The organism is Bradyrhizobium tunisiense (assembly GCF_042263385.1).
Taxonomy (GTDB): domain Bacteria; phylum Pseudomonadota; class Alphaproteobacteria; order Rhizobiales; family Xanthobacteraceae; genus Bradyrhizobium; species Bradyrhizobium tunisiense.
The window spans coordinates 115,344-171,673 of record NZ_JBHLEV010000003.1 but is presented as its reverse complement, the minus strand read 5'-3'; the positions used below and the strand labels follow the sequence as shown (position 1 = coordinate 171,673).

The 56,330-nt window shown below is 64.9% G+C and carries 53 protein-coding genes (2 of these 53 cut by a window edge); 29 read left to right on the top strand and 24 right to left on the bottom strand.

The features are described from left to right. Both cobT and cobS read right to left on the bottom strand, forming a co-directional pair. Positions 1-1,060 carry the 5' portion of a cobaltochelatase subunit CobT gene (gene cobT / locus ACFDR6_RS14045; protein ID WP_317242045.1) on the bottom strand. 842 nt of this gene lie to the left of the window's left edge, so only the first 1,060 of its 1,902 coding nucleotides appear in the window; its start codon is at positions 1,058-1,060; the stop codon falls past the left edge of the window. 52 nt (positions 1,061-1,112) lie between these two features. Beyond that, positions 1,113-2,111 (bottom strand): cobaltochelatase subunit CobS, encoded by a 999-nt coding sequence (gene cobS, locus ACFDR6_RS14040; RefSeq protein ID WP_212079562.1) that lies wholly within the window; start codon positions 2,109-2,111, stop codon positions 1,113-1,115. 295 nt (positions 2,112-2,406) lie between these two features. On the opposite strand from cobS, the gene ACFDR6_RS14035 reads away from it, so the two are divergent. From ACFDR6_RS14035 to ACFDR6_RS14015, 5 genes are all read left to right on the top strand, one after another. Then, positions 2,407-3,066: a DedA family protein gene (locus ACFDR6_RS14035; RefSeq protein WP_317242044.1), complete on the top strand. Its 660-nt coding sequence runs from the start codon at positions 2,407-2,409 to the stop codon at positions 3,064-3,066. A gap of 206 nt (positions 3,067-3,272) precedes the next feature. Further along, entirely contained in the window at positions 3,273-4,274 is a 1,002-nt protein-coding gene (locus ACFDR6_RS14030; RefSeq protein ID WP_317242043.1) for an NrtA/SsuA/CpmA family ABC transporter substrate-binding protein, read from the top strand. Continuing rightward, positions 4,271-5,050 carry an ABC transporter permease gene (locus ACFDR6_RS14025; protein WP_375858643.1) on the top strand — a complete coding sequence of 260 codons (780 nt, stop codon included), beginning with the start codon at positions 4,271-4,273 and terminating at the stop codon, positions 5,048-5,050. The genes ACFDR6_RS14030 and ACFDR6_RS14025 overlap by 4 nt, the downstream gene beginning before the upstream one ends. Then, positions 5,038-5,916 (top strand): ABC transporter ATP-binding protein, encoded by an 879-nt coding sequence (locus tag ACFDR6_RS14020; protein WP_317242041.1) that lies wholly within the window; start codon positions 5,038-5,040, stop codon positions 5,914-5,916. The genes ACFDR6_RS14025 and ACFDR6_RS14020 overlap by 13 nt, the downstream gene beginning before the upstream one ends. A 58-nt stretch (positions 5,917-5,974) precedes the next feature. After that, on the top strand, positions 5,975-6,700 hold the full coding sequence (locus tag ACFDR6_RS14015) for a Crp/Fnr family transcriptional regulator (RefSeq protein ID WP_375858642.1): 726 nt from the start codon (positions 5,975-5,977) through the stop codon (positions 6,698-6,700). On the opposite strand, the gene atzF is transcribed toward ACFDR6_RS14015, so the two are convergent. The 3 genes from atzF to ACFDR6_RS14000 all read right to left on the bottom strand — a co-directional run bounded on the left by atzF (position 6,697) and on the right by ACFDR6_RS14000 (position 9,359). Further along, positions 6,697-8,109 carry an allophanate hydrolase gene (atzF, locus tag ACFDR6_RS14010; protein WP_375858641.1) on the bottom strand — a complete coding sequence of 471 codons (1,413 nt, stop codon included), beginning with the start codon at positions 8,107-8,109 and terminating at the stop codon, positions 6,697-6,699. The two genes, ACFDR6_RS14015 and atzF, sit on opposite strands and share 4 nt — an antisense overlap. A 190-nt stretch (positions 8,110-8,299) precedes the next feature. Beyond that, the gene (locus ACFDR6_RS14005) at positions 8,300-8,671 is read right to left on the bottom strand and encodes a nuclear transport factor 2 family protein (protein WP_375858640.1); all 372 of its coding nucleotides are present in this window, start codon (positions 8,669-8,671) and stop codon (positions 8,300-8,302) included. Between the two features lie 46 nt (positions 8,672-8,717). After that, positions 8,718-9,359 (bottom strand): NADPH-dependent F420 reductase, encoded by a 642-nt coding sequence (locus ACFDR6_RS14000; RefSeq protein ID WP_349643021.1) that lies wholly within the window; start codon positions 9,357-9,359, stop codon positions 8,718-8,720. 87 nt (positions 9,360-9,446) lie between these two features. Between ACFDR6_RS14000 and ACFDR6_RS13995 the strand changes: the two genes are divergently transcribed. Beyond that, positions 9,447-10,376, top strand: a complete 930-nt coding sequence (locus ACFDR6_RS13995) for a LysR family transcriptional regulator (RefSeq protein ID WP_375858639.1) — start codon at positions 9,447-9,449, stop codon at positions 10,374-10,376. Positions 10,377-10,494: 118 nt separating this feature from the next. On the opposite strand, the gene ACFDR6_RS13990 is transcribed toward ACFDR6_RS13995, so the two are convergent. Then, positions 10,495-11,721: a citrate/2-methylcitrate synthase gene (locus tag ACFDR6_RS13990; RefSeq protein WP_212079552.1), complete on the bottom strand. Its 1,227-nt coding sequence runs from the start codon at positions 11,719-11,721 to the stop codon at positions 10,495-10,497. Between the two features lie 77 nt (positions 11,722-11,798). On the opposite strand from ACFDR6_RS13990, the gene ACFDR6_RS13985 reads away from it, so the two are divergent. Together ACFDR6_RS13985 and ACFDR6_RS13980 are read left to right on the top strand one after the other, a co-directional pair. After that, on the top strand, positions 11,799-12,893 hold the full coding sequence (locus tag ACFDR6_RS13985; protein ID WP_375858638.1) for a citrate synthase/methylcitrate synthase: 1,095 nt from the start codon (positions 11,799-11,801) through the stop codon (positions 12,891-12,893). 271 nt (positions 12,894-13,164) lie between these two features. Beyond that, positions 13,165-14,202: a sensor histidine kinase gene (locus ACFDR6_RS13980; protein ID WP_375858637.1), complete on the top strand. Its 1,038-nt coding sequence runs from the start codon at positions 13,165-13,167 to the stop codon at positions 14,200-14,202. Between the two features lie 3 nt (positions 14,203-14,205). Here the strand turns inward: ACFDR6_RS13980 and ACFDR6_RS13975 are convergent, their stop codons facing one another. Further along, positions 14,206-14,841 (bottom strand): J domain-containing protein, encoded by a 636-nt coding sequence (locus ACFDR6_RS13975; RefSeq protein WP_212079549.1) that lies wholly within the window; start codon positions 14,839-14,841, stop codon positions 14,206-14,208. Positions 14,842-14,947: 106 nt separating this feature from the next. Between ACFDR6_RS13975 and ACFDR6_RS13970 the strand changes: the two genes are divergently transcribed. Beyond that, complete coding sequence (locus ACFDR6_RS13970) at positions 14,948-15,220, top strand: BolA family protein (protein ID WP_212079548.1); 273 nt, start codon at positions 14,948-14,950, stop codon at positions 15,218-15,220. An 83-nt stretch (positions 15,221-15,303) separates the two neighbouring features. Here ACFDR6_RS13970 and ACFDR6_RS13965 read toward each other — a convergent pair whose 3' ends face one another. The 3 genes from ACFDR6_RS13965 to ACFDR6_RS13955 form a co-directional block, all read right to left on the bottom strand. Further along, entirely contained in the window at positions 15,304-16,656 is a 1,353-nt protein-coding gene (locus tag ACFDR6_RS13965) for a hemolysin family protein (RefSeq protein WP_375858636.1), read from the bottom strand. A 67-nt stretch (positions 16,657-16,723) separates the two neighbouring features. Further along, entirely contained in the window at positions 16,724-17,866 is a 1,143-nt protein-coding gene (aroB, locus tag ACFDR6_RS13960) for a 3-dehydroquinate synthase (protein WP_375858635.1), read from the bottom strand. Then, entirely contained in the window at positions 17,863-18,486 is a 624-nt protein-coding gene (locus ACFDR6_RS13955) for a shikimate kinase (RefSeq protein WP_212079545.1), read from the bottom strand. The genes aroB and ACFDR6_RS13955 overlap by 4 nt, the downstream gene beginning before the upstream one ends. Before the next feature lie 182 nt (positions 18,487-18,668). Here ACFDR6_RS13955 and ACFDR6_RS13950 point away from each other — a divergent pair, with 182 nt between their 5' ends. Continuing rightward, on the top strand, positions 18,669-18,815 hold the full coding sequence (locus tag ACFDR6_RS13950; RefSeq protein WP_212079544.1) for a histidine kinase: 147 nt from the start codon (positions 18,669-18,671) through the stop codon (positions 18,813-18,815). 17 nt (positions 18,816-18,832) lie between these two features. Here ACFDR6_RS13950 and ACFDR6_RS13945 read toward each other — a convergent pair whose 3' ends face one another. Then, positions 18,833-19,429: a TetR/AcrR family transcriptional regulator gene (locus ACFDR6_RS13945; protein WP_375858634.1), complete on the bottom strand. Its 597-nt coding sequence runs from the start codon at positions 19,427-19,429 to the stop codon at positions 18,833-18,835. Positions 19,430-19,532: 103 nt separating this feature from the next. On the opposite strand from ACFDR6_RS13945, the gene ACFDR6_RS13940 reads away from it, so the two are divergent. The 6 genes from ACFDR6_RS13940 to ACFDR6_RS13915 all read left to right on the top strand — a co-directional run bounded on the left by ACFDR6_RS13940 (position 19,533) and on the right by ACFDR6_RS13915 (position 26,676). Further along, a complete protein-coding gene (locus ACFDR6_RS13940) occupies positions 19,533-20,582 on the top strand; it encodes an NAD-dependent epimerase/dehydratase family protein (RefSeq protein ID WP_375858633.1) in 1,050 nt (349 codons plus the stop codon). Positions 20,583-20,619: 37 nt separating this feature from the next. Beyond that, on the top strand, positions 20,620-21,027 hold the full coding sequence (locus ACFDR6_RS13935; RefSeq protein WP_375858632.1) for a nuclear transport factor 2 family protein: 408 nt from the start codon (positions 20,620-20,622) through the stop codon (positions 21,025-21,027). An 83-nt stretch (positions 21,028-21,110) separates the two neighbouring features. Beyond that, positions 21,111-22,070, top strand: a complete 960-nt coding sequence (gene xerD / locus ACFDR6_RS13930; protein WP_375858631.1) for a site-specific tyrosine recombinase XerD — start codon at positions 21,111-21,113, stop codon at positions 22,068-22,070. A 325-nt stretch (positions 22,071-22,395) separates the two neighbouring features. Further along, entirely contained in the window at positions 22,396-23,358 is a 963-nt protein-coding gene (locus tag ACFDR6_RS13925; RefSeq protein ID WP_212079539.1) for an acetyl-CoA carboxylase carboxyltransferase subunit alpha, read from the top strand. 505 nt (positions 23,359-23,863) lie between these two features. Then, positions 23,864-25,378, top strand: a complete 1,515-nt coding sequence (locus tag ACFDR6_RS13920; protein WP_375858630.1) for a L,D-transpeptidase family protein — start codon at positions 23,864-23,866, stop codon at positions 25,376-25,378. A gap of 200 nt (positions 25,379-25,578) precedes the next feature. Beyond that, positions 25,579-26,676, top strand: coding sequence for a helix-turn-helix transcriptional regulator (locus ACFDR6_RS13915; RefSeq protein ID WP_375858629.1), 1,098 nt, complete (start codon positions 25,579-25,581; stop codon positions 26,674-26,676). Positions 26,677-27,367: 691 nt separating this feature from the next. Here ACFDR6_RS13915 and ACFDR6_RS13910 read toward each other — a convergent pair. From ACFDR6_RS13910 to ACFDR6_RS13880, 7 genes are all read right to left on the bottom strand, one after another. Further along, positions 27,368-28,063 (bottom strand): branched-chain amino acid ABC transporter ATP-binding protein, encoded by a 696-nt coding sequence (locus ACFDR6_RS13910; protein WP_212079536.1) that lies wholly within the window; start codon positions 28,061-28,063, stop codon positions 27,368-27,370. After that, positions 28,056-28,787, bottom strand: coding sequence for an ABC transporter ATP-binding protein (locus ACFDR6_RS13905; RefSeq protein ID WP_375858628.1), 732 nt, complete (start codon positions 28,785-28,787; stop codon positions 28,056-28,058). The genes ACFDR6_RS13910 and ACFDR6_RS13905 overlap by 8 nt, the downstream gene beginning before the upstream one ends. Continuing rightward, positions 28,777-29,880, bottom strand: a complete 1,104-nt coding sequence (locus ACFDR6_RS13900) for a branched-chain amino acid ABC transporter permease (RefSeq protein ID WP_375858627.1) — start codon at positions 29,878-29,880, stop codon at positions 28,777-28,779. Before ACFDR6_RS13900 ends, ACFDR6_RS13905 begins: the two co-directional genes overlap by 11 nt. 19 nt (positions 29,881-29,899) lie before the next feature. Beyond that, on the bottom strand, positions 29,900-31,117 hold the full coding sequence (locus ACFDR6_RS13895; protein ID WP_375858626.1) for a substrate-binding protein: 1,218 nt from the start codon (positions 31,115-31,117) through the stop codon (positions 29,900-29,902). Between the two features lie 4 nt (positions 31,118-31,121). Next, positions 31,122-31,979 (bottom strand): branched-chain amino acid ABC transporter permease, encoded by an 858-nt coding sequence (locus tag ACFDR6_RS13890; RefSeq protein ID WP_212079532.1) that lies wholly within the window; start codon positions 31,977-31,979, stop codon positions 31,122-31,124. Positions 31,980-32,015: 36 nt separating this feature from the next. Next, complete coding sequence (locus ACFDR6_RS13885) at positions 32,016-33,530, bottom strand: amidase (RefSeq protein WP_375858625.1); 1,515 nt, start codon at positions 33,528-33,530, stop codon at positions 32,016-32,018. Positions 33,531-33,707: 177 nt separating this feature from the next. Further along, the gene (locus ACFDR6_RS13880) at positions 33,708-34,892 is read right to left on the bottom strand and encodes a substrate-binding domain-containing protein (protein ID WP_375858624.1); all 1,185 of its coding nucleotides are present in this window, start codon (positions 34,890-34,892) and stop codon (positions 33,708-33,710) included. A 179-nt stretch (positions 34,893-35,071) separates the two neighbouring features. On the opposite strand from ACFDR6_RS13880, the gene ACFDR6_RS13875 reads away from it, so the two are divergent. Next, on the top strand, positions 35,072-35,515 hold the full coding sequence (locus ACFDR6_RS13875) for a MarR family winged helix-turn-helix transcriptional regulator (protein WP_212079529.1): 444 nt from the start codon (positions 35,072-35,074) through the stop codon (positions 35,513-35,515). Between the two features lie 440 nt (positions 35,516-35,955). On the opposite strand, the gene secA is transcribed toward ACFDR6_RS13875, so the two are convergent. Next, a complete protein-coding gene (secA, locus tag ACFDR6_RS13870; protein ID WP_317242026.1) occupies positions 35,956-38,796 on the bottom strand; it encodes a preprotein translocase subunit SecA in 2,841 nt (946 codons plus the stop codon). A gap of 352 nt (positions 38,797-39,148) precedes the next feature. Here secA and ACFDR6_RS13865 point away from each other — a divergent pair, with 352 nt between their 5' ends. Further along, entirely contained in the window at positions 39,149-40,063 is a 915-nt protein-coding gene (locus tag ACFDR6_RS13865) for a peptidylprolyl isomerase (RefSeq protein WP_212079527.1), read from the top strand. A gap of 117 nt (positions 40,064-40,180) precedes the next feature. Beyond that, positions 40,181-41,422: a bifunctional glutamate N-acetyltransferase/amino-acid acetyltransferase ArgJ gene (gene argJ / locus ACFDR6_RS13860; protein WP_375858623.1), complete on the top strand. Its 1,242-nt coding sequence runs from the start codon at positions 40,181-40,183 to the stop codon at positions 41,420-41,422. Between the two features lie 113 nt (positions 41,423-41,535). Here the strand turns inward: argJ and ACFDR6_RS13855 are convergent, their stop codons facing one another. Continuing rightward, positions 41,536-42,876, bottom strand: coding sequence for a TadE/TadG family type IV pilus assembly protein (locus ACFDR6_RS13855; protein WP_375858622.1), 1,341 nt, complete (start codon positions 42,874-42,876; stop codon positions 41,536-41,538). A gap of 142 nt (positions 42,877-43,018) precedes the next feature. On the opposite strand from ACFDR6_RS13855, the gene ACFDR6_RS13850 reads away from it, so the two are divergent. After that, positions 43,019-43,429 carry a (deoxy)nucleoside triphosphate pyrophosphohydrolase gene (locus ACFDR6_RS13850; protein ID WP_212079524.1) on the top strand — a complete coding sequence of 137 codons (411 nt, stop codon included), beginning with the start codon at positions 43,019-43,021 and terminating at the stop codon, positions 43,427-43,429. A gap of 63 nt (positions 43,430-43,492) precedes the next feature. Here ACFDR6_RS13850 and ACFDR6_RS13845 read toward each other — a convergent pair whose 3' ends face one another. Further along, entirely contained in the window at positions 43,493-44,341 is an 849-nt protein-coding gene (locus ACFDR6_RS13845; RefSeq protein ID WP_375858621.1) for a methyltransferase domain-containing protein, read from the bottom strand. Between the two features lie 90 nt (positions 44,342-44,431). Here ACFDR6_RS13845 and ACFDR6_RS13840 point away from each other — a divergent pair, with 90 nt between their 5' ends. The 4 genes from ACFDR6_RS13840 to ACFDR6_RS13825 are packed head-to-tail and all read left to right on the top strand — an operon-like array spanning position 44,432 to position 46,906. After that, positions 44,432-45,229 carry a ComF family protein gene (locus tag ACFDR6_RS13840; protein ID WP_212079523.1) on the top strand — a complete coding sequence of 266 codons (798 nt, stop codon included), beginning with the start codon at positions 44,432-44,434 and terminating at the stop codon, positions 45,227-45,229. Positions 45,230-45,276: 47 nt separating this feature from the next. Further along, positions 45,277-45,552, top strand: a complete 276-nt coding sequence (grxC, locus tag ACFDR6_RS13835; protein ID WP_375858620.1) for a glutaredoxin 3 — start codon at positions 45,277-45,279, stop codon at positions 45,550-45,552. After that, entirely contained in the window at positions 45,549-46,427 is an 879-nt protein-coding gene (locus ACFDR6_RS13830; protein WP_212079521.1) for a carbon-nitrogen hydrolase family protein, read from the top strand. The genes grxC and ACFDR6_RS13830 overlap by 4 nt, the downstream gene beginning before the upstream one ends. Next, positions 46,424-46,906: a DUF1178 family protein gene (locus tag ACFDR6_RS13825; protein WP_317242020.1), complete on the top strand. Its 483-nt coding sequence runs from the start codon at positions 46,424-46,426 to the stop codon at positions 46,904-46,906. Before ACFDR6_RS13830 ends, ACFDR6_RS13825 begins: the two co-directional genes overlap by 4 nt. Here ACFDR6_RS13825 and ACFDR6_RS13820 read toward each other — a convergent pair. The 3 genes from ACFDR6_RS13820 to ACFDR6_RS13810 all read right to left on the bottom strand — a co-directional run bounded on the left by ACFDR6_RS13820 (position 46,903) and on the right by ACFDR6_RS13810 (position 49,197). Then, a complete protein-coding gene (locus ACFDR6_RS13820) occupies positions 46,903-47,802 on the bottom strand; it encodes an EamA family transporter (protein ID WP_375858619.1) in 900 nt (299 codons plus the stop codon). The genes ACFDR6_RS13825 and ACFDR6_RS13820 overlap by 4 nt on opposite strands. Before the next feature lie 147 nt (positions 47,803-47,949). Then, the gene (gene ubiG, locus ACFDR6_RS13815; protein WP_212079517.1) at positions 47,950-48,717 is read right to left on the bottom strand and encodes a bifunctional 2-polyprenyl-6-hydroxyphenol methylase/3-demethylubiquinol 3-O-methyltransferase UbiG; all 768 of its coding nucleotides are present in this window, start codon (positions 48,715-48,717) and stop codon (positions 47,950-47,952) included. 12 nt (positions 48,718-48,729) lie between these two features. After that, positions 48,730-49,197 (bottom strand): PH domain-containing protein, encoded by a 468-nt coding sequence (locus ACFDR6_RS13810; protein WP_212079516.1) that lies wholly within the window; start codon positions 49,195-49,197, stop codon positions 48,730-48,732. Positions 49,198-49,347: 150 nt separating this feature from the next. Between ACFDR6_RS13810 and ACFDR6_RS13805 the strand changes: the two genes are divergently transcribed. The 5 genes from ACFDR6_RS13805 to ACFDR6_RS13785 form a co-directional block, all read left to right on the top strand. Beyond that, the gene (locus tag ACFDR6_RS13805) at positions 49,348-50,604 is read left to right on the top strand and encodes an aspartate kinase (protein WP_317242018.1); all 1,257 of its coding nucleotides are present in this window, start codon (positions 49,348-49,350) and stop codon (positions 50,602-50,604) included. Between the two features lie 375 nt (positions 50,605-50,979). After that, positions 50,980-53,247, top strand: a complete 2,268-nt coding sequence (gene ptsP / locus ACFDR6_RS13800) for a phosphoenolpyruvate--protein phosphotransferase (protein ID WP_212079514.1) — start codon at positions 50,980-50,982, stop codon at positions 53,245-53,247. Between the two features lie 56 nt (positions 53,248-53,303). Then, positions 53,304-54,389 carry a peptide chain release factor 1 gene (gene prfA, locus ACFDR6_RS13795; RefSeq protein ID WP_212079513.1) on the top strand — a complete coding sequence of 362 codons (1,086 nt, stop codon included), beginning with the start codon at positions 53,304-53,306 and terminating at the stop codon, positions 54,387-54,389. Further along, complete coding sequence (gene prmC, locus ACFDR6_RS13790) at positions 54,386-55,279, top strand: peptide chain release factor N(5)-glutamine methyltransferase (protein ID WP_375858618.1); 894 nt, start codon at positions 54,386-54,388, stop codon at positions 55,277-55,279. Before prfA ends, prmC begins: the two co-directional genes overlap by 4 nt. 460 nt (positions 55,280-55,739) lie before the next feature. After that, a protein-coding gene (locus tag ACFDR6_RS13785; protein ID WP_375858617.1) for a DUF4167 domain-containing protein crosses the window boundary here: on the top strand, positions 55,740-56,330 show its 5' portion. It continues 189 nt past the right edge of the window; the window shows 591 of its 780 coding nt (coding positions 1-591); it begins with the start codon at positions 55,740-55,742; the stop codon falls past the right edge of the window.

Genomic DNA, 56,330 nt, shown 5'->3' with positions numbered 1-56,330 from the left:
GGGCGACGATGCCTTGCAGATGCGCGAGCTGCTTGTCGAGATAGGCGCGCAGGCGCTCCAGCTCGTCATGGTCGCAGAGGTCCTCGGCGGCGATGATCTCGTCGAATTTCGGCGCGAAGGCGTGATATTCCGGCCCTCGCGGCTCGTTCTTGCCGTGCGAGTTCGGACGCGTCGCCTCGCCCGGCGTCTCGTCGTCGCCGAGCTCGCCGTCGTCGAACGTGTCGGAGGTCGAGGCCTGCGCGCTCTCCATCGCGCTCTCGCTCATCTCCTCGGACGTCGCCTGCGCCTGGTCGGCGCTCATCTCCTGGGCGGCGTCGGAATCCGGCGAGCCTTCGGCGCCGGACTGGTCGTTGTCGCCGTCCTGGTTCTCGTCGTTGTCCTCGTCGTCCTCGCTGTCGGCGCTCCGCTCGTCGCCAAGCTCGAGCGCGGTCAAGAGGTCGTGCACGGCATCGCCGAACCGGGTCTGGTCCTCGACCAGCGTATCGAGCCGGTCCAGCCGCTTGCCGATCTTGTCTTCGAGAATCGGACGCCAGAGATCGACCATCTTCTTCGCGGCGGTCGGCGGCGCCATGCCGGTGAGGCGCTCGCGCACCAGCATCGCCAGCGCGTCGGCCAGGGGCGCGTCGGCGCGGTCGGTGATCTCGTCGAACTTGCCGCGATGGAAATGGTCGTCGAGCATCGCGGTGAGGTTCTTCGCAACGCCCGCCATGCGGCGCGCGCCGATCGCCTCGACCCTGGCCTGCTCCACCGCCTCGAACACGCCGCGCGCCTGCGGATTGCCCGGCATCAGCTTGCGATGCAGCTTGGCGTCGTGACAGGCGATCTTGAGCGCGATGGAATCGGCATGGCCGCGCACGATCGCGGCATCGCGCTTGGTCATCTTGCGCGCCGGCTCCGGCAGCCGCGCCTTGCCCGGCGCAAGGCCGGGCCGCTCGGCGGCGAAGGAGACGTCGAGCTCCGGCGACTTGGCGATCGCCTTCAGGCAGGAGGCGACCGAGCGCTTGAACGGCTCGGTCGGCGCTTCCTTGGTATTGCGGAATTTGGAGTTGGAGGTGGTCATGTCACCTTGATCCGTCGTCCCGGTGAGAGCCGGGACGACACCCCGGGAGAAATCAGCTCAGCGCCACGTTGACCGCCGATTCCGGCAGCTCGGCGTTGAAGCAGCGCTGGTAGAACTCGGCGACCAGGGGACGCTCGAGCTCGTCGCATTTGTTGAGGAAGGTGACGCGGAACGCAAAGCCGATATCGCCGAAGATGTCGGCGTTCTCCGCCCAGGTGATCACCGTGCGCGGGCTCATCACCGTCGACAGGTCGCCGTTGGCGAAGGCGTTGCGGGTGAGATCGGCGAGGCGCACCATCTTGTTGACGATGTCGCGGCCCTCGGTGGTGCGATAGTGCTTGGCCTTGGCCAGCACGATCTCCACCTCCTCGTCATGGCTGAGATAGTTCAGCGTGGTGACGATCGACCAGCGGTCCATCTGGCCCTGGTTGATCTGCTGGGTGCCGTGATAGAGGCCCGACGTGTCGCCGAGGCCGACCGTGTTCGCCGTGGCGAACAGCCGGAACGCCGGGTGAGGCTTGATCACCTTGTTCTGGTCGAGCAGGGTCAGGCGGCCGGAGACTTCCAGCACGCGCTGGATCACGAACATCACGTCGGGGCGACCGGCGTCGTATTCGTCGAACACCAGCGCGACGTTGTTCTGCAGCGCCCAGGGCAAGATGCCGTCGCGGAATTCGGTGACCTGCTTGCCGTCGCGGACCACGATGGAATCCTTGCCGACGAGGTCGATACGGCTGATGTGGCTGTCGAGGTTGACGCGCACGCAGGGCCAGTTCAGGCGGGCCGCGACCTGCTCGATATGGGTGGATTTGCCGGTGCCGTGATAGCCGGTCACCATCACGCGGCGGTTGCGGGCGAAGCCGGCGAGAATGGCGAGCGTGGTGGCGCGGTCGAAGCGGTAATCGGAATCGACTTCGGGCACATGAGGATCGACTTCGGAATAGGCGGGGACTTCGAGATCGCTGTCGATCCCGAACACCTGCCGCACCGACACCTTCATGTCGGGCAGACCGGAAACTTCCTCAACTTTGGACAGAGCGGCGGTCGTCATCAATCCTCCGAGGTCCCGGGCGGTCCCGAAACCGGTTATTCGCACGTTGGCTGCGGCTGGGTGCTGAAAATCAACCTATCAGAGACCAGTGGCCGGCAGAAGCCCGCGCAACAATCAAAGTTCCATTGTGTTTTCATTTAGATAGGTGAGGAACGCAGTTTTTGGAGGGCTGCCTTGCGAATCACGCTCGAATTTCGAGCGCGACCGGCGGCTTGCCTACGCGAATGGCACTTTCACCGCCCGCCCTTAACTGGGTAGGGTCATCCCCAGGTCCATCGCCGATACGAAAGACGACGTGACATCCTTCCTCGATCCCCTCATCGCCTTCGTCTCGGCCCATCCGTGGCTGGGCTATCTGACCCTGTTCCTGGCTGCGCTGCTCGAAGCCGTGCCGGTGGTGGGCTCGGTGATCCCCGGCTCGACCATCATCCTGGCGCTCAGCGCCCTGGTTCCGGGCGGCGAGCTCGCGCTGCCATGGGTGCTGCTCGCCGCTGCGCTTGGCGCCGTGCTCGGAGACGGCTCGGCCTATTGGATCGGGCACCGGCGGCAGCGCGAGATCCTCACCACCTGGCCGCTGACCAATTATCCGCGCGTGGTCGAGCAGAGCGAAAGCTTCTTCCACCGCTTCGGCACCTGGGCCGTGTTCTTCGCCCGCTTCGTGCCCCCGATCCGCGCCTTCGTGCCAGTGACCGCAGGCGCGCTCGGCATGGCGCCGGCAAAGTTCTACGCGGTGAACATCCCGGCGATCCTGGTCTGGGCGCCGGCCCATGTGCTGCCGGGCGTGCTGGCGGTGTCGGCGCTGCATGAATATGCCGGGCTCCCCCACCATGAGCATATCGGCAAGCACATCTGGATCCTCGCCGTTGTCGCGGTGGCGATCGTTGCGGGCGCGGCGGTCTGGATGATCCGGCGGCGGAATGGCAACGGGATCGCAGCGGCGAAGCCGCGGGCCTGAACGAGCCGGGCTGGCGCAGCACAAGAGGCGGGCGGACCGGGCTCCCTGCTGCTCAAATTGCAGTCCGCCGCGCATCCACGATGCGCAAAAAACAGGTTGGCCGGCCCCGTTGTCGATTAATTGCTTCACGACCCCTCGCCTTCGCATGACCCTCGTCCCATCACAGGCCGGCCATTGCGGCCGCCGACACGATAGGGGCTCGTTGCATGCGCGCGAAAACAGCTCTCCACCTGGCTCTACTTGCGATCTCGGCGTATGCGGCCGTCCTCACTCCCGGCTCCGGGGCCAAAGCCGAAGATATGCTGAAGGCACGGCTTGCGCAGAATCTCGCGCCGATTTCGGGCCTGGCGATCGTCGCCAAGGCGAACGGCCTGTTCGCCAAGCAGGGACTCGATATCTCCGTCTCGAATTTCACGAGCGGAAAGCAGTGCCTCGACACGGTGATGGGTGGCGGAGCGGATATCGCGACGACCGCCGAGGCTCCGGTCACGGCGGCCGCAATGGCCCAGCAACCGATCGCCTTCGTCGCCGGCATGGAATATTCCGATCTGAAGACGATGACGGCGGCGTCCGCCGCCATCAGGACGAAAGCCGATCTGCGCGGCAAACGAATCGGGTTCACGGCCGGAACCGGTAGCGAGGTCTACACCGCTTCTCTGTTGAAGGCGGCGGGACTCACCTCCAAGGACGTTACGCTGGTCAATCTTCGTCCGCAGGAGATGCTTGCAGCCCTGGCGGCGGGGAGCATCGATGCGTTCGACACCTGGGAGCCGCATGTCGCGAATGCAAAGAAGGCTCTCGGCGAGGGTGCCGTCCTGCTCGACACCAAGGGAATCTATTCGGAGACCTTCAACATCGTCGTGACGCGGCCATATCTGGAGGCAAACCCGGCGATCGTCAGCAAATTCCTGGCGGCCCTCATTGAAGCCGAGGGCTGGGTCAAGGCTCATCCGAATGAAGCGATCGACATTGTCGCCACAGCGTCGGGCATGAAGCGCGACGAGCTTGCGGCGATCTGGTCGGACTACGTCTATCACGTGCGCCTCGACGACAAGTTGCTCGATACGCTGAAGACGCACGCGGCCTGGCGGCTCGAGACCGGCAATCATCCGCCCGGTGCGGGAATGCCCGATTTCGCGAAGATCATTGCGACGGGGCCGCTGAAGGCGCTTGATGGCGCACGCGTAACGCTGTCGGCCAATCCATGAGCACCGACGGACGCCACCGCGCGAACGCGGAGCGACGCCTGAGCGTGCTGGTCGGCGCGCTCTCCGTGCCGGCCTTTGTCTGCCTATGGGAACTGGTCGCACGATCGCACATCGTCAACGCGGTGCTGTTTCCGCCGCCTTCGACGGTCGCTGTCGCCCTCCTCGACTGGATTCACAGCGGACAGTTTTTCGGCGACGTTTCAGCGAGCCTCTTCCGCGTCACTGCGGGATTTGCGATTGGTGCCGCCGCCGGGATCGTGCTCGGCATCCTCACGGGCGAATTCCGGCTGGTCTCGAGCCTGCTCTCCCCACTGTTCCATATTCTTCGCCCGATTCCTCCAATCGCCTTTGTGCCCATCGTCATCCTCTGGTTCGGGTTGTCCGAGACCGGCAAACTGTTTCTGGTCGTCTGGGGCGTGTTCTTCACCGTGTGGCTCGCGACCCATATCGGCGTTCAGAAGGTCGATCGCGGCCTCATTCGCGCCGCGCTGATGCTCGGTACGCCACGTCGACAGATGTTGGGGGAGATCGTCCTGTTGGGCGCGCTTCCCTACATCGTCGTCGGTCTGCGCACCGCGGTGAGCATCTCCTTTTACACCCTCGTGGCCGCTGAGCTGGCGGGCGCGTTTTCAGGCATCGTCTACCGGATCGAGATCGCGCAACAGAACATGCAGACCGGACAGGTGATGGGAGGGCTGGCGGCGCTCGGGCTGCTCTCTTTCGTGGCCGATCGTTCCTTCGCGGCGATGTCGGAACGGGCGGTATGGTGGCGATGATGCACAACTCGCTCCGTCCGGCCCAGCCGCTCCGACTCGTCGATGCTCCGCCCGCGCCTTCGGCGGCAACACCTCAACCGACCATCCGCATCGAGGATTTGAGCATCGTCTTCGCTGCGCCCCGCGGCCAGGTCATTGCGGTGGACCGGGTGTCCCTGGACGTCATGTCGGGCGAATTCGTCTCGCTCGTGGGCCCGTCGGGCTGCGGCAAGTCTACGCTTTTGAATGCGATGGCAGGCCTCGAGCGGCCGTTTGAAGGCCGGGTGATGGTGGCTGGCGGGCCGATGCTGGGACGCCGGCCGGATGTCGGGATGGTCTTCCAGCAGCCGCATCTCTTTCCGTGGAAATCGGTGCGCCGTAACATCGCTCACGGCCCACGCGCGCTCGGCAAGTCCAAGGCGGAAGCGCTGCGGATCGCCGACGATCTGATCGAAATGATCGGGCTGACGAAATTCGCGAGCGCCTATCCGCATACGCTTTCAGGCGGCATGCAGCAGCGGGTGGCGATTGCGCGCGCCCTCGCGAACCAGCCGCGCGTGCTGCTCATGGACGAGCCGTTCGGCGCTCTGGACGCGCAGACCCGCGCGGTGATGCAAGACAACCTTCTCGAACTTCGCGACCGGATCAACGCCACGATCGTCTTTGTCACGCACGATATCGACGAAGCCATTCTCCTGTCCGATCGGGTGCTGATCATGAGCGCCGGCCCCGGCCGTATCCTGCGGGATCTTTCCGTGGGTCTCCCGCGCCCGCGCTCCAGCGCGATCCTGACCGACCCCGCCTATCTCGCCCTCAAGCGGGATTGCCTCGATCTGATCCGGACCGAAGGCCGCAAGGCATTCGCGCAAATGGAAGCGGTGATCTAGCCGGTGGGGCTGGCATGGCTCTTGAATAGTTCTGCTCCAGCTACCAGGGAGCGGACAGATGTCAGCGACAAGTCTCAGGACCACGGCCGGGGTGATGCTGGCCGAGTCGGATACTCTGGTCAGTTCGTTGCCGGGTTTGCTCGATCCCTTGAACGAGGCGGACCGGCGTCGCATCCTTGCCATTGGTCGTCGGGAGGTTCTGGAAACCGGCAAGCATGTCTGGCGCCAGGGCGACACGCAGAGTGGCATCTATCTGATCGAGTCGGGCCGAATCCGCAGCTATTATGCAGCACCCTCCGGTCGTGAGGTGACGCTCGCCTACTGGTTTGCCGGCAATTTCGTCGGCGGGCCGGATCTCTTCGGGGCCGGGGCGCATATGTGGTCTTCGGTTGCAATCGAGCGCAGCAGGCTCCTGTTCCTGCCTGGTCCCGCGCTGCGCGACCTTGCGCTCCAGTCGGCCACCATCGCGGTTGCGCTTCTTGATGCGCTGGCGTTCAAGGCAAGGTGCTACTCGGCCATGGCGCAGATGCTCGGCACGCGGTCAGTCACCGAGCGGTTGCAGCGTCTGCTCATCTTTCTCTCGAAAATCTACGGAACGCCGCAGGGCCGCGAGATCGTGATCGGCATTCCGTTCACCCACGGCGATCTCGCCAACCTGATCGGAGCCACACGGCAATGGGTAACGGTGCAGCTTTCGCGCATGCAGGCGAGAGGCGTCATCCGCTACGACCGAGGGCTGATCGTCATCCTGAATTTGCGCGCGCTCGATCTCGAACTCGTCTAGAGCGCGACGAGATCGGGCGAAGCTCCCGATTCGGCGTCAGGTTGATAGACTTTCAGATCGAAGAGGGCGGCGCCGTCGTCCGGCTGCCATCTCGCGGCAAAGTCCAGCAGGGCATGGTCGTGCCATGGGGCCGCCAGCAGGGTAATGCCCATCGGCATGCCGGTTGGCAGCGTGGCATTGGGAAGCGCCACCGCGCACAAGTCCAGAAGGTTGGCAAAATAGGAGTAGTAGCCCAGACGGCTGTTGAGCGTGACGGGGTCTTCCAGCATGTCGGCAATCGTGAAGGGGCGCGGTGCGGTGGGCACCACCAGGGCATCCATCTGCGCGAACAATGACTGGACCTGCCGCCGCAGCTTCAGGAGGCGGTGTTGCGCCGCGAATGCATCCTTCGCGGCGAAGTGCGACGCCGAATGCAGCACCTTGCGCGTAACCTCCAGCAATCCACCATGATCGATATCGATGAAGGTGCTGATCGCCGCGTGGCGTTCAGCGATCCAGGGCCCCGAAAACAGCATTTCGCCGGCCTCGGCGAAAGGGGAGAAGTCGATCTCGACGGCCTGGCCGCCCAACCCCGCGAGCCTCTCGCATGCCCGTTCGTAGAGAGCGTCGCATTCCGGCATGCCGAATGAATTCAGCTGACGCGCCGGGATACGTCCGAAGCGGAATTCGCGGGGAAAAGTCGACACAAGGGCCGGCGCGTGGCGGCTGTAGGGGTCTTCTTCGTCGAAGCCCTCGACGAGCCCCAGCAGCACCTCGCCCTCCGCGGCGGAATTGCAGAAGATCGATGGGCAATCCAGCGTCGGGCAGTTCGGAAGGAGCCCGCGGGACGAGACAAACCCGACGGTCGGCTTGATTCCAACGATGCCATTGAAGCCTGCCGGTATGCGGCCCGAGCCGCCGGTATCGGTTCCGAGTGAGAAGGCAATATGGCCGGAGGCGACGGCGACAGCCGAACCCGAGCTCGACCCGCCGGAGACATAGCGACCGTCGGCGGCGCTCGGACAGGCGCCATACGGTGACCGCGCGCCGGAGAGTCCGGTGGCGAACTGATCCAGATTGGTCTTGCCGAGGCAGATCGCGCCCGCTGCGACCAGGCGCTCGACGCACCGGGCGGATCGCTCCGCAACATAGGCGAATGAGGGACAGGCCGCCGTCGTCGGCATGCCCGCCACGTCTATGTTGTCCTTCACCCCGAAAGGCACACCGAGCAGCGGCAGGACTTCGCCTTTGGCGCTGCGCCGTGCGAGGGCTTCGGCTTCCGCAAGCGCCTCCCGCATCGGCCTCACATGGATCCAGCAGTTGCGATGCCGGTCGCGTTCGATGCGCTCATAGGCGGTTGCAATCACCGAAGTGAGTTCGGCGGAGGTGCGAGAGGCGTGGCTTCGGCTAGGGCGGGCGGCTTGCGACACGAATGGCTCCGGAGGCGATTGAGACGCCGTGAGCGTGCCCGGAGGTCGACGGCACGGAAAGCAATTAAGCGCTTCGCCGCGTCGCGGCGAACTGCACTGACCGAGCGATGGAGGAACGAGACATCCGCCGTGGGCCGGCAACGCGATCGCGGCGGCGGGGCTACGGGCCTAGCTCGGCAACAACCTTCTTTCACTGCGGATTGAGCAACACCCACAGCTGCGAGATCTTACCGCCTTCGATCAGAGCCACGTCGGCCCCCGTCACTGCGACGGGTCCATGCTCGGGGCCGGCCTGCCAGGCCAGGCGCGCCAAGCCATGATGTCCGACCGCGACGCCATCGGGCACGAACCTGAATGTCGGGCCGAACTGCTTGAGAAGATCTCCGGCGACGCGCGATATCTCCGACTGCCCCCGGATGATGTTCGTCGGCTCGTACATGGTTGGTTCGTCGACGAACAAGTCCGCGATGGCGGCTCGCCGCTTGTCCTCGTCCCGCTCGTTGAACACGCGATCCAGGTTCGACCGGAGAAGATGGTCGAAATCGATAGTGTCGGTTGTCATCTTGCAGCCTCTCGTCATCTCATTTTGATGGTGAACGTTTCCGACATCAGCCGAACTTGACCAGGTTCAGCGCCGGAAGCGGACCGCCGGGAAACTGGGTCAACCTGGCGCCGATCGCGAGCGAGCCAAGGTCGATGCCAGAGAATCCGAGCCGATCGATCAGCGCGCCGACTGCCGCCTTCGCATCAGCATCGTCTCCCGAGTAGAACAGCACGCGCTTGCCGCCGTCGCTTGCCGGGTCGGTTGCGAGGAGCTGCGCCAGGAGATGGTTGAATGCCTTCACTACCCGCGCACCCGGCACCAGATCGGCAAAGACCTCTGACGAGGCGCGGCCGCCGAGTTCAGCCGGCTTGAACAACGGCGCCTCGATCGGATTGTTGGCGTCGACGACGATCCGGCCGCCAAACGGCGGCAACCCGGCAAGCGCATCGGGCAGCTTCGACCAGTTGACCGCGACGAACACGATATCCTTGGCAGCCGCCTCCTCGCGGGTGCCGGCGGTCACGAGCGGACCGATCTCGGCCACGGTGGCGGCCAGGCTTTCCGGGCCGCGGCTGTTGGACAGGGTCACCGCGATGCCGTTGCGCGCCAGAGTCTGTGCGATGGCGCGGCCGATATTGCCCGCGCCGATGATGCCGATGGTGGACATGGAAATGCTCCGAAGTGTTTGGGGATCAGACGAGCTGATCGTGGGCGTAGAGATGACCCAAACATTGCCCTTTGATTAGGAGGAGATTGCTCGTAAGATTTTCAACGATCATTTGTAAATGAGCACATGGAAACACTGGCCAACCTCGAGTCCTTCATTCGCAGCGCTGAATGCGGCAGCTTTTCGGAGGCCGGCCGGCGCCTCCTGCTCACTCCGGCAGCCGTCAGCCGCAACGTCGCCATGCTGGAACGCAATCTTGGTGTCCGTCTGTTTCATCGCTCGACGCGGAAGCTGACGCTGACCGAGGCCGGGGAGACGTTTCGCGCGGCGATCGCCGGCAATCTCGAGGGGCTCCAGGCAGCGATCGCCGGCATATCGACGGGAAAGGCGGAGCCGGCGGGCGTTCTCAAGGTAAGCCTGCCGCCGACATTCGGCACAGCTCATATCCTGCCGCTGCTTCCCGGCTTCTTGGCGCGCTATCCGCGCGTTCGCCCCGAGTGGCACTTCGAGAACCGCCAGGTCGATCTGGTCGGCGAAGGTTACGACGCCGCTATCGGAGGCGGGTTTGAATTGTTGCCTGGTCTTGTCAGCCGGACGCTTGCGCCGGCGCACATCATCGCCGTGGCGTCTCCAGCCTACATGTCCCGGCGAACGTCGCCGACCAGGCCGGACGAATTGGCCGCACTTGATGGCATCGTCATGCGCTCGCTGCAGACGGGGCGCGTCCGGCACTGGTCGATGCGTGATGTTTCGGGGCGGGAAGTTCATGCCCCATTGTCGGAGTCCATTGTGGTCAACGATCCCGCTGCGATGCGCGAGGCCGCAATGCTCGGCCTCGGCGTTGCCATGCTCGCCACCGCCGATATCCTCCCCGCGCTCGAAGATGGATCGCTCGTGCGCCTGGTGCCGCGTTGGTATTGCGACGCCGGCGCGATCTCGATCTACCATGCCTCGCGCAAGCTCGTGCCCGCCAAGACGAGAGCCTTTGTGGACTGGGTCGCGGAGGCATTCAGGAAAGACAGGCTGGCCGAACGATTTGCGGGAAGTCTCGGCTGACAGGAGCCAGAGCGAGTTCTCAAGCGCGATGCGATCAGGATGAATCGCCATCGCGCTTTAGGTTGTTGTTCAAGCCTGATCTTCCGGAAAGCCGCTTCGCACCTTTCCGGATCATGCTTTAGGCCCTGGATTCCGCGATCCCGGCCCTCCGCCCCGGAGCCGGTCCCACATACCTTGCCCGCGGCCTGATCAGCTTGCCGAACTGTAATTGCTCGCTCGCGTGCGCGATCCAGCCGACGCTGCGTGCCATCGCGAACAGAGCGAGCTCGCTGCCGGCGGGCAGGCGCAAGGCGTGCACGAGCACGGCGAGCGCATAGTCGATGTTGACGAATTCGCCGGTCGCCTCCGCGATGCGCTCCGGCACCTCGCGGGTGAATTTGCGCGGCGCGCCGGCGCGCGAAAGCGCATTGAGCAGCGATTGCGCGCGAGGATCGCCGCGCTTGTAGACGCCATGGCCGAAGCCGGCAAAGCGCTCGCCGAGCGCGACGCGCTCGCGCACCATCGGGGCGACGTCGCGATCGACCAGCGTCTTGACGAGCTGCGAGGCCAGCACGCCGGCACCGCCATGCTGCGGCCCTTTCAGCGCGGCAAGACCTGCGATCACCGCGTCGTACAAGTTGAGTCCGGTCGAAGCCGCGCAGCGCGCGGTGAAGGTGGAGGCGTTCAGCTCATGATCGGCGAGCAGAACGAGGGCGCGGCGGATCAGGTCGGGCGCGTGCTTGTTGTCCGCCGCCCAGGCCTTCGCAATGTCCTCATGCAGCGGCGCGGCCGAGGGCTCGGCATTGAGCATGGTCGCCACCAGCAGGCGAACGATGCGCGCGCCGACCAGCGCGCGGCCATCGGGCGCGCGGGTGAAGGCGCGGGGATCGGCGCTCGCGGCCAGCGCCAGCACGGCGATGGCGCGGTCGATCGGCGCCGCCCGGCGTGCGGCTTGCCCGATCGCGCGCATCTCCTCGGATATCTCCGGTTGATTGTCCGGATCGAACGGATCGACCCCGGAGACGTCCCACAGCAGCGTCGCCGCGTGCTCCAGCGTGCCGTTCTCCGAGAGATCGACGCAATTGACGCCGCGATAGATCGCGCCCTCCTCGGTGATGGTCGAGATCTCCGTGTCCATGACAGGCAGATCGGCGTCGAAGCTGCGCAAGCCCCGCGGCTCCGGGGACGGCACGCGGCGCTCCTTGAGCGCGCGGACGTCCTCGGCACGGTAGCGGTTCTTCCGCGAGTCCGGCGTCGGCTCGGAGCGGATCAGGCCCCGGCTGACATAGGCGTAGAGCGTGGCCGGCGAGATCGCGAGCTCGGCCGCGGCCTCCTGGGCAGACAGATAGAGCGCCGAATTTTTCATATTGATTGATGTAATCAAGATTGATCAATATGTCGAGAGGCCTGACCATATCCCCTCCTTGAACAGGAGATTGGGCCATGAATATCCACCTCACCAAGAGCCAGATCGGGCTGGATGGCGTTCCCGCGGCCGAGACCGTGCTGAGCCATGTCGACGGCGAGCGCGGCGAGCTGATCATTGCCGGGGAGCATGTCGGCCGCCTGGCGAGCCAGTCGAGCTTCGAGGGTGTCACCGCCCGGCTCTGGAACGGCGCCGGCAAGACCGGCCTGAGCGAAGCCAACGTGCGGGCAAGCCTCGGCGCGGCGCGCGAGCGCGCCTACGCCCGCCTGCCGGACCTGCTGCCGGCGACGCGCGGCATGAGCATCGTCGACGGGTTTCGCGCGGCGGTCGCCGGGCTTCGCGCGGAGAACGGGCTGGAGCACGAGGCGACGATCGTCGGCGCGTTTCCGGTGATCGCAGGTGCACTGGTCCGGCGCGCCAAGGGGCTGGAGCCGGTCGCGCCCGATCCGAATGCGAGCCATGCCGCCGACACGTTGCAAATGTTGCGTGGCGCCGCGCCGGAACCGCGCGAGGTCGCGGCGCTCGATGCCTATTTCGTCACGGTGTGCGATCACGGCATGAACGCCTCGACCTTCACCACCCGCGTGGTGGCCTCGACGCAAGCCGATCTGTTTGCCGCCGTCACCGCCGGCTATTGCGCACTGACCGGCCCGCTGCATGGCGGCGCGCCGGAGCCGGTGCTGGAGATGCTGGACGCGATCGGCTCGCGCGAGCGCATCCAGCCATGGGTGGATGCCGCACTGGCGCGCGGCGAGCGGCTGATGGGCTTTGGCCATCGCGTCTATCGCGTGCGCGACCCGCGCGCCGACGTGCTCAAGGCCGCGATCGAGCGGCTGTCGGCAGACGGCGCCGACCTGCCCTTTGCCGGCGAGGTCGAAGCCTATATCCGCAGCGCGCTGCGCAAGAAGAATCCGGAACGGCCGCTGGAGACCAATGTCGAGTTCTTCACGGCGATCCTGCTCGACGCGCTGGCGATCCCGCGCCAGGCGTTCACGCCGGTCTTCGCGATGGCGCGCGCCGCGGGATGGACCGCGCATGCGCGCGAGCAGCAGCGGACCGGACGATTGATCAGGCCCAGCTCGTCATATGTGGGGGCGATGCCGGAGGCGTGACCAAGCAGTACGAGGGAAGCGGTTGCTGTGTCCTCTCCCCTCGCGGGAGAGGGCATCTTCGCTTGTAGACAAAGGCCTACTGGGGTGAGGGGTATCTCTCCGCGCACACCGACTCGCGTTTGCGGAAGCAACCCCTCATCCGGCGCTTCGCGCTTCCTTCCACAAGGGAAGAAGGAAGAAGTAATCGTAGGAGGAACTCCACGCCCCCGACTGGCACATGGAACATATTCGCCTGCAGCGAATTGCATGATCTGGCCCGTCGAGGAATGCAATGCTGGACTTGCTTGGACAATCTGACGAGGCCAGGATCGGCGAGATCGCGAGGCAGGCAGCGAGCAGGAACGCTGCCAACGCGGATTCCGAAAGGCGATTCCGGGACTTGCTCCAGGCGCTGCCCGCCGCGATCTACACGACCGACGCGGAAGGCCGCATCACTTTCTTCAATCAAGCCTGCATCGATTTTGCCGGACGCACGCCGAAGATCGGCGAGATGTGGTGCGTGACATGGAGGCTCTATCTGCCTGACGGCACGCCGCTTCCCCACGACGAGTGCCCCATGGCCATCGCGCTGAAAGAGAACCGGGCGGTGCGCGACGTGGAGGCTGTGGCCGAACGGCCGGACGGCTCCCGGATCTGCTTCATGCCCTACCCGACGCCGCTGCGCGACGAACGCGGTGAGCTGGTTGGCGCGGTGAACATGCTGGTCGACATTACGGCTCGCAAGCAAGCCGAAGAGCGGATGATGCTGCTCGCCTACGAGGTCGACCATCGTTCGAACAATCTGCTCGCGGTGACCCAGGCGATGCTGCGGCTGACCAAGGCCGAGACCGCCGCGGAATTCCAGGTCGCGTTTCAAGGCCGGCTCAGCGCGCTCGCCAACGTGCAGAGGCTGTTCTCAGCGTCGCGCTGGACCGGTGCGAGCCTGAAGACGATCGTCGAAGAGGAAATGCGGCCCTACACAAGCGGAGACGGCGAACGCATCCGCATCGCGGGTGACGATATCCGTCTGCCGGCCACGCTCGCCCAATCGATCGCGGTTGCCGTGCACGAGCTGGCGACCAACGCAGCCAAATACGGAGCGCTGTCGACGCCGTCTGGCAGGCTGAACATCCACTGGGAGACCACTGACGCAGAACCCCTCGTGCTGCGCTGGTCGGAGAGCGGCGGTCCTCGTGTCAACGAGCCGCCCAAGCGCAAGGGCTTCGGCATCGGCGCGGTCGACGGCATCATCCGGACCTTGCGGGGACGCGTCAGCCGGCAGTGGAGGCCGGAAGGACTGGTTTGCGAAATGTCCTTCCCGGAGGCGTAGGCTTTACGCCTCCCGCACCACCGTCTTCAGATAATTATACGCCTTGATGATTTCGATCAGGCGGTCCTCGGTGGAGCGGTCGCCACCATTGGCGTCGGGGTGGTGCTGCTTCACCAGCGCCTTGTACTTGCTCTTGACGTCGGCGAGCGTCGCACTGGGGCCGAGGCCCATGACCTGGAGCGCCTTGCGCTCGGCGTTCATCACCTTGCGCGTCTCGGCCTTGGGCTCCGCTTCGGGGCCCTTGCGCCAGCCGGTGCGGCCGTTGAGCTCCTGGAACATGCTGAATGGATCGAAGGCACCATCGATCTCGGCTTCCGCGCCCTTCTTGACGCCGCCATTGGCGCCCATCTTCCAGGTCGGGCGGTGGCCGGTCAGTGCATCCTTCTGGTAGCGCGCCACGGCGTCGGCGTTCATGCCCGAGAAGAAATTGTAGTTCTGGTTGTATTCGCGCACATGGTTCAGGCAGAAGTGCCAGTACTCGCGCTGGTTCTCGCGGCCCTTCGGCGCACGATGCGCGCCCTTGTTCTGGCATCCGGCCCATTCGCAGCCGACCGCGGTGTCGCGCGGCTTCACTTCCGGCTGCTTGCCGCGCGGCTTGACGCGGATGGAGTCGAAGAACTTTGATGAATCGATCGGCATGGCTGACTTTGACTACGCAATGCAAAAACCTTCAAGTCTTGACATTGCAATTAGCGACAAACCCGGCAAATAACGGGGCGTGATCTCTACACCCGAATGGCACAACATGGCTATGCGCGACACTATCAGCAACAAGTTGCAGGAAGCTTTCACGCCGGAAAGCCTGCAAGTCGTCGACGAGTCACATTTGCATGAGGGTCACGCCGGCCATCGGCCGAGCGGCGAGACGCACTTCCGGGTGTATATCGTGTCTGCCGCCTTCAAAGGGAAGAGCCGGGTCGACCGCCATCGCATGATAAATTCGGCGCTGGCCGCGGAACTCGCCGGCGGCGTGCATGCGCTGGCGATTCAGGCAAAGGCGCCGGGGGAAGGCTCCTAATTCGTGCGGCGAATTACGCCATTTCCTCTCATCCCGAGGCGCGCGCCCGAGACGGCGCTGACGCGCCTCCTCACCATGAGGATCTAAAACGACGTCCCGGCGCGCCTTGGCTTAGCCTCTTCCAGCTCCGCATCGCGCGGCACCGGTGAAATACGGAGCGCGGTGATGCGGTTGCGCTCGCGGCGGAGGACGCGAAAGCGGAAGCCGTGGAACGTGAAGCTCTGGCCGCGATCGGGGATCGAGCGCGCCTCGTGGATGACGAGGCCGGCGACCGTGGTTGCCTCCTCATCGGGCAGATGCCAGTCCATGACGCGGTTGAGGTCGCGGATCGGCACCGAGCCGTCCACCACGACCGAGCCGTCCGGCTGGCGGCGCACGCCGGCGACGACCACGTCATGCTCGTCGGAGATATCGCCGACGATTTCTTCCAGAATGTCTTCCAGCGTCACCAAGCCTTCAACCTCGCCATATTCGTCGACGACGAGGGCGAAATGGGTCTTGCGTCGGCGGAACGCCTTGAGCTGCTGGGATATCGGCCGCATTTCCGGCACGAACCAGGGCGGCAGCATGATGGTGGTGACGTCGATGCGCGAGGTATCGCCTTCCGACGCACGGATCGCCCGCAGCAGATCCTTGGCGTGCAGAATGCCGATGATGTTCTCCGACTTGTCGCGCCACAGCGGAATGCGGGTGTATTCGGTGGCCAGCACCTCCCGCACCAGCTCCTCGGGCGGCAGATCCGCATTGATCATCACCATGGCGGTGCGGTGAACCATCACGTCGGACACCGTCAGCTCGCCGAGGCGAAAGACGTTGTGAATGTATTCGGCCTCGCCGCTCTCGATCTTGCCGTGCACGGCCGATTCCTCGACCAGGCCTTCGATCTCGGAATCCGTCAGGATCTCGTGCTGCGAGAACTCCTGGACCCCGATCAGACGCAGGATCGCGCCCGACGCCGTGTTGAGACACCAGCTCAGCGGATAGAACACGAGGTAGGAAACGTGAAGCGGATACGCAATCCATTGCGACACGGGCATCGGCTCCCGGATCGCAAGCGTCTTCGGCACCTGTTCGCCGATGATGATGTGCAGCGAGGAGAAGACCAGAAAGCCCGCCACGAACGAGGTGAAGTGCAGCGTTGCGTCCGACAATCCGAGCGGATGGAGGACCGGGCTCAGCAGCGCGGCAACGGTGGGCTCACCGATCCAGCCGAGCCCGAGCGAGGCCATGGTGATGCCGAGCTGGCAGCAGGCCAGATAGGCCTCGATGTTGCCCATCATCCTTTGCAGCAGGCGCGCGCCGAAGCGGTTCTGCTCGACCATGGCCTTGACGCGGAAGCCGCGGCTCTTCACCAGCGCGAATTCCGCGGCCACGTAAAATGCATTGGCGGCGAGCAGGAGCGCCGCAAGCAGCAGATTGATCGAGATCGAACTCATGTTTGCCTCGTGACCGCCTCGGCCTTCCGCGCCGCTTCGCGAGCGACCGATCCGGACGGTCCTGCCATCACTGCGACAACTTCGCCTTCAGGAAATCGCGCACCAGCGTTGGCTCGACATCCTTGGCGATCACGGCGCGGCCCACGGCTTCCAGCAGGATGAAAGTGAGCTTGCCGCGCTTGACCTTCTTGTCCTGCGCCATCAAGGCCATCAGCGCGTCGGCATCGGCGAGCCCTTCCTGCGCGAACCCCGCGATGTCCTGCAAGCGTGTCGGCAGGCCGGCTTCGATCAGATGCCGCTCGACGCGCGCCGCATCGGCCTCGCCGATCATGCCGAGCTTGGCCGAGAACTGCGCCGCCAGCGTCATGCCGATCGCAACGCCCTCGCCATGGAACAGGCGGTCGGAGAAGCCGGTCGCCGCTTCCAGGGCGTGACCGAAAGTGTGGCCGAGATTGAGCAGCGCGCGCTCGCCGGTCTCGCGCTCGTCGCGCGAGACGACGCCGGCCTTGGCGCGGCAGGAGGTCGCGATCGCGTGCTCGCGCGCCGAGCCGCCCTTGAAGATATCGGCATGGTTCTTCTCCAGCCAGGTGAAGAAGGCCTCGTCGCCGAGCACGCCGTATTTGGCGACCTCGGCATAGCCGGCACGGAACTGCCGCGACGACAGCGTGTCGAGCACGGCGGTGTCGGCGATCACCAGCACCGGCTGGTGGAAGGCGCCCAGCAGGTTCTTGCCTTGCGGCGAGTTGATGCCGGTCTTGCCGCCGACGGATGAATCGACCTGCGCCAGCAGAGAGGTCGGCACCTGCACGAAATCGACGCCGCGGCGCAGGATGGCGGCGGCAAAGCCGGCGAGATCGCCGACAACGCCGCCGCCGAGCGCGATGACGAGATCGTTGCGCTCGATCTTCGCGGCGATCAGGGCTTCGCTGACCTTCTCCAGGCCGGCATAGGTCTTGGAAATCTCGCCTTCCTCGACGACGATGCGCGAGGTCGGGATGCCGCTCGCCGCGAGCGAGGCTTCAGCGGGCTCGAGCCAATGCTTTGCCACGGTGCGATCGGTCACGATCGCAGTGCGCACGCCGGGCCGTAAGGCTGCGACGCGCTCGCCGAGCGAGGCCAGCACGCCGCGGCCGATGACAATGTCATAGGCGCGATTCTCCAGCGCGACCTCGACAGTGACAGGATCAGAATGTTTCAACGGCGCAGTCATCGTATGGCACTCGCAACGTCGGCAGGTGGCTGGGCGGCCCGTTCGCCGCACAGATGTGCGCGCAGCGCCTCGATGCACTCCTCGACGATTCTGTCGTGCGGCACGTCGCGCGAGGCGATGGTGAGGTCGGCATGGCCATAGACCGGCTCGCGCTCGGTGAGAAGGCGCGTCACGGTTCCTTCGGGATCGGCGGTCTGCAGCAGCGGGCGATCGGCACGGCGCCGCACGCGGCGCATGATGACGTCGTGGTCGGCCTTGAGCCAGATCGAGACCGCTTTCGCGGCGATGCGCGCGCGCGTCTCCTCGCGCATGAAGGCGCCGCCGCCGGTCGCCAGCACCACCGGCCCGCCGTCGAGCAGCCGCGCGATCACCCGCGCCTCGCCGTCACGGAAATACAACTCGCCGTGGCGCTCGAAGATCTCCGGGATGGTCATCTGGGCCGACGTCTCGATCTCGGTATCGGCATCGACGAACGGCAGCTTGAGCCTGAGAGCCATGCGACGGCCGATGGTGGATTTGCCCACGCCCATCATGCCGACGAGCACGATCGAGCGCGCGCCCAGCGCCGACAGGATGTCGGCTTCGGGCGAGGCTGGTATCGGCAACGCGGCGTCGGACATTGTCTCGCTCGAATGGATCTCGCACGATGCCGCCAAAGGCGGCATGCTTTGGCCACCTATACGACCCCAGGGGGGCCCTCGCCAGAGGACTCTTGCCACGAAACGGCGAACATGTTGGATGATTTCATTGGTTAATTTGCCCGCCAGGCCCGATACAAGACCCCTTTAGAGACCGCAGAACGATGCCCAGCCTGTTCCGCTTCCTGACGGCCGTCGCCGTGATCGCCGGCATCGTCTATGGCGTGGTCTTCGCGCTGGCGAACTTCGTCAATCCGAAGCCGCGGGAAATGACGGTGACGATCCCGCCGGACAGGTTTCTCAAAAGATAGCCGTTGGGCCGAGAGCGTCAGCCGGCCGGCAGATTTCGGGTCAGGGCCTGACGCATCAGGCGTAGGAACAGCCGCGTATCATCAAGGAGATTCTGACCCGCGGTCTGGGCCTCCTTGATGCCTTCCATCGCCGCGACGATGATGCCGGCTAGGTCCGTCGGCGTGGCCTTCGCACCATCCAGGGTGATCGCACCCGTTGCCTGCGCATCGGCGAGCGCGCGCGCAAGCAGCGCCACCAACCGAGCGCGGGCGGCCAGCGTGATGTCCTTGGCGAGCGCCATGTTGGTATCGAACAACTCCGCCGCATCTGCGCTGTCGGCGAACGGCACGACCAGATCGCGCTGGAACGCCGCAATCGCCGACTCGATCCGGTCGAAAACGTCGCCGTGACCAGCGAGGGCAGCCTCGACGTCGCGCATCGTCCTGGCGTGCGCCCGCTCCGATCCCGCCCGAAACAATTCCTCCTTGCTGCCAAAGCTCAGGTAGAGCGCCGCACGCGAGATGCCCGCCGCGCGCGCGATGTCGGCCATCGACGTCTTGCGAAAGCCATGGCGGACGAACACCGGCAGTGCCGCGTCGAGAATAGCTCCGGTTTTGCGATCACTGTCATTCATTGAGACAAGTTGACAGTCTTCGTCCAATACGTCAAAGACAGATTAGACAGTCTTAGTCCATTTGTCTAAACGATAGCGCCTCCGTCTAAAGGTTTGAAGTTACATGCATTCGCAAGTTGGTGTCCCGGCCGCCACGGTTCTCGTGACGGGTATCGGCGGATTTCTCGGCGGACATATCGCCAGGCAGTTGCTGGCGAGCGGCCATCGCGTGCGCGGCACCGTCCGCGACCTGGCCGCCTCCGACCGCATCCGGAGCCGGCTTGGCGCGCCAGCGCTCGCCGCGGCCGATGCTCTCGATTTCGCGCGCGCCGATCTCCGCTCCGACGGCGGATGGGACGACGCGCTGAAGGACTGTCGCTATGTGATTCATGCCGCCTCGCCGTTTCCGGCAGGGCTGCCGAACGATGCGAATGAATTGATCAGGACCGCCAAAGACGGCGCGCTGCGGGTGCTGCGCGCGGCCCATGACGCCGGTGTGGCACGCGTCGTCCTGACATCCTCGATCGCAGCCACCAATCACGGCGATGGCCAGGCCCCCTTCACCGAAAGCAACTGGACTGATCCGACCAGCCCGCGGGCGACGCCGTACTACAGGTCGAAGACGCTGGCCGAGCAGGCCGCCTGGAGCTTTGCCAGCAAGAGCGGACTTGATCTGGCCGTCATCAACCCCGGCATGATCTTCGGACCGCTGCTCGGCCCGCAATGCGGCACGTCCGTCGGACTGATCCGGGAGATGATGAGCGGCAAGTTGAAGCGTGTGCCGCGCTTCGGTTTTGCGGTCGTCGACGTGCGCGACGTGGCTGACGCGCACATCCGTGCGATGACCTGTCCGGAGGCCTCCGGAGAGCGCTTTATCGTTGGTGGAGGTTTCTTCTGGCTGCGGGAATTGGCCGACGTGCTGGCGAGATGTTTCCCAGCCTACGCAGCTCATCTGCCTTGCGGCGACGTGCCGAACTGGATGGTGCGGGCCATGGCGCCGTTCAGCGGTCGTTCGCGCATGATCGTCCACGAGCTCGACGGCGACCTCAGCGTCAGCGCCGCCAAGGCGCGTCGCGTGCTGAACTGGAGTCCGCGTCCTGACGAGGACTGCATCCGCGCCAGCGCACAGAGCCTGGTCGATTATCGCCTGATCGCCGTGCCGCCGGCCGGCTGACCTTTTTTCACTTCTTGCAGAACCGGAGAACCGATCAATGACTGGACGCGCGACCGAGACGGACTCACCGCAAGCCGAGCACATCCGCACCACCGAGCGGGCTCGGCTTCGCGCCCTTGTCGCCGGCGACATGGACGCGGCGGGACCGCTCCACGCGCCGGAGTTCCAGCTGGTCACGCCGGTCGGCATGCCGCTGTCCAAGGCCGAATATCTGGGCGCGATCCAGAGCGGGCAGATCAAATATCTCATGTGGGAACCCGGAGCCATCGCCGTTCGTCATCACAACCATCATGCCGTGATTCGCTATCGCGCCAGGCTCGAGATCGTGTTTGGTGGTCACCGGGTTGCCCCTGCGGACTATTGGCACACCGACACTTACGAATGTCGCGATGGGCAATGGATGGTGGTCTGGTCGCAGGCCACGGCGATCAGCCACATGTCCTAGACCTTCGATGAGACGTCAGAAGCGCGCCGACCGCTCGATATTGCTGGTGAGTTTCTCAAGAAATAGGAGCTAGCCTGAAGGGCATGCGCATCAAGCCCTCCGATAGCAAGCTCACCGGCCTGTTCCTCGACATGCTCGCGGCGGAACAGGGCGCCGGGCCCAACACGCTCGACGCCTATCGCCGCGACCTCACCGATTTCTCGGAATTTCTGGGCCGCGTCGGCCACACTTTCGTGGACGCGGAGACGCAAACACTGCGCGACTATCTCGCCGATCTCGACACGCGCGGCTTCAAATCCACCAGCGTCGCGCGCCGGCTGTCGGCGATGCGGCACCTCTATCGCTTTCTCCTCAACGAACGCATCCGCAGTGAGGATCCCGCCGCGATTCTGTCCGGGCCCAAGCGCGGCCGCGGCCTGCCGAAGGTGCTGTCGATCGCCGATGTCGACCGCATGCTCCATCGCGCCAAGGAATTGAGCGAGGCGGAGGATGCCTCGCCCGCAAGGCGGCTGCGGAGCTTGCGACTCTATTGCCTGCTCGAAGTGCTCTACGCCACGGGCCTGCGCGTCTCCGAGCTGGTGGCGCTGCCGCGCTCGGCGGCCAAGCGCGACGCCCGCATGATCGTGGTGCGCGGCAAGGGCAACAAGGAGCGCCTGGTGCCGCTCAACGAGGCCTCGCGGCAGGCGATGGCGGATTACCTCGCGGCGACGGAAGCGGCGAAAACCGAGAAGAAGAAGGACAGCCTCGCCGCCTCGAAATGGCTATTCCCCTCGTTCGGCGAGAGTGGGCATCTGACGCGGCAGCATTTTGCCCGCGACCTCAAGGAGCTCGCGGTCGCCTCGGGCCTGCAGGCCCGGCTGGTCTCGCCGCACGTGCTGCGCCATGCCTTTGCCAGTCACCTCCTGCACAATGGTGCCGATTTGCGCATCGTGCAGACCCTGCTCGGCCACACCGATATCTCCACGACCCAGATCTACACCCACGTGGTGGAGGAGCGGCTGAAGAGCCTGGTGCGCGACCTGCATCCGCTGGCGGAGAAGTAAACGACTGTCGTCCCTGCGAACGCAGGGACCCATACCGCGTGATCTGTCTGTGACGGGCGGTGTCAGTACCTCGGGAAGACCACTTCACCGCCAGTCTTCGCCAAACTTCTCCCTGTGGTTATGGGTCCCTGCGTTCGCAGGGACGACAGCGGGGAAGGAAACCGCCTTGACTTCGGCCACATCTCCGCAGAAAGAGCCGGGGCCTTTCGATTGATTTGGCGGGCCCGCTCGCAGCACACAAGCCAACCCCTTGAAGAAGCTACACTTATCTCCGCCAATCGAAATCCGCTTCGCTCGCTAGCCCCGTCCTCCCTATATTGAGTTGATGCAAGACCAGATGCGCAGCTATCTCGACTTCGAAAAGCCCGTCGCCGAGCTCGATTCCAAGCTCGATGAACTCAGGGTCATGGCGGCTTCCGGCACCGACATCGCCGAGGAGGTCTCGCGCATCGAGGACAAGGCGGCGCAGGCGCTGGCCGACCTCTATACGAACCTGACCCCGTGGCAGAAGACGCTGGTGGCGCGGCATCCGCAGCGGCCGCATTTCAACGACTTCATTAAGGGCCTGATCACCGAATTCACCCCGCTCGCCGGCGACCGCAAGTTCGGCGAGGACGAGGCGCTGGTCGCCGGCTTCGGCCGCTTCCGCGGTGAGCCGATCTGCGTGATGGGCCAGGAAAAAGGCGATTCCACCGAGAGCCGCATCCGGCACAATTTCGGCATGGCGCGGCCCGAAGGCTATCGCAAATGCGTGCGGCTGATGGAGATGGCCGAGCGGTTCGGCCTGCCGGTGCTGTCGCTGGCCGATTCCGCCGGCGCCTATCCCGGCATCGGCGCCGAGGAGCGCGGCCAGGCCGAGGCGATCGCCCGCTCGACCGACGCGTGCCTCGCACTGACCGTGCCGAACGTCGCCATCATCACCGGCGAGGGCATGTCGGGCGGCGCCATCGCCATCACCACCGCCAACAAGGTGTTGATGCTGGAGCACGCGATCTACAGCGTGATCTCGCCGGAAGCCGCCTCCTCCATCCTCTGGCGCGACGGCACCAAGGCGCAGGAAGCCGCCAACAACATGAAGATCACCGCCCAGGACATGCTCCGCTTCGGCGTGATCGACGCCATCCTGAAGGAGCCGGTCGGCGGCGCCCACCGCGACCCCGCCGCCATGATCGCCACCACCGGCGATGCCATCGCCAAGGCTTTCGACGAGATGCGCGGCCTGGATGGCGATGCCATCCGCAAGCAGCGCCGGCAGAAATTCCTCGATATCGGCCGGAAGCTGACCTGATTCGGGCGGTTTCCGGTCTCGTAGGGTGGGCAAAGGCGCGCTCTTGCGCGACGTGCCCACGAATTCTCACCGATCACACGCAGGTCGTGGGCACGGCGCGATGCGCCTTTGCCCACCCTACAAGCCCTCCCCGGATCACCCCGGTAACCCCGCATTAACCCTTTTTTTGCCCAAATCGGCGATCTGAGTCCTGATGGGGCCGAAAGGCCCAAGTTCCGTCTCAAGTCGCGTTCATTCAGTCTTCGTTGACCATGCCGATGGGCCAACGGGCTCGTGATCCCCGCTCGGGTTGCGACCACATGACCCAGAGGTTAGAATTTTAATCAATGGCTTCAGGGCACAAGCGCTGGGGCGTGAGCTGAAAAAGCCCGTCACGACGGGTCCGGTTGTCCGGTCGGATCATGCGCCAAACGAATTGGGGTTCGCGCTCTCTGCCCGGCACGGTGTGGGGTCCATCTTGATTTCTCGTTCGCTTGCTCGCGCGCTTTTGGCTTCGGTTGCGCTGATGACGGCTGGCGTTCTGCTGTCCGGCTGCAACACCGACCAGGTCTCGCTCGCGACCAACGCCAAGGCCAACCAGCCGGTGCCGCCGAAGCTGCTCGCCGCGATGGTCGAGAAGGACATGGATCTGCAGTCGCCGATCCTGGTGCGCCTGTTCAAGCAGGAGGCCGAGCTCGAGGTCTGGAAGCAGACCCGCAACGGTCAGTTCGCGCTGCTCAAGACCTATCCGATCTGCCGCTGGTCGGGCGATCTCGGCCCCAAGGTGCGCGAAGGGGACCGCCAGGCGCCGGAGGGATTCTACTCGATCAACCCGGGCCAGATGAATCCGCAATCGGCCTATTACCTCTCCTTCAACACGGGTTACCCGAACGCGTTCGACAAGGCTTTGGGCCGTACCGGCTCGCAGCTGATGGTGCATGGCGACTGCTCCTCGCGCGGCTGCTACGCGATGACGGACGAGCAGATCGCGGAGATCTATTCGCTCGGGCGCGAATCCTTCTTCGGGGGACAGAAGGCGTTCCAGCTCCAGGCCTATCCGTTCAAGATGACGCCGGTGAACATGGCCAAGCACCGGAACAATCCGAACATGCCGTTCTGGAAGATGATCAAGGAAGGCTATGATCATTTCGAGGTGACGCGGCAGGAGCCGAAGGTCGATTTCTGCGAGAAGAAGTACGTCTTCGACGCGGCCAAACCGGCGGATGCGAAGCGCGATCCGGTGTTCGACGCCGCGGCGAAGTGCCCGGCCTATGTGATCCCCGACGACATCGTCGCCGCCGTGCGGGGCAAGCAAGCCAGGGACGAGGCCGAGTACGCCAGGCTCGTCGCCAAGGGCACGCCGGTGGCGCGCATGAACACCGGCATCGACGGCGGCATGAACAAGGTCTTCGCCGCGAAGATTCCGGAAGGCTCGACCGGCCTGTCGGAAGGCGCCGAAGGCACCACGCTGCAGATGCTGGCAATGGCGAAGGCGCCGGGCACGATCCCCAGCCACGTCAATCCGCCCAAGCCGAACCTCGACAGCGTGGCGTCCGCGCCGGCCCCGCAGGAAGAGCCGGTGGTCGCCGTGCCCGCGACCAGCACCCGCGTCGCCGCGGCTCAGCCTGCCGAAAAGTCCCAGGAAAAATCCGGCGGCTTCTTCTCCAACCTCGGCCGCAAGATGGGCATGGGCTCATCCGACACCACGGCCGCCACCCCGCCGCCGCAAGCCACCGCCTCCGTGGCGCCGGCCCAGACCGCCCCGACGCCGCCCACCGCTGCGTCGCGGCTAAAGGCCGCCGTGAGCCGCTTCGTGCCGGGGAATGACAAGTCCAAGGATGCCGCAAAGGACGCGCCGAAGCCGGCCGTGGCCGCCAAGCCCGCCGAGCCGGCGAAGCAGACCGACACCCGCCTCGCCGCAACGCGGCCGGCGCTGAAGCCGTCGGTGAGCGATGGTGCGGGTGAAGCCACGCAGATCATGGGCGCCGCGCCGGTAGTGCAGTCGAACTCGTTCGACAGCCGCTTTGGGGCGGTGAGGTAGGGGCGATGCCACGCCTTCGGGAGTAGGCCACGCACGGCGTGCGGATTGCCAATCCCCTGGATGGGCTCGCCGCCGTCATAGGCCTGCGTAATCCGCCAGACCGATTGGTTCCCGACAAGGATCCGGGGCGCCTCGCGATGTGCGGATTGCGTCACCCGGTCACCCGGCTATAGTTCTGCCATGAACTCTTCGCGCTGCGCATGAGTGGATTTGGGCATCTCGATCATCTGATTGACCGGATCTACGAGGCCGGGCTCGTACCGTCATTGTGGCCCGATATCCTCAATGAAATCGGTAGCGCTGTCGGCGGCAATGGCGGACTGCTTTTCGCGGTACGCGACGGCTATGTCAGCGGGATCAATTCCGTCAATCACGACCAGACCATGTCTCTTTTCTTGGAAGAGGGATGGAGTGAGCGCGATCCGTTGCTGCCGCGTGCCGCCGCGCTCAACTACGCCGGCTTCCTCAATGACGGAGACCTTCTGTCGGAGCAGGAGATCGCGACCAATGACGTGTACTGCAATTTCTACCGCAGGCACGGAATCGGCTACAGAGCCGGGACCATCATTTCAATACCGAGCGGCGATTCGATTGCGATCGTCATGCCGCGACACCAGGACGATGGGCCGGTGCCGCGCGAGGTCGTCTCGTTTCTTGATGGCCTGAGGCCTCATCTGGCTCGGGCGTCCCTGACTGCGAACCGCCTTGGCTTCGAGCGCGCGCGCGCGCAAGCCGACGCATTGCAGGCCATCGGGCTACCCGGGGCGATATTGCGCGAACGAGGCAAGTTACTCGCGGCGAACGGCCTGTTCGAGGCGCTGATGCCGTCGCTGTTCCAAGATCGCGCAGAGCGGTTGACCCTGACCGATGTCACTGCGGACGGGTTGTTCTTGGCGGCGCTGGGGACCCCGTTCATCGGCAACCGCCCGGCCGTCAGGTCCCTCGCCATCGCGGCGGCGATGAATCGCATACCGATGGTCCTTCATGTCGTCCCGGTGCGCGGATCGGCACGCGATATCTTCACCCAAGCCACGTTCATGCTCATCGTAACCCCCGTCGATCGCGGCGCGGTACCGAGTGCGGAAGTCCTGCAAGGGCTGTTCGACCTGACACCCGCGGAGGCCCAGGTCGCACGTGGCGTTGCAGAGGCCGGATCGATCGATGCACTCGCGGCAAAAATCGGCGTGACGCGGGAGACCGTGCGCACGCAGCTCAAAGCCGTGCTTTCAAAGACCGGCCTTTCCCGTCAACAGGAACTCGTCAGCTTGCTCGCCGGCAAGGCATTGCGCGGCGGATAGACTCTAACGCAGACAGCTCACTCGTCGCCCTGACCGCCGCTCGGACCGGACTGACCCGGCATGCGCGAACTCCATTTCACCCAAACGGGTGAAGACACGGGTCGGACCTCCGGGTTGAAGTTTGTCCGACTGGATGCAGGGCGAGAAGCGGCGACAATGGTCAGACCGGAGTATCCAACATTCGAAGTGACCTTGGTGCCGCGCAAGCGAAAAAGATGGGCCTGGAGCGTCTGCACTAGCGAAGGCGCGGTCGTGATGCGAGGGCGGGAATTAAGCCGATATGCCGCAAAGTACCAGGCCGAACGAGCACTTTTCATGCTGCTTCTGACCGCGCCCTATCGGTCGCGACTTCCCGTATAGCGAGGCCCTCATCGAGGGCGCGTCCGGTCGTCCCCGTGAGCGATCAGCGGGCGCGGGTACGACGGCGCGGCCTGCCCTGCGAAGCCCAAGGGCGAAGCAGAGTTGCGTACGGCAGAATCATGCGGTCCTGCCGCCCGCAGGTTGGCGTCAAGTTTCCGCGGCGGCGTGTGCGGCCCGACGCGGCTGCGCCGACCAGCGACCTGCGAGACGACGGGCGCGGAGAACCGGACCGGCATGATCGATCGAGACGCCGCGGTCTACTGGATGCCCCGGTCAAGCCGGGGCATGACAGTGAGGATGACGCGAGAGCATCAAGCTTCATCAGCACCTTCTACGGCGCCAGATACCGCACCAGTTCCGGATTGTCCCTCACTTCCCCCGCCTGCCCCTGCAGCGCGACCCGTCCACGGTCCAGCACATAAGCGTAGCTGGCGACGCGGAGCGCGAGGTCGAGGTGCTGCTCGACGATGATGACGGCGATAGACTTGGCGAGCTCGATCAGGCGTTCGGTGATCTCCTCGATGACGCCGATCCAGACGCCTTCGGTCGGCTCGTCCAGCAGCAAGAGCTTTGGGTCGCCCAGCATGGCGCGGCCGATCGCGAGCATCTTGCGCTCGCCACCGGAGAGCGTGCCGGCGGGCTGGTCGAGGCGCTGGCCGAGCTTTGGGAAGATGGTCAGCACATGGTCGACGGCGTCGGCCTTCCTGCTCGCGAGCGAGCCGACGGCGAGATTGTCGCGCACCGACAGGCGCGCGAACACCGAATGCTCCTGCGGCACGTAGCCGATGCCGGCGCGGACGCGCTCCTGGGTGGCGCGGCGGCTGATGTCGCGGCCGTCGAAGGCGACCTCGCCTTTCCACGCCGGCAGCTCGCCGACGATGGTCTTCATCAGCGTGGTCTTGCCGGCGCCGTTGCGCCCGAGCACGGCGACGCCGCCGCGCCAGGGGATGCCGAGGTTGACGTCGAACAGGACCTGGCTTCGGCCATAGCCCGCATCGAGATGCTTGATGTCCAAAAATTCAGGCACGGCGCAGATAAATCTCCTGGACGGACTTGTTGGCCTGGATCTCGGACACCGTGCCCGAGGCCAGCACCTTGCCCTGGTCGAGTACGGTGAGGCGATCGCAGATGTCGCGGATGAAATCGAGGTCGTGCTCGACGATGACGAGGGAGCAATGCTGCTTGATCGGCTGGAGCAACTCGCCGGTGACGCGCCGCTCCTCCAGGCTCATGCCGCCGGTCGGCTCGTCCAGCAGCAGCAGCTTCGGCTTGCCCGCGAGCGCCATTGCGATCTCCAGCCATTGCTGCTGGCCATGCGACAGCGCGGCCGCCGCGTCAAAGGCGCGATCGGCGAGGCGGAATTGCCTCAGCATGGCCATGACATGGTCGTGCAGCGCGCCCCGCGTGCGCGAGAACACGAGATCGAACAGCGAGGACTGCGCCTGCAGCGCGAGCAGGATGTTGTCGTACAGCGTCAGCGACGGCAGCACGGAGGTGATCTGGAACTTGAGGCTCATGCCGGCGCGGGCGCGCTCGGTCGGCGTGAACGCGGTGATGTCGGTGTTGACGAAGGAGACTTTCCCTTGCGTCGGCACTTCGGCACCGGCGATGCACTTCATCAGCGTGCTCTTGCCGGAGCCGTTCGGGCCGATCAGCCCGTGGAACTCGTTCTCGCCGACGCTGAGCGCGGCGCCGTCGAGCGCGGTGAGCTTGCCGAAGACCTTCTTGATGCCGGCGGCTTCAAGGAGCATTGAGCTTCTCCTTGTCGCCCGCTTCGGGCTTGGCACCGAAACTGCCGACGCGCTCGCGCTCGCCCAGCACAAAACTGATCAGGCCGAGCGGCCGGAACAGGATCACCAGCAGCAGCAACAGGCCCAGAATGATCGGCCAGATGTCGCGGTAATTGTCCGACAGCCAGAAGCTGACGCCCTCGACGATGACGGCACCAATGACCGCGCCGATCAGTGTGCCGGAGCCGCCGAACAGCACGTAGAGCACCACCTGCGTCGAGACAACGACGCCGACCATGTTGGGCCAGACGAAACCTTCGTGGAAGGCATAGAGGCTGCCGGCAAGGCCCGCGACGGCGCCGCCGATGGTGAAGATGATGGCTTTGAGATGCTGGGCCTTGTAGCCGAAGAATGCGATGCGCTGCTCGTTTTCGCGCAAGCCCGCGAGCGCCAGACCGAACTGCGAGCGCACCAGGAAGCGACAGAGCAGGTAGACCACGACGAGAATGCCGAGCGCGAGATAATAGAAGGACGGGCCTTCCGTGAACTCGTAGGAGCCGAGCGACATCGGCGCGATCGAGGGGATGCCGTTCTGGCCGCCGAGATAGTACCAGCCGCGTGCGAGCCGATCGGCGGCATAGGAGCCGGTGAGCGTGCCGAGCGAGACGAAGATCACGCTGGAGGGATGCCGGCCCAGCAGCAGGAAGCCGCCGAGCAGGAGCGCGAAGGTGAGGCCGATGATGGTGCCCGCCGGCAGCACCAGGAAGATGTTGGTGACGTCGAGGTCGCGCGCGAGCAGCGCGACGCCGTAGCCGGCCGAGCCGAAGAACAGGGCCTGGCCGAAGCTCATGATACCGGCATAACCCCAGACCAGATCGAACGACAGCGCGAACAGCGCCAGGATGATCACGCGCGTTGCGAACACCGTGAGATAGTCCTGCAGCACCAGCGGCGCGAGCAGCGCCGCGACGAGCACGACGCCCTCCACGATCGGCAGGACCTTCCGCCGCGAAGCGGCTTGCCTCACAGGTCCCTGCTCAGTCATTGCGACGTCGGTCTCCCCGCCGATCTCGGCGGGGATCGCCTGCTTCACTGCGCCCATCGACTTCGACATTCCACCTCAGCATTCCTTCTCAGCATTCCTTGGGATCGACAAGCCCGTTGCTGCGCCCGACGATCTCGTAGTTTCCGCCCTTGGCAACCGCAGTGTACATCTTCATCTTGCAGTGCCGCTTGCCCGGCACCATCTCGGCCGGTCCGCCCGGACCTTCGGCGATTTTGGCGTGATCGAGCGCGGCGGCAACCGAATCGCGATCGACCTTGCCCGCTTTCTTCACCGCGGCTTCCCACAGCTTCAGGCCGCGATAGGTGCCGGTGGCGGCGCTGCCGGCGGCGAACAGGAAATTGCCCGGAAAATCCTTCTCGTAGGCGGCCTGGATCTTGGCGTCGAACGGGTTCTCCTTGGTCAGCACCTTGAAATAATCGAGGCAGCTCGCAAGGCCCTCGATTTCCGCGGCCTGATTGATGTTGAGCGTGTTCTCGTCATAGTAGACGCAGGCGAGCCGCCCGCCGTTCTTGAGGAAGCCGGCTTCATAGAGCTGCTTGAAGAACGGTCCGACGCCAGGCGGAATGACGGTGTTGAAGACGACGTCGACCTTGTTGGAGATGATGCGGTTGACGGTCGCGGAGAAGTCGACCTGGTCGAGCGGGTAGTATTCCTCGAACACGACCTCGCCGCCGTTCGCCTCGATCACCTTGCGGGCGTAGACGTTGAGCGTGTGCGGCCAGACGTAATTGGCGCTCGGCAGCGCGAACTTCTTGCCGCCATTCTTGATCAGCCAGGGAATGAACTCGTCGCATTGCTGCGCCGGCGTCGGCCCGGTGCAGAACAGATAGGGCGTGCACTCCTTGCCTTCGTAGAGCTGCGGATAGATGTAGAGCGTCTTGCCGCGCGATACGATCGGGTCCTTGATCGCGTTGCGCATCGAGGAGGTGATGCCGCCGAGCACCATGTCGACCTTGTCGCGCTGGATCAGTTTTCGCACGTTGCCCACCGCAACCGATTCGTTCGACGCGGTGTCCTCGATATAGAGCTCGAGCGGACGGCCGAGCAGACCACCGGCGGCGTTGATCTCCTTGATCACCATCTTGGCGACGTTGGCGTCGGCGTTGCCGGCATAGGCGATCGGGCCGGTGAGGTCGGTCGCGATGCCGACCTTGATCGGGGCCTCGGCCGCATTGGCCCAGGGCGCCGGGATCACCCAGCTTCCGACACCGGTTGCGACCGCACCGGAAGCAAAGGCGAAATTGGAGAGGAAGCGACGGCGAGAGAGCTGCGTGCGATCGATCATGTGACTAAACCCCTTTTCCAGCGATGAGGCCCTGCGGGCGGAATTTGATGAAGACAATGGCAAGGACGAAGACGAGCACGTCGGCGACGACGGGCGCCATGATCCATGGCAGCGCGGCGCTGAGCGTGCCGATGACGCCGGCGCCTGCGACCGGCCCGATGAAGGAGCCGACGCCACCGACCATGACGGCGACAAAGCCCTGGATCAGGAAGCGCAGGCCGAGATCGGCGTAGAGGCTGAACACCGGCACGATCAGCGCGCCGGCAAGACCGGCGAGCGCGGAGCCGAAGGCGAAGGTGGCGCCGTACATCAGCGGCGTTGAGATGCCCGAGGCTCGCGCCAGCGATGGATTCTCCAGCGTGGCGCGCATGCGCAGGCCGAAGCTGGTGCGCGACAGCAGCAAATAGCAGCCTGCCATCACCAGCAGCGTGATCACGATGATGGTGAAGCGCCAGGCCGAGATGTGCATGGCGCCGATGTCGATGGAGCCGCCGATCGGCTCGGGGACGGTGAGATAGAAGCCGCCGATCAGGCCGCGCACGGATTCGCGGATGATGAGGCCAAGCGCGTAAGTGCCCAGCATGGCGACGATCGGCGCGGCGTAGAATCTGCGGATGATCAGCGCCTCCAGCACGAAGCCGAGCGCGCCGACCACGAAGGGCGCCGCGACCATGCCGGCCCAGATCGGCATGCCCTTGGCGTAGGCGAGATAGGTGATGTAGGCCCCGAGCAGGACGAACTCGCCCTGCGCGAAGTTGAAGATGCCCATCATGCTCGCGATGATCCCGAGCCCCAGCACGATCAGGACGATGATCGCGCCGAAGCTCAGGATCTCGAACGCCGCGACGAACGCGTTAGCCATGCTTTTGGGTTCCGCTCGCCTGCATCGGTGCTCCGCTCACATCTTCTTCCAGTCGCCGATCTGCTCGAAGGCATGCGCGGCGCGGTAGATGGTGGATTCCTCGAACATGCGGCCGACCAGCATCAGACCGACCGGCAGGCCGTCGACCATGCCGCAGGGCAGCGACATCGCGGGATGATGAGTGATGTCGAACGGCGCGGTGTTGGAGATCATCTCCAGCGCGCAGGCGACGTAATCCTCGCGGCTGGCATTGGGCTCAGGCAGCTTCGTCGCCTTCATCGGCGTGGTCGGCAGCAGCAGCAGGTCGTAGTCTTTGAAGGCCTTGTCGTAGGCCGCGGTCAGGCGTCGCGAGATATTGAGCGCCTTGCCGTAATAGCGCGGACCGAAATTGTTGTTGATGTAGGTGCCGAGCAGCAGGAACAACTTTGTGGTCTCGGACAGCGAGTCCGCCTGACGGCGCCAGCCGCGATGGAAATCCATCAGCGTGGTGGAGTAGAGATCGGCGCGGGAAAGGCCATAACCGTCGCCATACATCATGGTCTGAGTCATGCCCTCGGTGCCGATCGGCGTCCAGATCGCCGGGCCCGCGAGATGCATCGGGATCGAGACCGTCTCGACGGTGGCGCCGAGATCCTTGAAGCGTTTTGCCGCCTCGCGCACGCTTTCGTTCACGGCGGCCTCCGCGTTCGCCTGCTCGAAGCCTTCCTTGAGAATGCCGATCTTCATGCCCTTGACGCCCTGGCCGAGCGCCTTGGTGTACTCCTCGACCTTCGGGGCCTTGATGCGCGGATCGTAGCCGTCGTCGCCGGCGAGCACTTCGAGCAGCAGCGCGTTGTCGGCAACGGTGGCCGTCATCGGGCCGGTGTGATCAACGAAGATCTCGATCGGCATGATCCCGGTATAGGGCACGAGGCCCCAGGTCGGCTTCATGCCGTAGGTGCCGCAGAACGAGGACGGCATGCGGATCGAGCCGCCCTGGTCGCCGCCGATCGCCATGTCGACCTCGCCGAGCGCGACGACGACGCCGCTCCCCGAGGACGAGCCGCCGGCCGAATAGCCCATCTTGTGCGGATTGTGCACCGCGCCGACCGCGCCGGTGTGGCTGCCGCCGGACATGCAGAAGGATTCGCAATGCACCTTGCCGGCGATCTCGGCGCCGGCATCGAGCATGCGCGTGACGATGGTGGCGTCGAAATCGGGGACGTAGCCTTCCAGCGTCGCCGAACCGTTCATCATGGGAACGCCGGCGAGCATGATGTTGTCCTTCAGCGCGACGGTCTTGCCCTTGAGCTTGCCGCTGGCGGCGCCCTTCACGGTCGACTTGCGATACCAGGCGTTGCGCGGGTTCTCCTCCGGCGAGGGCCGATAGCCGGGCGTGCGCGGATATTTCACCTCCGGCACTTCGTCCGGCATCGCGCCGACGAGATTGTAGGCTTCGATCGAGCCCTGCATCAGGCCGCGGAACGAGGCGACGTCATCGTCGGTCAGCGAAAGGCCGCACTGCTCGGCGACGGCGAGAAGTTGGGCTGGCGTGGGAAGGACAACAGTCACGGCGCTCTCCTGAAGTTTCTTGAAACGATCCCTTGAACGATCCCTTGGAACGGTCCTTGGACGCGGCCGCCCCGGTGCGATGCACGCACCCCGGCCTCGCCGAACATTCAAAACGGAAATATTTTCCTTTTCAAGTATTATTTTGCGATGAAGTGCGGGCGAATGGCCGCGCCGCGCTCAGAGCGGCTTGATCAGCTTGAAGTCGAGACCATCGGCCGCAGCGAGATGCATCGGCATCCGCGCGTGCCCGTTGCGGACGGTGACCACGCCGCGGGGGCCGCTGTAGACAATGTTGCAGCCGGCGGCGAGCATAGGCCCCAGCGCCAACGAACCGGCCTTGTTCGCGACGGCCTCGAGGAAGCGCAGGCCTTCGTAGCTGGATTGTCCAACCGAACCGATCGGGGGCGCGTTCGGCCCGAACATCGCGCGATAGCGGCTCTGGAAATCGTCATTGGCGTGCGCGCCGGTGCCGGTGAAATAGCCCGAGGCGCAATACATGTTCTCGCTGTTGTCGGCGCCGATGCCGAGCAGCACGGTATCATCCATGGCGCCGGCAAGCCGCAGCGTGGTGGCGCCCAGACCACACTCGCCGAAGGCGCGATTGAAGGAGCTGCTGTCGGTTCCGATCAGCGAGATCAGCACGACGTCAGGCTTGGCCGCGCGGATGCGCGCCAGATGCGGCTCGTGATCGTCCTCGCCGAGGGGAACGAATTCCTCGCCGACGACGTGGCCGCCGGTCTCCTTGATGTAGTTCTTCACCGCACGGTGCGATTGCCAGGGCCAGACGTAGTCGCTCCCGATGAGGTACCAGCGCCTGGCCTTCTTGACGTCGGCGAGCCAGTGGATCGCCGGCCGGCTCTGCCAGCGCGGCGTCTCGCCGATCGCCATCACGCCGGGGGTACGCTCGCCTCCTTCATAGACCGGCGTATAGATATAGGGGATACGATGACGCGTGGTGACGTCGCGCAAGCCGACGCGGACCGCACTGGTGTGCAGCCCGACGATCAGATCGACCTCGTCGAACGCAATCGCTTGCTCGGCGCGATTCAGGACGTCATCGAGAGGCCCGCCGGCATCGTAGATCGAAAGCTCGATCTCGCGGCCGAGGATGCCACCTCGCTTGTTGATCTCGGCGACGGCGAGCTTCGCGCTGTTGGTCGCGCAGGGTCCCCACACTCCGGGCGAGCCGGTGCAGCAGATGAAGCCGCCGACACGCAGCTTGTTGGTGCCCCGCTGCCTAAAGGAGGCGTGATCGCGCGGCGACAACGCACCGTCCGCCGTTGCGGAGGACAAATTCCTGAACAGCAAAGACGGCGGAAACGCCGGACCGCCGTGAGCCGGGAAGTTCACCGTCGCGCGCACGCCAACTCCTGTCTGACCCCAGACCTGAAAGCACATTCTTCGGGCGGCCGCGGCTTCCGCCCCTTTGTTGGGCAATGATCCTATTTTGAAAATATTGAATATTCAACAATTGAAGTGCATATAGATGCAGCATCGATTGCAAGACATTCACTCATTTGGGTCAAGACGAAGTCTTAGCCGTGGCAAAACCTTCGAAAGAAAACACCCCAATCACCGAACACCTCGCCTACCTGCTCGCGCAAGCCAACCGGGAAATCAACCGGCAGCTCGAACTGCGGTTGAGCAAGGAAGGCGTGCCGGTCGAGCAATGGCGCATCCTGAAGGTGCTGTCGGATGGCAACGGCCATTCGATGGGCGAGCTTGCGGACGCCGTGCTGCTCAACCATCCGACCCTGACCAAGATGATCGACCGCATGGTCTCGGACACGCTGGTCTACCGCGTGCAGGATCCGGGCGACCGCCGCAAGGTCCTGATGTTCATCTCCGACCGCGGCAAGGTGCTGAGCAGGAAGCTCAACTCGCTCGCGGTGGACCAGGAGGAGCACATCCTGGAGAGCTACGGCGATAAGTCGACCAGCGAATTGAAGCGGCTGCTGGAGAGCTTGATCGACAGCTCGAATTGAGTGGGCACGTCGCGAAAGTAGCCGCGTCCCCAACCCAGCAAACCGCGTCGTCCCGGCGAAAGCCGGGACCCATAACCACAGGGCGCAGTTGTTTCAAAGATTGTTGGTTGCCCTGCTTCGCACGGTATGACGACCGCGGGCCTTCGATAGATCCCGCGGTATGAGTCCCTGCGTTCGCAGGGACGACGATGTGGAGAATCCTGCGCGCCCCACACTCAGCTGTCATCGCCCGATTTAATCGGGCGATCCAGTATTCCAGAGACTGATGTGATTGAACCGAGAGGCCGCGGCGTGCTGGGTCGCCCGGTCCCGGCTTCGCCAAGGCTACGCCGAGGCCCAGAGGGGTGCCCGGCGCGCCGAAGCTTCAGCGAAGGCGGCAAGCCGGGCGACGACAGTGGAGAATGAAGCGTCAGTGTCGCGCCTCACGCCTGCGTGGCTAACTAGGCATACCGCCCGTGGCAGTGCTTGTACTTCTTGCCCGAGCCGCAGGGGCAGTCCTCGTTGCGGCCGATCTTGCCCCAACTGGCAGGGTTCTTCGGATCACGTAGCGAGGCATCCGTGGCTTGCGCGCCCAGCGTGACGCTGGCGAGCGCCATCTCGTCCTCGCCGGTGTTCGGGTCGAACTTGTGCGCCTCCATCGGCGGCAGGACGGGAGCTTCCTGCTCCGGCGGGACGATCTCGACGCGCATCAGCTGCGCTGTGACGGCCTCGCGCAGATGCGCGCTCATCTCCTGGAAGAGATTGAAGGCTTCGGTCTTGTATTCCTGGAGCGGATCGCGCTGGCCGTAACCGCGCAGGCCGATGACCTGGCGCAGATGGTCGAGCATGATCAGATGCTCGCGCCAGAGGTGGTCGAGCGTCTGGAGCAAAATGGTCTTCTCGACGTAACGCATCACGTCGGGACCCCATTGCGCGACCTTGGCCGCCATGTGCTCGTCGGCCCTGGTCTCGATGCGATTCAGCAGCTCCTCGTCGGCGATGCCTTCTTCCTTGGCCCATTCGTCGACCGGCAGGTCGAGATCGAGCACGCGCTTCAGTTCATCCTTCAAGCCCGCAACGTCCCACTGCTCGGCATAGGCATGCTCGGGCACGTGCTTGGCGACGAGGTCGTCGATGAAGGCGTGACGCATGTCGGTGACGGTCTCGGCGACGCTCTCGTCCTTCATCAGCTCGACGCGCTGGTCGAAGATCACCTTGCGCTGGTCGTTCTGGACGTTGTCGAACTTGAGCAGGTTCTTGCGGATGTCGAAGTTGCGCGCCTCGACCTTCTGCTGCGCCTTCTCCAGGGCCTTGTTGATCCAGGGATGGATGATGGCCTCGCCCTCTTGCAGGCCGAGACGCTGCAGCATGCTGTCGAGGCGATCCGAGCCGAAGATGCGCATCAGATCGTCTTCCAGCGACAGGAAGAACTTGGAGCGGCCGGGGTCGCCCTGACGGCCGGAACGGCCGCGCAGCTGGTTGTCGATACGGCGGGATTCATGGCGCTCGGAGCCCATGATGTAGAGGCCGCCGGGCTTCGTCACGGTCTTGGCGGGCTTGCTGCCCTTCGCCGGCTCGATCTCGACGGTCTCTTCGGCCTTCAGCACGATCTCGCGGAAGCGTTCCACGTCGGCCTTGATCTGCTCGATCTTCCTGGCCTTCTCGGCCTCGTCCTCGATGCCCGCGGTCTCCTTCGGGATGCGCATCTCGAGCGAGCCGCCGAGCTTGATGTCGGTACCGCGGCCGGCCATGTTGGTCGCGATCGTGATCGCGCCGGGCACGCCGGCTTCCGCGACGATATAGGCTTCCTGCTCGTGGAAGCGCGCATTCAGCACCGCGAACAGCTTTGCCGGTTTGCCGGCGCGGGCGGCAGCGTAAAGCTTGTCGAGCGCGTTGTCCTTGCCGAAATCGATCTGCTTGTAGCCGTTCTTCTTGAGGAATTCGGCGAGCACTTCCGACTTTTCGATCGAAGCGGTGCCGACCAGCACCGGCTGCAGCCGCGAATTGGCACGCTCGATTTCGGCGAGAATCGCGCGGTACTTTTCCTGCTGGGTGCGATAAACCTCGTCGTCCTCGTCGAGGCGGCCGATCGGCACGTTGGTCGGGATTTCCACGACTTCGAGCTTGTAGATGTCGAAGAGCTCGTCGGCTTCGGTCAGCGCCGTGCCGGTCATGCCGGCCAGCTTTTCATACATCCGGAAATAGTTCTGGAAGGTGATCGAGGCCAGAGTCTGGTTCTCCGGCTGGACCTGCACGTGCTCCTTGGCTTCCAGCGCCTGGTGCAGACCTTCGGAATAGCGGCGCCCCTGCATCATGCGCCCGGTGAACTCGTCGATGATGATGACCTCGTCATCGCGGACGATGTAGTCCTTGTCGCGCGTGAACAGCGTGTGGGCGCGCAGCGCCTGGTTGATGTGGTGCACGACGGAGACGTTCTCGACGTCGTAGAGCGACTCGCCCTTGAGCTGGCCGGCGTCGCGCAGCAGGGTCTCGATCTTCTCCATGCCGGCTTCGGTCAGCGTCACCGTGCGCTGCTTCTCGTCGACGTCGTAGTCGGTCTTGTCGAGCTTGGGCAGGAAGCCGTCGATGGTGTTGTAGAAGTCGGAGCGGTCGTCGAGCGGACCGGAGATGATCAGCGGCGTGCGTGCCTCGTCGATCAGGATGGAGTCGACCTCGTCGACGATGGCGAAGAAGTGCGGCCGCTGGACCATGTCCTCGAGCCGGTACTTCATGTTGTCGCGCAGATAGTCGAAGCCGTATTCGTTGTTGGTGCCGTAGGTGATGTCGCAGGCATAGGCGGCCTTGCGCTCGGCGTCGTCGAGACCGTGCACGATCACGCCGGTGGTCATGCCGAGGAAGCTATAGATCTGGCCCATCCAGCCGGAGTCGCGACGGGCGAGGTAGTCGTTGACGGTGACGACGTGGACGCCCTTGCCGGCGAGCGCGTTGAGATAGACCGCCAGGGTTGCGACCAGCGTCTTGCCTTCGCCGGTCTTCATCTCGGCGATGTCGCCCTCATGCAGCACCATGCCGCCGATCAGCTGGACGTCGAAATGGCGCTGGCCGAGCGTGCGCTTGGCGGCCTCGCGCACGGTTGCGAAGGCGGGGACGAGCAGGTCGTCCAGCGTCTTGCCCTCGGCGAGCTGCTTCTTGAACTCGGCGGTGCGGGCCTTGAGCGCCTCGTCGGAGAGCTTGGAGACCTCGGCCTCCAGCGCGTTGATCGCGTTGACGCGGGACTGATATCCCTTCACCCGCCGGTCGTTGGCGGAGCCGAAAAACTTGCGGGCGAGCGCGCCGATCATGCCTGGTTCCTGTGTTCGCGATTCAACCGCGTGGGCCTAAGAAGTTGTCACCCGCCTGCCCATCAACTCACCGTGACGCCTGACGGCGCCGCTGGCCCGGACTGCGGGGGCGTCCGCCATATGGGTGGGAATTGGGCAAGCCTGGGTTCAACGGCCAAAAACGCAGCAAAATAAACGCCATCGCCATGGTCGCGACCGGGCAGAGATATGGCCCGGTCAGGGCCTTGTCAACGGCGGGCGCATTGCGGCTAATTCATCATTTTGACAGACTTTTCGCGTTGCCAAGGCCCCCTGAATTGGGCGAGTGTCCGCCCCGCTCGAGCAGCCCCCTGCTTCAACATAAGGATTTTCCATGACCACCTCGTTCCCGGCAACCACCGGCCAGCGTTTCCGCCGCGCGTCCGCCCTGGCTGGCAGCCTCGCCCTGGCGCTGTCCCTGGCGTTCGCGGGCCCGCTCCGGGCCGCCGACGATCCGGTGCTGGCGAAGGTCAATGGCGCGGAAATCAAGAAGAGCGACGTCGCCATGGCCGAGGAGGAGCTCGGGGCGAGCCTCGCCCAGATGGACCCGGCGACCAAGGACGAGAACGTCCTGTCGTTCCTGATCGACATGAAAATCGTCAGCAAGGCTGCCGAAGACAAGAAGGTCGCCGACAGCGAGGAGTTCAAGAAGCGCCTGGCATTCGCCCGCAACCGGCTTCTGATGGACAGCCTGCTCGCGGGCGAGGGCAAGGCCGCCACCACCCCAGACGCCATGAAGAAGGTCTATGAGGAGGCCTCCAAGCAGATCACCGGGGAGCAGGAGGTGCGGGCGCGCCACATCCTGGTCGAGACCGAGGACGAGGCCAAGGCCGTGAAGGCCGAGCTCGACAAGGGTGCCGATTTCGCCGAGCTGGCCAAGAAGAAGTCCAAGGATCCGGGCTCGGCCGACGGCGGCGACCTCGGCTTCTTCACCAAGGAACAGATGGTGCCGGAATTCTCGACGGTCGCCTTCGCCATGGAGCCCGGCAAGATCTCCGACCCCGTGAAGTCGCAGTTCGGCTGGCACATCATCAAGGTCGAGGAAAAGCGCAACCGCAAGGCGCCGGACTTCGAGCAGGTCAAGACCCAGATCGAGAGCTACGTTACCCGCAAGGCCCAGGCCGAGTACGTGGCCAAGCTGCGCGCGGAGGCCAAGGTCGAGCGTCTGGATCAGCCGGCGGCCGACGCCAAGCCGGCGGACGCAGCCAAGCCGTCCGACAGCAAGATGGCTCCGCCTGCCAAGAAGTAAGACCGCGAAGAAGCAAGAATTCTCTGTCACTTCACGGACGCCAATAGTATCTAACGTCGCAATGGCCGGGGATTCCCCGGCCATCTGCATGTCCAGACCCACCAAGGCGCCCCCGCGATGTCCTCAACCGTCTCCCCGCTCGCTCCGAAAACCGTTCCCGACATGCCCGTGATTGCGGGTATCCGCCTTGCGACGGCCGAAGCCGGCATCCGCTACAAGAACCGCACCGACGTGCTGCTGGCGGTGATGGACAAGGGAACCGCGGTGGCCGGCGTCTTCACCAAATCGAAGTGCCCCTCCGCCCCCGTGGAATGGTGCCGCGCCAAGCTGAAGGGCGGCAAGGCACGCGCCCTCGTCGTCAATTCCGGCAACGCCAATGCCTTTACCGGCAAGACCGGCCGCGCCTCGACTGCGCTGACCGCCAAGATCGCAGCCAAGGCGGTCGGATGCAGCGAGAGCGAGATCTTCCTGGCCTCGACCGGTGTGATCGGCGAGCCGCTGGACGCGACCAAGTTCGACGGCGTGCTGGGCCGCCTCGCCGAGGCCGCCGAGCCCGGCGACTACCTCACTGCCGCCAAGGCGATCATGACCACCGACACCTTCCCGAAGGTCGCGACCGCGACCGTCAAGCTCGGCAAGGCCAAGGTCACCATCAACGGCATGGCCAAGGGCGCCGGCATGATCGCCCCCGACATGGCGACGATGCTGTCCTTCATCTTCACCGACGCGCCGATCGCGCCCGCCGCGCTGCAGGCGTTGCTCAAGGCCGGCGTCGAGGACACCTTCAACGCCGTGACGATCGATGGCGATACCTCGACCTCGGACACGCTGCTGGCCTTCGCCACCGGAACTGCCGCCGAGCAGGGCGCACCGAAGATCAGCCGCGCCAGCGATCCGCGCCTGAAGGCTTTCGTCAAGGCGTTCAACCAGGTGCTCGCCAACCTCGCCGAGCAGGTGGCGCGCGACGGCGAGGGCGCGCGCAAGCTGGTCGAGATCACGGTCGAGGGCGCCAAGACCAAGGCCTCCGCACGCAAGATCGCGATGTCGATCGCGAACTCGCCGCTGGTGAAGACCGCGATCGCCGGCGAGGACGCCAATTGGGGCCGCGTGGTGATGGCGGTCGGCAAGGCCGGCGAGCCGGCCGATCGCGACAAGCTCTCGATCTCCTTCAACGGCATCCGCGTCGCCAAGAGCGGCGCACGCGATCCGTCCTATGACGAAGCCCAGGTGTCGGAAGCGATGAAGGCGCCGGAGATCGCAATTCTGGTCTCGCTCGGCCTCGGCAAGGGCCGCGACCGTGTCATGACCTGCGACCTCACCAAGGAATATGTCGCGATCAACGGCGATTACAGGTCTTAGGCCCCACGTTATCATTCCGGGCTCGCGACGCGAGAACCGGAATCCGGATGTTCATGCGGCGCGAGATTCCGGGTTCGATGCTGGCGCATCGCCCCGGAACGACGTCCCTGGCCTCACCCCGAAATCCGCGCGTCCGCGACCGCCTTCCGGAATAATGCGTTCATCGCATCCGAGATGCCCTGCGTCGGGCTCACCTCGAAATACAGCCCCGGCGAGGCGCAGCTCTGCATCTTCTGGGCGATCTCGCTGTTGGGCGACGGGCCGAACGGCGGCTTGTTGAACGGGTCGATCCAGCTCATGTACCAGGAGTTGGTCGGCAGTTGCAGGTAGGTGGTGTAGAGCACCGCGACCTTGATCTTGCGGTTCTTCAGCGTGTCACAGAGCGCGCTGTTGATCGGCGACTGGCAGCGCGACATGCCGCTCACGTTCTTGATCGGCTTCAGGCATCCCGAATTGTTCTCGTCCGCCACCCCGTCGGAGACGAAGAACACGTACTTCATCGGCGCGGACGACGTCCCCGCCCCGGGCGCGCTGATCAGATTGTTGAGCGCCGGAAAGACCGAGCTGAAGGGCGTATCCATGTCCTTGGTGTAGGCGTCATTGTTGCCGTAGACGCCCATCAGGTCGATGTTTGCCGCGGCCGACTTGGCGCTCGACAGGCTGGACGACAGCGCGAACAGCACGCGCAGGCCGATGCTCGAGGACGCCGCGCCGAAATCGTAGATCGCCATGCGGAACTGGTTCGAATAGGTCTGGCTCGCGGCGGCCGTGTCCATCAGGGACTGGGTGGCACTGCGCAGCACGTCGATCCGCGTGGTCACACCGATGGACTTGGCGAGATTGTAGTAATTGTTGGGGTCGTTGTAGTCGTGGCAGGCGAAAGCGCATTTGTCGGACGTGTTGCTGACCATCTTGCTGACGTCAGCGGGCGTCGCCGCCACGCCCATCGACGGTGAATTGTCCAGCAGCAGGTAGAAGTCGACATAGAGCGGCATGCTCGCCGTTGCCGTCGACGTGCCGCTGGCCGCCAGCGCGGTCTTGCCGATCACGCCGAGGAACATGGACTTGATGCTGCCGGTGAACGCGACGGTCGAGGTGACCGTCGAGCCGTTCTTGACCACGGTCGGCGTGACGCTGTCGAGCGTATAGCCGGTCAGGTTGGCGACGTTGGCATTGAAGATGTTCCTTGCGTCGGCGACACCGGCCGGGATCGCACCGTCCGAGGTCATCGTGCCCGCAGCCGCAAAGGCCGGTGAAGCCTTGGTGATCGCACCGACACTGGCCGCGTCGGCCGCGGCCTGCAGCTTCGACCGCATCTGCGTCGCGCGGGAGTAATCGACCGCGCAACCGATCACCGTGATCACGGGGACGCAGGCGAGTGCGAAAATCACCGCGATATTGCCGCGCCGGTCGGTTGCGAACCGGCGGATAATGGAGCAAAGCACGGCGCGCATGGATGAAGCCCGGAATGGATTAAATATGTTCCCACTCTAGGAACCCTTGATTAAATATGACTTATGGGGCCCCTGGAATCGCAGCCCCTTCAGCACGATTAACGAATCCTTGCGAACGACCCCAGCGAGCGACATTCCGAACATGGCCGACCTCAAACTGACACTGGTGGTGGCCTGCGCGCTGGTCGACGCCGACAAGCGCGTCCTGATCGCGCAGCGCCCCGAGGGCAAGGCGCTGGCCGGCCTCTGGGAATTTCCCGGCGGCAAATGTGAACCCGGCGAGCGGCCGGAGCAGAGCCTGATCCGTGAGCTGCACGAGGAGCTCGGCATCACCGTCGCCGAGCCGTGCCTCGCGCCGCTGACCTTCGCGAGCTATGGCTATGATAGCTTCCACCTGCTCATGCCGCTCTATATCTGCCGGCGCTGGGAAGGGATTGTGACGGCGCGCGAGGGCCAGAACCTCGCCTGGGTTCGCGCCAACAAGCTGCGTGACTACCCGATGCCGCCCGCGGACATTCCGCTGATCCCGCATTTGATCGATTTGCTAATGTGACGATGCTCGTGCATCGTCATTCCGGGGCGCCCAAAGGGCGAACCCGGAATGATAGTGTGGGGACTACTCCTTCCCCGCCTTCTTCACCGCCTCCGCCAGGCTCGCCTTGGCAGATCCCGGCTTCAGCGGCTGCTGCTGGCTGGCATGCGGCGCCCAGCCGGAGAGCCAGATGATGTCGAACGTCGCGCGGATGCGGCCATCGGCATCGGCAAAGCGCTCGGTGTAGATCTCGGCCATCCGCAGCAGCGTCGCGCGCCGCGACGGCGCGCGACGCCGCTCGATCAGCACATTGCCGGCGCCCATGCGGCGGAGATCCTGCATCAAGGCGAACGCGTTGGCGTAACGCACCACGACGCGATCGACGTCGGTGACGGGCAGCGCAAAGCCGGCCCGCTGCAACAACGCGCCGATGTCGCGCAAATCCGCAAACGGAGCCACGCGTGGCGACACGCCGCCCTCGCATTCGGCCTCCGCCGCGGCAAAGGCCTGGCGCAGCTCGGTCAGGCTGTCGCCGCCGATCATCGCGGCCAGCAGCAGCCCATCCGGCTTCAGCGCGCGGCGCAGCTGCGCCAGCACGCCCGGCAGGTCGTTGACGAATTGCAGCGCCAATGCCGAGACGACCAGGTCGAGGCTTTCGGGTGCAAAGGGCAATTTCTCCGCACCCGTCGCATCGAGCGCGATGTGCTCAATGGCAGGAAGCCGCGTGCGCAGCACCGCGAGCCCTTCGCCGGGCGTCCAAAGATCGGTCGCCGCATGAAACTCCCGCATCACTGCAGCCAGCCTGTCGGACATGTCCTCGGCGACGCGATCGAGCAGAAAGGTGACCTCGCCCTGCGCCCGCGCGCGCCGCTGCCGTGCGTTCAGCAAGGCGCGATCAAACAGGGCGGGAGGATTTTGGGGGGTCTGAGCCATGCCGCTGGTTACGCCGATCCAAGTCGTTCTGGCAATCTCCCCTGGTGTCCGTAGCTTGAGCCCGGAAGCCCGGACCGCTAGCCTCCCCTCATGGAAGCCGACGCCGCCCCCACCCGTTCCATTGCCTCACCGCTGCGTGCCGCGTGGACGGCCGGCCGCCATGTGCTGACGCGCGCGGCACGGCTCGCGCTCGACATCGCGCTGCCGACGCAGTGCGTGTCCTGCCGCGAGCCGGTCGATGGCGAGGGTGTTTGCGCTTCGTGCTGGGCGCGGCTGTCGTTCATCGAACGGCCCTATTGCCCGCGGCTCGGCATTCCCTTCGTCTATGATCCCGGCCCCGACATGCTGTCGATGGAGGCGATCGCGAACCCGCCCGCCTACCAGCGGGCCCGCGCGGCAGTACGCTATGACGACGTCGCGCGCACGCTGGTGCATGCGCTGAAATACCAAGATCGCACCGATCTGGCGCCGGCCATGGGGCGCTGGATGGCGCGGGCGGGCGGCGAGCTGCTGGCCGGGGCCGACATGCTGGTGCCGGTCCCCCTGCACTGGCGGCGGGCCTGGCGGCGCCGCTACAACCAATCCGGGGCGCTGGCGCAGATCATCGGTCGACAGAGCGGGGTCCAGACGAAGGCTGAGGTGCTGCGCCGGGTGCGCGCCACCGAGCAGCAGATCGGCCTGTCGCGGTCCCAGCGCGCGACCAATGTGCAGGGCGCGTTTCAGGTATCCCCGGACCGCCAGGCTGAAGTCCAGGGCCGCCGCATTGTCCTGATCGACGACGTCCTGACCTCGGGCGCGACCCTGGACGCCTGCGCGCGGGCCCTGCTGCGTGCCAAGGCCGCCCAGGTCGACGTGCTGGTGTTCGCCCGGGTTGTGGAGGTCAAGTAAAGTCCCATATAATTCAATGAATTCATGACAAGAGAGCGCCAGACGAGATGACTGCTGCTGTCGAGATCTACACCAGGCCGGGCTGCGGCTATTGTTCCGCCGCGAGGTCACTGCTGACCCGCAAGAAGGCGGCTTTCACGGAATTCGACGTCGCCAAGAACCCGTCCTGGCGGGCCGAGATGTACGACCGCGCCGGCGAGGGCGCGACCTTTCCGCAGATCTGGATCGGCGGAACCCATGTCGGCGGTTGCGACGACCTCTACGCACTGGACCGCGAAGGCAAGCTCGACGGCATGCTCGAGAGCGTGAAGGCGGTGTCATGAGCGAGAATCGGACGTTTACCGCCGCGATGGTGCAGATGCGGACCGGGTTGATGCCGGGGCCGAGCCTCGAACAGGCCACCAAGCTGATCCGGCAGGCTGCGGCCAATGGCGCCGACTATGTGCAGACCCCCGAAGTCAGCAACATGATGCAGCTGAACCGCAAGGCGCTGTTCGAGCATCTGCAGAGCGAGGAGGACGACACCTCGCTGAAGGCCTACCGCGCGCTCGCGGCAGAGCTGAAGATTCACCTCCATGTCGGTTCGCTGGCGCTACGCTATTCGCCGGAGAAGGCCGTCAACCGCTCGTTCCTGATCGGGCCCGAGGGCAATGTGCTCGCGAGCTACGACAAGATCCACATGTTCGACATCGAGCTGCCGGACGGCGAGAGCTACCGCGAATCCGCCAATTACCAGCCGGGCGAGACTGCCGTGATCTCCGACCTGCCCTGGGGCCGCGTGGGCTTGACGATCTGCTACGATGTGCGCTTCCCCGCGCTCTACCGTGCCCTCGCCGAGAGCGGCGCGTATTTCATCACCGTGCCCTCGGCCTTCACCCGCAAGACCGGCGAAGCGCATTGGCACGTGCTGCTGCGTGCGCGCGCGATCGAGACCGGCTGCTACATCTTCGCCGCAGCCCAGGCAGGCTTGCACGAGAACAAGCGCGAGACCTACGGCCATTCGCTGATCATCGACCCCTGGGGCGAGATCCTCGCCGAGGGCGACGTCGAGCCCGGCATCATCATGGCCAAGATCGATCCGGCCAGGGTCGACACCGCGCGCCGCGCGATCCCCTCGCTCCAGCACGGCCGCCGCTTTGGCGTATCCGACCCCAAGGCGGGGCCGGATCATCTGCACCTTGTGCGAGGATCGGCATGATCCGCTACGCGCTTCGCTGTGACGGTGACCACGATTTCGAAAGCTGGTTCCAGAGCTCGTCGGCCTATGATCAGCAGGTCAAGCGCAAGCTCGTGACCTGCCCGATCTGCGGCTCGGCCAAGGTCGACAAGGCGATCATGGCGCCGCGCATCGTCGGCAAGAAGGGCCGCGGCCGCGCGACGCCGCCGCCGGAGCCTGCGGCTGCGACCACGCCCGAAGCCGCACCGTCAGGCCCGACGTCGCTACTGATGGCGCAGGAGAAAGAGCTGCGCATGAAGTTGAAAGAACTGCGCGATCACATCGTGAAGAACGCCGACAATGTCGGCGAGCGTTTTGCGAACGAAGCCCGCGCGATGCATTACGGCGACAAGGAGCATCGTCCGATCTACGGCGAGGCCTCGCCGGAAGAAGCGAAGTCGCTGATCGACGAGGGCATCGAAGTTTCGCCGCTGCCGACGCTGCCGGAAGACCGGAATTAGACTCCCACCAGTAGCGCCACGCCGGCCACGATCAGCAAGATGCCGAAAATCTCCCGCGGCGCGATCGGCTGCTTGAACGAATAATACGCCACGCCTTGCGCGAACAGCACCTCGATCAATGCGAGCGTGCGGACATTCGCCGCTGCGGTCAGCGCGAAGGCCAGGAACCAGAATTGCGAGGCGAAGGCGCCCGTAAAGCCCGCCAACATCGACGGCCTCCACAGGCCGAGGATTCCCCGCAACACGTCCGGCGCGCGCCAGAGCAGATAGATCGTCAGCACCAGCGTCTGCACAAACAGGCCGAGCACCAGCGTGAACGAGGCTGAGGTTACGAACGATACGCCGGGAACGTTGATGATGGCACCGCGGAAACCGACCGCGGAGAGCGCGAAGGCCGCAGCAGCAACGAGGCCGGTGATGGTCGGCCTCAATTCCGCGAAACTCTTCTCGCCGCCGGGCCGCAGCGCGGTGATGACGACACCGACAGTCGCGATCAGGATCGCCAGCACCTTCAGCCAGGTCAGGTGATCGCCGAGAAAGACGAAGCCGAAGATCGCGGTCTGGATCGCCTCGGTCTTCAGATACGCCGTCGTCACCACGAAGGAGCGGTCGTTCATCGCCAGCAGCATCAGGCCCGTCGCGACGATCTGACTGAGCGCACCGAGCAGCAGCCACGGCCAGAACACGGTCGGCGGCATGCCGAGATGATCGCCGGTAGCGATCAGCACCACACCTAAGAACAGCACCGAGAACGGGAAGCCGAACAGGAAGCGGATATTGGTCGCGCCCCAGGTCCCCAGCGGCTTCGTCAGCGACCGCTGCATCGCATTGCGCGCGACCTGCCCGAGCGCGGCAATGACGGTGAAGGGAATCCAGAGGCTGGCGATGGTGAGCATCGGGGGGCGCTTTAGCAGGAAAAGATGCGACCAACCTGCAAGCTGAGACCTGCGCGGTCAACCACGCGGGCGTCATGGGAGCGATGCCCGCGCCACAATCTCCGCCGTCGTCCCAGAGGCACGAATCCGCGCCTCGCTCACAGCGCCTCACACCATCGCTTCGGCCACCACCATGTAGTTCACGTCCATGTCCGACGAGAGCGTCCATTTGTCGGCGAAGGGGCTGTAGACCACGCCGGTTTGCTCGGTGATGACGAGGCGGTTGTCGAGCAGATATTTCGTCAGCTCGTCGGGGGTGACGAACTTGTTCCACTCATGGGTGCCGCGCGGCAGCCAGCGCAGGACGTATTCGGCGCCGACGATGGCGAGCGCGAAACTCTTCCAGTTGCGGTTCAACGTCGAGACCACCATGAGACCGTTCGGCTTCAGCATCGCCGCGCAGCGCTTCAGGAAGATTCCGACGTCGACGACGTGCTCGACCACTTCCATCGCCAGCACGATGTCGAAGCGCTCGCGCGGGTCGATCTCCTCCACCGTGGTGCAGCGGTAATCGATCGCAAGATGGCCCTTGTCGGCATGCAGCTTCGCCGCGGCGATGTTGCTCGCCGACGGATCGACGCCGATGACCTGCGCCCCGAGGCGCGACAGCGGCTCACACAACAGGCCGGCGCCGCAGCCGATGTCGAGGACGCGCAGGCCGCCGAGGCAGTTGAGGCTGCGCAAATTGCGCTCGAACTTGCGGCAGGCGGCGTCGCGGATATAACCCAGCCGCAGCGGATTGATCCGGTGTAGCGGCGCCATCTTGCCGTTGGGATCCCACCACTCCGCCGAGAGTTTTGAGAATTTCGCGATCTCGGCGGCGTCGACGGTCGAGCCCGGCTGGGCAGTGGCGGAAGTATTTTGCTGCATGCTCATGGTGACGCGGTCCTACCGCGTGGTGATCGAACTACGGAAGGCGAGCGGCGAGGCGATCGTCCGGATGGTCTCGCGGCCTTCGCCGACCCCGTTGATGGTCACGTCGCCGTAGTTGAGAATACGTCCAAGAATCGTCTGGTTGACGTCGACACTCTCGACCTTGTCCAGCGCCATCTCGAAGGTGCGGCGCTTGATGAAGCCGGTCTTGTGCACAATCCTGAGATTGGTGACGTCGGTCTCGGTGGTGAAGCGGTGGAACCAGCCCTTCACGGTCCAATAGAGGGCGGCGAGAGCCACCAGCGCGGCGGCGACGAGACACAGCAGCACGAGCCCTTCGACCGTGGTCTGCCGCGACAGCACGAACAGGCCCAAGGCCACGATCCAGGCCAGGATCGCCGGAAAATAGAAGATCCAATGCGCATTGGTCGAATACAGCACCCGCTCGCCGGGCTGCAGAATCTCGTCGATGTAACGCGCCATGACCTCGGTTAACCCATTGCCCGCACCCGGCCCCGCAGGAACCCGCTTGCCCCCGGCCCCGCCGCTATGTATACGCGCGGTCGGTGTCCGCAGGCACCTGTCCGGTGCGGGTCACCATACTGATCCCTTTGAAGGAATGCACGCGTCGTCATGAGCCGCCTCGTGATGAAATTCGGCGGCACATCCGTCGCCAACATCGAACGTATCCGCAACGTCGCACGCCATGTGAAGCGTGAGGTCGATGCCGGCCACGAAGTGGCCGTGGTCGTCTCGGCGATGTCCGGCAAGACCAACGAGCTGGTGGCCTGGTGCACCGAGGCCTCGCCGATGCATGACGCGCGCGAATACGACGCCGTCGTGGCCTCCGGCGAGCAGGTCACCTCCGGCCTGCTTGCCATCGCGCTCCAGGGCATGGGCATCCAGGCCCGCTCCTGGCAGGGTTGGCAGATCCCGATCAAGACCAGCGACGCCCATGCCTCGGCCCGGATCGAGGACATCGACGGCAGCGAGATCATCAAGCGCTTTCGGGAGCGCAAGGAGGTCGCGGTCATCGCCGGCTTCCAGGGCATTGAGCCCAAGACCAACCGCATCACCACGCTGGGCCGCGGCGGCTCCGACACTTCGGCTGTGGCCGTTGCCGCAGCCGTCAAGGCCGACCGCTGCGATATCTATACCGACGTGGACGGCGTCTACACCACCGACCCGCGAATCGTGCCGAAGGCCAAGAGGCTCGACAAGATCGCGTTCGAAGACATGCTGGAACTGGCCTCGCAGGGCGCAAAGGTGCTCCAGGTCCGCTCGGTGGAACTCGGCATGGTCCACAACATGCCGATCTTCGTCCGCTCGAGCTTCGACAAGCCCGAGGATATCGACCCGCATGCCAACCAGCCGCCCGGCACGCTGATCTGCAGCGAGGAGGAGATCATGGAAAGCCACGTCGTCACCGGTATCGCCTTCTCCAAGGACGAGGCCCAGATCTCGGTGCGCCAGATCGAGGACAAGCCGGGTGTTGCGGCCTCGATCTTCGGCCCGCTGGCGGATGCCAACATCAACGTCGACATGATCGTGCAGAACGTGTCCGAGGACGGCAAGACCACCGATCTCACCTTCACGGTGCCGGCGGCCGACTATACCCGCGCCAGGGACACGATTACCGCCGCCAAGGGCCAGATCGGTTATGCGCGGCTCGATACCGCCACCGACGTCGCCAAGATCTCGGTGATCGGCAGCGGCATGCGCAGCCATGCCGGCGTCGCGGCCCAGGCGTTCTCGGCCCTTGCGGGGCGGAATATCAACATCCGGGCCATTACAACCTCCGAGATCAAATTCTCGGTGTTGATCGACACCGCCTATACCGAGCTCGCGGTGCGTACGCTGCACACGCTCTACGGCCTCGATCAGGCCTGAAGCGCGCCTCTCGCCGCGCTTCAGATTGTTGTTTGAGCGTGGTCTTACCGGGAAACCGCTTTGCACTTCTCCGGGCCACGCTTAGGCTAATTTTCTCTTAGCGGTCGCAGCAAACGCCGAGGTGTCCACACATTCGCGTTTGGCAGGCGTTTTGCTTGGCAAAACAAGCCTCAATTCGCTATACGGCGAACAGGGTGGGCTGCCGCAGACTGTGTCCCAGTTCGGGCGGCGCTGATTCGGTGCAGGCGCCAAAATCTCGCGTGGATTTTGGGTTTGCGCCTGCGCCGGACAAACAAATTGGTTGTTTTTCTGGAATTTTAGGCCAGCCGCCGGCCGATACCGCCGGGCCCGGCAGACGGAGGAGATTGACGGTTCATGCGGAGCGCGTCGGGAGGTCCCCGCGTCTTGTTGAGACGGCTCCGCGAAACCATGGCGGAGCAGGTCTCGGCCCAGGAGCGGCTGGACAAGATCGTGGTGCTGATCGCCGCCAACATGGTGGCCGAGGTGTGCTCGGTCTACGTGCTGCGCATCGACAACACGCTGGAGCTCTACGCCACCGAAGGTCTCAACCGCGAGGCGGTGCACCACACCGTGCTGAGTGCCCATGAAGGCCTGGTCGGCCTCGTCGCCAGTGAGGCGACGCCGCTCAATTTGAGCGATGCGCAGAGCCACCCGGCCTTCTCGTTCCGCCCCGAGACCGGCGAGGAAATCTACCACTCCTTCCTCGGCGTGCCGATCCTGCGCGCCGGCAACACGCTCGGCGTGCTGGTGGTGCAGAACCGCGCCAAGCGCAACTATGTCGAGGAAGAACTCGAGGCGCTGCAGACCACCGCGATGGTGCTGGCGGAGCTGATCGCCTCGGGCGAACTGTCCGCGCTGGCCCAGCCGGGCCAGGAGCCGGCCGCGCGCCATTCGGCGCAGAAGGTCGGCGCCATCCTGTCGGAGGGCATCGCGCTCGGCCATGTCGTGCTGCACGAGCCGCGCGTCGTCATCAAGGACTACATCGCCGAGGACCTGCCGAAGGAGATCAAGCGGCTCGACACCGCGCTCGCCAAGCTGCGGGCCGATCTCGACCGCATGCTGGAGCGCGGCGACGTCGCCGAGGGCGGCGAGCATCGCGAGGTGCTGGAAGCCTATCGCATGTTCGCCAACGACCAGGGCTGGTCGCACAAGCTGCACGAGGCGGTCGCCACCGGACTCACCGCCGAAGCCGCCGTCGAGCGCGTGCAGTCCGACACCCGTGCACGCATGCTGCGCTCGACCGACCCCTATTTGCGCGACCGCCTGCACGATCTGGAGGATCTCGGCTATCGCCTGATGCGGCAGCTGGTCGGCCAAGACCACGCGCCCTCGCGCGAGCAACTGCCCGACAACGCCATCGTCATCGCGCGCGCGATGGGCCCGGCGGCGCTGCTCGACTACGACCGCAAGCGCCTGCGCGGCATCGTGCTGGAGGAAGGCACCGCCAACTCGCACGTCTCGATCGTGGCCCGCGCGCTCGGCATTCCCGCAGTGGGCGAGGTACCGAACGCGCCCGGCATTGCCGATCCCGGCGACGCCATCATCGTCGACGGCACCTCCGGCTCGATCTATGTGCGCCCCTCCCAGGAAGTCGAGGCGGCGTTCGCAGAGCGCGTGCGCTTCCGCGCCCGCCGTCAGGCGCAATACCTGGCGCTGCGCGACCGGCCCTGCGTCACCAGGGACGGGCAGAAGGTCGAGTTGATGATCAACGCAGGGCTCGCCATCGACCTGCCGCATATCGAGGACACCGGCAGCGCCGGCATCGGCCTGTTTCGCACCGAGCTGCAATTCATGGTGGGCCAGAGCCTGCCGCGCACCAGCGACCAGCTTGCGCTCTATCGCACCGTGCTGGATGCCGCCGGTCCCAAGCCCGTCACCTTCCGCACCCTCGACATCGGCGGCGACAAGGCGCTGCCCTATATGGAAGCGGTGATCGAGGAAAATCCCGCGCTGGGCTGGCGCGCGATCCGGCTCGGGCTGGATCGCCCCGGCCTGTTGCGCGGCCAGATCCGCGCGCTGCTGCGCGCCGGCGGCGGCCGCGCGCTGCGCATCATGTTCCCGATGATTTCGGAGGTCGCCGAATTCGATTCGGCCAAGGCGCTGGTCGAGCGCGAGCTCACATACTTGCGCCAGCACGGCCACACGCTGCCGGAACGCATCGACATCGGCACCATGGTCGAGGTCCCCGCGCTGCTCTATCAGCTCGACGAGCTGCTGCGGAAGGTCGACTTCATCTCGGTCGGCTCCAACGACCTGTTCCAGTTCCTGTTCGCGGTCGATCGCGGCAATGCGAAAGTCTCCGAACGGTTCGACACCATGTCGGCGCCGATCCTGCGCGCGCTGCGCGACATCGCACGCAAGTCCCATGCGGCGAAGAAGTCGCTCTCGCTCTGCGGCGAGATGGCGTCCAAGCCGCTCGGCGCGCTCGCTTTGATCGCGCTGGGCTATCGCTCGCTGTCGTTGTCGGCAACCGCACTCGGCCCGGTCAAGGCGATGGTGATCGATCTCGATGCCAAGAAGGCCGAGGCCATGCTCGGCCCGCTCCTGGACGCGCCGGCGGGCAGCGTCTCGATCCGGCAGAAACTGACGGAATTTGCCGAGGCCGAAGGCCTGGCGTTGTAGCGGGCCTGTCCCGCTCCCTGCCGCCTCGCCTCCTTCCGCCATTTGAGACTGAACCGATGTCGTCACTCCCCGAAGCCAAACTGGACGTCCTGCTCGCCCATCATGCCTCACTCGAGGCCGAATCGCTGGGGCAGCTCTCCTCCGAACGCTACGTGCAGATCACGCGCGAGCTCGCCGAGATCGCGCCGCTGATCGAAGCGGTGAAGGCTTACCGGGCTGCCGTCAAGGAACTCGCCGACACCGAGGCGCTGATCGCCGATCCCGCGACCGATGCCGAGATGCGCGGCATGGCGGAAGCCGAACGCAACGAACTCGCGCCGAAAATCGAGGAGCTGGTCCAGAAGATCCGCGTTGCGCTGTTGCCCAAGGACGCCATGGACGATCGCAACGTGGTGCTGGAAATCCGCGCCGGCACCGGCGGCGACGAAGCCTCGCTATTTGCCGGAGACCTGTTCCGGATGTACGAGCGCTTCGCTGCGTTGCAGGGCTGGAAGGTCGAGGTGATCTCGGCCAGCGAAGGCACCGTCGGCGGCTACAAGGAAATCATCGCGGAGGTGCAGGGCCGCGGCGCGTTCTCCAAGCTGAAGTTCGAGTCCGGCGTGCACCGCGTCCAACGCGTGCCCGACACCGAGACGCAGGGGCGCATTCACACCTCTGCGGCGACCGTCGCCGTACTGCCGGAGGTCGAGGATGTCGACGTCGACATCAAGAACGACGATTTGCGCATCGAGACCATGCGCGCGCAAGGAGCCGGCGGCCAGCACGTCAACAAGACCGAATCGGCGATCCGCATCACCCACATCCCGACCGGCATCGTCGTGATGATGCAGGACAGCCGCTCGCAGCACAAGAACCGTGCCTCCGCGATGAACATCCTGCGCTCGCGCATCTACGACGCCGAGCGCCAGCGCGTCGATGCGGCGCGCTCGGCCGAGCGCAAGGAGAAGGTCGGCTCCGGCGACCGCTCCGAGCGCATCCGCACCTATAATTTTCCGCAAGGCCGCGTCACCGACCATCGCATCAATCTGACGCTCTACAAGCTGCCGCAGGTGATCGCAGGCGAAGCGCTCGGCGAGCTGACCGACGCGCTGACCACCGAGCACCAGGCCGCGCAACTCGCGGCGCAGGGCGCGGCGGCGTGACGCGCCGCGTGAGCAACCACTTCGCCGGACGATCGATCGAGAGCGCGCGGCGCGCGCTGGCTGCACAACTGAAGGCGGCGCAGCTCGACGAGGCCGAACTGGACGCGCGCATCCTGCTCGGTGCTGTGCTCGGCCTCGACCTTACCGGTCTGATCGCGCAGGCCGCGCGCCCCCTCACCACCGCCGAAGCGTCTCGGCTGGAGCAGCATGCCGAGCGCCGCATGGCCGGCGAGCCGGTGGCGCGCATCCTGGGTACACGCGAGTTCTGGGGCCTGCCGTTCCGCCTGTCAGAGGCGACGCTGGTGCCGCGCCCCGATACCGAGACCGTGGTCGAGCTTGCGCTCGAGATCCTTCGCGAACGGCAGACATCTCAGCCGCCCCGGATCGCCGACATCGGCACCGGATCCGGCGCGATCCTGCTCGCACTGCTGCATGAGATCCCCGATGCCTTCGGGGTCGGTACCGACCTCAGTCTGACCGCGCTCGTCACCGCCAGGGACAATGCCACGGCTCTCGGCCTCGCCGGACGTGTCGGCTTCGTCGCCTGCTCCTATGCATCGGCGCTCAACGGCCCGTTCGACCTCATCGTGTCAAACCCGCCCTATATCCCCTCGGCCGAAATTCCGACATTGAGCGTCGAGGTGCGCGAGCACGATCCGCATCTGGCGCTCGACGGCGGCAATGACGGCTATGACGCCTACCGCGCGCTGATCCCGCAGGCGAGCGAGCGTCTCGCCCCCGGCGGAGCACTGATCGTCGAGGCCGGCCAGGGTCAGGCGAGAAATATTGAAACCCTCATGGCGGGCGCGGAGTTGATGGTGGACAGGCCACCCAAGGCCGACCTGTCGGGCATTCCGCGGGCCGTTTCGGCCCGAAAAATGCCCCCATAAAAGCCGGTTTGGCCTGTAAAAAGCTCTTGGAATATCGCTTGGGAACGACTACGTTCCATTCAACACATCGGTGCCGGCCCCGTAGACTTACGGGCGAAAGCCGGGCTCTCGGGCGAGAGCTTTACTGATAAAGGTTCCAAGCCGCAGGTCCCGTGAAGCGCGATAGCCAGTGGAGCTGCGCTGCTCTCCGACCGCAAAGTGAACGAAAGCCTGATATTGCGCTTGAAGACTTACGCAACACCGCTGGGCTTGTTTCGGCAAGCAAAATGAATGGGTTCGCTGGCGATCAGTGCTGGCGGGTGGGGAACGCGTCCTTGTTGAACGCGACGGTCGACGAACATCGGCAGGGTGGGATCCACTCTTGCGCGCGGCGCGCGCGAGCAACGTGAGCCGCTGTCATCGGGCACTCCTGGCAATCTGTAATGCGTGCAACGTTTAGGGCTGGAATTAAAGGCAGGACATGAGAAACGGTCAGAACAAGCAGCGGATGCGCAACCGCAACAATAATAACAACAACAACAATAACCGGCGCAGCCAGAACCCGATGACCCGGGTCTACGAGTCCAACGGACCCGACATCAAGATCCGCGGCACCGCCTCGCACATCGCTGAAAAGTATCTCCAGCTCGCGCGCGATGCGCGCTCCTCCGGCGACCCCGTCGCGGCCGAGAACTACTACCAGCATGCCGAGCATTATTTCCGCCTGATCGCGGCGGCCCAGGAGCAGTTCCGCCAGAACCAGCAGCCGCGCGGTGACGAGCCGACCAGCAGCCATAGCGACGACGGCGAAGACGACGGCGAGAATTTCTCGAATTTCGGCCAGGAGCCGGGCTTCGTCCCGCAACCGCCGCAGCAGTCTTTCGCGCGCGAACGCGACGGCCAGCGCGATCACCACCAGCGCGACCAGCAACGCGACAACCAGCAGCCCTATCAGCGTGACAACCAGCAGCCGCGCGAGCACCGCGAACGTGATCATCGTCCGCAGCCGCAATACCAGCCGCAGCCGCTACCCGCTAATCAACCGCAGCCCGTCATCGCCGATGCCGGCGGC

Coding starts and splice junctions, on each gene's coding strand:
- cobS (WP_212079562.1), bottom strand. CDS start 2,111: ATGACGACCGCCGCTCTGTCCAAAGTTGAGGAAGTTTCCGGTCTGCCC.
- ACFDR6_RS14030 (WP_317242043.1), top strand. CDS start 3,273: ATGCGCGCGAAAACAGCTCTCCACCTGGCTCTACTTGCGATCTCGGCG.
- ACFDR6_RS14025 (WP_375858643.1), top strand. CDS start 4,271: ATGAGCACCGACGGACGCCACCGCGCGAACGCGGAGCGACGCCTGAGC.
- ACFDR6_RS14020 (WP_317242041.1), top strand. CDS start 5,038: ATGGTGGCGATGATGCACAACTCGCTCCGTCCGGCCCAGCCGCTCCGA.
- ACFDR6_RS14015 (WP_375858642.1), top strand. CDS start 5,975: ATGTCAGCGACAAGTCTCAGGACCACGGCCGGGGTGATGCTGGCCGAG.
- ACFDR6_RS14005 (WP_375858640.1), bottom strand. CDS start 8,671: ATGACAACCGACACTATCGATTTCGACCATCTTCTCCGGTCGAACCTG.
- ACFDR6_RS13995 (WP_375858639.1), top strand. CDS start 9,447: ATGGAAACACTGGCCAACCTCGAGTCCTTCATTCGCAGCGCTGAATGC.
- ACFDR6_RS13990 (WP_212079552.1), bottom strand. CDS start 11,721: ATGAAAAATTCGGCGCTCTATCTGTCTGCCCAGGAGGCCGCGGCCGAG.
- ACFDR6_RS13985 (WP_375858638.1), top strand. CDS start 11,799: ATGAATATCCACCTCACCAAGAGCCAGATCGGGCTGGATGGCGTTCCC.
- ACFDR6_RS13980 (WP_375858637.1), top strand. CDS start 13,165: ATGCTGGACTTGCTTGGACAATCTGACGAGGCCAGGATCGGCGAGATC.
- ACFDR6_RS13975 (WP_212079549.1), bottom strand. CDS start 14,841: ATGCCGATCGATTCATCAAAGTTCTTCGACTCCATCCGCGTCAAGCCG.
- ACFDR6_RS13970 (WP_212079548.1), top strand. CDS start 14,948: ATGGCTATGCGCGACACTATCAGCAACAAGTTGCAGGAAGCTTTCACG.
- ACFDR6_RS13965 (WP_375858636.1), bottom strand. CDS start 16,656: ATGAGTTCGATCTCGATCAATCTGCTGCTTGCGGCGCTCCTGCTCGCC.
- aroB (WP_375858635.1), bottom strand. CDS start 17,866: ATGACTGCGCCGTTGAAACATTCTGATCCTGTCACTGTCGAGGTCGCG.
- ACFDR6_RS13955 (WP_212079545.1), bottom strand. CDS start 18,486: ATGTCCGACGCCGCGTTGCCGATACCAGCCTCGCCCGAAGCCGACATC.
- ACFDR6_RS13950 (WP_212079544.1), top strand. CDS start 18,669: ATGCCCAGCCTGTTCCGCTTCCTGACGGCCGTCGCCGTGATCGCCGGC.
- ACFDR6_RS13945 (WP_375858634.1), bottom strand. CDS start 19,429: ATGAATGACAGTGATCGCAAAACCGGAGCTATTCTCGACGCGGCACTG.
- ACFDR6_RS13940 (WP_375858633.1), top strand. CDS start 19,533: ATGCATTCGCAAGTTGGTGTCCCGGCCGCCACGGTTCTCGTGACGGGT.
- ACFDR6_RS13935 (WP_375858632.1), top strand. CDS start 20,620: ATGACTGGACGCGCGACCGAGACGGACTCACCGCAAGCCGAGCACATC.
- xerD (WP_375858631.1), top strand. CDS start 21,111: ATGCGCATCAAGCCCTCCGATAGCAAGCTCACCGGCCTGTTCCTCGAC.
- ACFDR6_RS13925 (WP_212079539.1), top strand. CDS start 22,396: ATGCAAGACCAGATGCGCAGCTATCTCGACTTCGAAAAGCCCGTCGCC.
- ACFDR6_RS13920 (WP_375858630.1), top strand. CDS start 23,864: ATGACGGCTGGCGTTCTGCTGTCCGGCTGCAACACCGACCAGGTCTCG.
- ACFDR6_RS13915 (WP_375858629.1), top strand. CDS start 25,579: ATGAGTGGATTTGGGCATCTCGATCATCTGATTGACCGGATCTACGAG.
- ACFDR6_RS13905 (WP_375858628.1), bottom strand. CDS start 28,787: ATGCTCCTTGAAGCCGCCGGCATCAAGAAGGTCTTCGGCAAGCTCACC.
- ACFDR6_RS13900 (WP_375858627.1), bottom strand. CDS start 29,880: ATGTCGAAGTCGATGGGCGCAGTGAAGCAGGCGATCCCCGCCGAGATC.
- ACFDR6_RS13895 (WP_375858626.1), bottom strand. CDS start 31,117: ATGATCGATCGCACGCAGCTCTCTCGCCGTCGCTTCCTCTCCAATTTC.
- ACFDR6_RS13890 (WP_212079532.1), bottom strand. CDS start 31,979: ATGGCTAACGCGTTCGTCGCGGCGTTCGAGATCCTGAGCTTCGGCGCG.
- secA (WP_317242026.1), bottom strand. CDS start 38,796: ATGATCGGCGCGCTCGCCCGCAAGTTTTTCGGCTCCGCCAACGACCGG.
- ACFDR6_RS13865 (WP_212079527.1), top strand. CDS start 39,149: ATGACCACCTCGTTCCCGGCAACCACCGGCCAGCGTTTCCGCCGCGCG.
- argJ (WP_375858623.1), top strand. CDS start 40,181: ATGTCCTCAACCGTCTCCCCGCTCGCTCCGAAAACCGTTCCCGACATG.
- ACFDR6_RS13855 (WP_375858622.1), bottom strand. CDS start 42,876: ATGCGCGCCGTGCTTTGCTCCATTATCCGCCGGTTCGCAACCGACCGG.
- ACFDR6_RS13850 (WP_212079524.1), top strand. CDS start 43,019: ATGGCCGACCTCAAACTGACACTGGTGGTGGCCTGCGCGCTGGTCGAC.
- ACFDR6_RS13845 (WP_375858621.1), bottom strand. CDS start 44,341: ATGGCTCAGACCCCCCAAAATCCTCCCGCCCTGTTTGATCGCGCCTTG.
- ACFDR6_RS13840 (WP_212079523.1), top strand. CDS start 44,432: ATGGAAGCCGACGCCGCCCCCACCCGTTCCATTGCCTCACCGCTGCGT.
- grxC (WP_375858620.1), top strand. CDS start 45,277: ATGACTGCTGCTGTCGAGATCTACACCAGGCCGGGCTGCGGCTATTGT.
- ACFDR6_RS13830 (WP_212079521.1), top strand. CDS start 45,549: ATGAGCGAGAATCGGACGTTTACCGCCGCGATGGTGCAGATGCGGACC.
- ACFDR6_RS13825 (WP_317242020.1), top strand. CDS start 46,424: ATGATCCGCTACGCGCTTCGCTGTGACGGTGACCACGATTTCGAAAGC.
- ACFDR6_RS13820 (WP_375858619.1), bottom strand. CDS start 47,802: ATGCTCACCATCGCCAGCCTCTGGATTCCCTTCACCGTCATTGCCGCG.
- ubiG (WP_212079517.1), bottom strand. CDS start 48,717: ATGAGCATGCAGCAAAATACTTCCGCCACTGCCCAGCCGGGCTCGACC.
- ACFDR6_RS13810 (WP_212079516.1), bottom strand. CDS start 49,197: ATGGCGCGTTACATCGACGAGATTCTGCAGCCCGGCGAGCGGGTGCTG.
- ACFDR6_RS13805 (WP_317242018.1), top strand. CDS start 49,348: ATGAGCCGCCTCGTGATGAAATTCGGCGGCACATCCGTCGCCAACATC.
- ptsP (WP_212079514.1), top strand. CDS start 50,980: ATGCGGAGCGCGTCGGGAGGTCCCCGCGTCTTGTTGAGACGGCTCCGC.
- prfA (WP_212079513.1), top strand. CDS start 53,304: ATGTCGTCACTCCCCGAAGCCAAACTGGACGTCCTGCTCGCCCATCAT.